Consider the following 56,980-nt stretch of genomic DNA (forward strand, 5'->3'; position numbering starts at 1 on the left):
TGAATTGTATACAAAGGGTGGCAGCGTGGATGTCGTGCTATTGGACTTCTTTGAGTCGCATTCGACATGGCGAGAACGTTCACAGGCGGATGAAATGACGGGTATTGTAGTTAGCGAAGAATATGCCACATTAAAAGTTGGAGAAACAACAACCATTCATGCGCAGGTGAAGCCGAATGGTTATGATTATGATGAGGGCTATACATGGGAAGTTGAACAGTCGCATGTAGTGGGAATCACAGAGCAGAATGATTCAACGATTTCTTTGGAAGCTTTGGAACCAGGTGTTACAAATATCACCGTGAGTGATGCGGCTGGAAAGGTTACGAAAGTGATGAAGGTTAGGGTTCATTCGTAATAGAGGAGGAGAATCACAATGAAAACAGAGAAAGAAAAAATGCTAGCTGGCGAATTGTATTGTCCCTCGGATCTTGAATTAACAAAAGAACGGGAAAACGCTCGTCGTTTAACGAGGTTATTTAATGGGACGATGGAAAATGAACATAGGGAACGGACTAAATTATTAAAAGAGCTATTTGGTTCAACTGGTAAGGAACTTAATATTGAGCCTAGCTTGCGTTGTGATTATGGATCTAATATTCATGTCGGTGATAACTTCTACGCTAATTTTGATAGCGTGTTTTTGGATGTATGTGAAATTAGGATTGGTGATAATTGTATGATTGCTCCCGGTGTACATATTTACACAGCTACACATCCAGTAAATCCATTGGAACGAATTTCGGGTGTAGAGTATGGCAAGCCAGTCACAATTGGTGATAATGTGTGGATTGGCGGGAGAGCTGTTATTAACCCTGGAATAACCATCGGAAATAATGTAGTGATCGCATCAGGAGCGATTGTGACAAAAGATGTACCGGATAATGTGATTGTAGGTGGGAACCCGGCGAAAATTATTAAAGAGATTGATGTAGAGGGACGCCTACTTAATTCAGCGGATTTTGAGAAACGCGGGTAGATTCATAATACGAAGAAAAAATCGGTTAGAGAAATAATCATTTCTCTAACCGATTTTAATTTGCACAATATATTCAGCTTGGCAGACAACGATGGGCGAACACAAGAATCCCGTAACTGTTTGTCCAAGATTTAAAAGAGGTTTGAGTGCTGAACGTTGACCTTTAAACAGTAAAGAACTTTAATGCGTAAGTTTTACAGCTTTGAGATTTAAGCCTTGAGCTTTTATCATCATTACTTGTAGATTAAGTTGTAAGTTGGGTGTTGGTTTTACTGTTTCCCAAAGAAATACCAACAAAAGAAGGGTCTTGTGGATATCGTTTTCGAATACTCATGCAAGGCTAGTTATACGTTAACTGTTGTAAGTGCATTCGATTCAGAAAGCACTGCGTCTACTTCTGCTTTGAAGTTTGTAATTCTTTCATCTAATGCTTCGATTCGTGTACTGATTTTGAGTGGATCGATTAAAATATATTCATTTCGTTCCATGAATGCCTTTGTATGTAGCTCAACTTCTTCTTTTTTTGCGTTTTCTTTGCTACCTAAAATAGCCGTTAAGTACTCTTCTAAGCGTTTTGGAAGGGACTCATTTTCTTTTGTGAGCTTGTTGATGGCTATTCTCCGGGCTTCAATCATGGAGGTCAGTAACTTTTCTTCATTTTCAATAGAGGTTTTACGCTCGATTGCTTTGGCAACAGTCATAGTTTCACCAGCGACGATTACTTCTGTCATTGCGTTCGATTGTACAATTGCATCTTTAATGTGGATGCGTCGTTCGATTAATGAAACGACTTTATCAAAACCTGATTGGATTGTTTTTTCGTAGTCTTCGATGGAAAGGCCTTTAATTTTTTGAGCAGATTTGCGGTCTGTTGCCACATGATCTGCTTCATTAATAGCTTTCGCAATGCGCTCGTTTAAGGTTTTTAATTCTGATAAAGCGCGATGGATCGACATTGTTTGCATAGTCGTCATTTAATCATCCTCCATAATGGCTTTGTTTATGAAAGTATACCATAAATAACCAGTATTGACAGTGAGGAAGTGGATAGATGACATTGGTAGTTGTGGACAAGGTTTGTGAAATTATCCTCGGTTATTTACAGGGAACGGTGTTGCTTTTGCTAATCATAAACTCACTCCCTGCTTTACTAAAAACTGAAAATAAAGATATGTATACAAGTGAGTTTAAAGTATAATTTAGGGAATGTTCTTTTTAAATTGGGGGGATTTCGCTGTTAGACTTGCTTGTCATAATGTTGGAAAGAGTGGGTATGATTGTAGCAGTTGCCTTCATTTTAACTCGTTTTCAGTTTTTTAAAGATTTGGTTCATCATGACAAATTGAATCGCAAGCAGGAGCTTACGGCGATTTTGTTTTTTGGTTTTTTCGGTATTGTGGGTACGTATTTTGGGGTTGCGCTTAATATGAATACACTGCATTTTAATAGTGTTGCAACGGTATTGACTTCGGATGAGGCAATTGCGAACTCGCGTGTTATTGGCGTTGTTGTTGCGGGTTTGTTAGGTGGCTATCGTGTGGGGATTGGGGCTGGACTGATTGCCGGTATTCATCGCATGACATTGGGTGGGTTTACTGCAATCTCTTGCGGTCTGTCAACAATCGTTGCAGGCGTGGTGGCTGGTGCTTTTTATCGGAAGGGGAAAGCACTTAAACCGCTTACTGTTTTTGGCATTGGTGCACTTGCGGAAGCCATGCAGATGAGCATGATTCTGTTGATTTCCAAACCGTTTGAGAAAGCATTCACTTTGGTTGAGGTAATCGGCGTGCCGATGATTCTGGCCAATGGTGTCGGTACGGCCCTTTTTCTGTTGATCGTCCATAATGTCATCAGTGAACAGGAGAAAGTGACGGCAATGCAGGCGCAGAAAACGCTGCGCATTGCGAACCAGACACTCGGCTACTTGAGAACTGGCATGAACACTGACACGGCGCAAGCTGTCTGCACGATTTTATTCCGCGAATTACAACCCAGTGCGGTCGCCATGACTAATAAAACGGATATCCTTGCCCATGTTGGAATAGCGAGTGATCATCACAAGATAGGCAGCCCGATTCGTACGGATGAAACAAGAGATGTCATTCATCATGGCGAGTTGGTTGTTGTCAATGATGGTACCATCCACTGTGATTATCCGGGCTGTCGATTAGGAGCAGCAGTAATTGCGCCCCTCATAAGGCGTGGAGAAACGATTGGGACACTAAAACTGTATTATCCAACTGAAAAAGTGATTACGGATGTCAGCATCGAACTGATTGCTGGACTGAGTTCACTATTAAGTAACCAATTAGAAATCGCGGAAACAGATCGTGCGTATCAGTTGGCAAAAGAAGCGGAAATCAAGGCATTGCAGGCTCAGATTAGTCCTCACTTTTTATTTAATTCTCTAAATATGATTATATCCTTGATTCGCACAGATCCCGATCAGGCGCGAAAGTTACTGACGTCTTTGTCTTACTTTTTACGGCAAAACGTGACAGGTACAACGGCAACTCAAATATCCCTAGAGCAAGAACTATCGCATGTAAAATCATATTTGGAAGTTATAGAAGCAAGATTTGTAGATAGACTGACGATTTTGTATGATGTCGATGACAATCTATTGGCTGAAAAGATTCCCCCTTTCACATTGCAGCCAATTGTTGAGAATGCCATTCACCATGGCATTAATGATATGGAGAAAAACAGTATCATCAAAATGACCGTGCATAATGTAGGTACAGAAATCGAAATCAGAGTGGAAGACAATGGGAAAGGAATCACTCCTGAACGGATTGCGATTTTGGGCTCGGCCCAGATTGAGTCTGAAACTGGAACTGGAGTGGGGCTATTCAATGTCAATCGCCGCTTAATGATGACGTTTGGTGACCAAGCCGCATTATCAATCAAGAGTGAACGAAATGAGGGGACAACAATTTCGTTTCGTATTCCCAAATTGGAGGTAGGCGTGTGATGCGAACAATCCGTACCTTAGTCGTAGATGATGAACGATATGCCCGTGAAGAATTAACATATTTACTCAGCAAATTTCCCGATGTGCAAGTGGTGGGGGAGGCAGAAAGTGGAGAGGCTGCCATATTAAAAACAGTGCAGTTAATGCCAGACGTCGTTTTTTTGGATGTGGAGATGCCCAAAATGAATGGGGTTGAGGTAGCTAAAGTACTGGTAGAATTAAAAAAAGTCCCGCTTATCATTTTTGCAACCGCTTATCCCCAATTTGCAGCGGAAGCGTTTCGAATTAATGCCATTGATTATTTATTAAAACCGTATGATGAAGAGCAGTTGAAGCAAACGATTCATCGGATTGAAAAAATAGTGTATCCATCTCTACCACCTGATACCGCAGAAAAACTTGGAAAATTGGCAGTAGAAGCAGGTGGCGAGATTGATTATATTCTTCCACAAGATATTTTGTATATGTATCGGGATGAAAAAGTGACCAAAATCATTACTCGAACGGATAACTATGAAATACGGACAACATTAAAAGAACTTGAAAGTCGATTGGTACCGTTTTCATTTTTTAGGATTCATAAAGGCTACCTCGTTAATTTGATATAAGTCAGCCGATTGACGCCCTGGTTTAACGGTGCTTATCGGCTTGAACTGGAAGGTCTGGATGAGAAACTTTCCGTCAGTAGAAATTATGTGAAGAATTTGCGGGAAAGGTTGGAATTATGATTTTCAACTGATTCTAATTCTTGTTAGCTATAATCACCGCGTGAAAGTCTGAAGTGGTTTAACTTGTTAATTCATTATATACCTGTTGAGCCTCCTTGTTTGCCTGTTATTCTGCCAAACTAGCATGTTACGCTGAAAAGCTTCTATTTCAGAAAAATTGCCATAGACTGAATATATGGGATTACATTCTGAAAAGGGGAATGAAGAGTAGGTAGTGTGGCACGGTAGATTTAACAAAAGTGAATAGGGGTGTATAAATGATTACATTTTTTAGCGCAATTGTACTGTTAGTCGTCGGATACTTTACGTACGGAAAATTCATTGAAAAGATTTTTGATCCTGCTGATGCTCGAAAGACACCTGCTTATGCAAATGCAGATGGCATTGACTATGTGCCGATGAATAAACATAAAAATGCGTTAATCCAACTCCTGAATATAGCAGGAACAGGCCCGATTTTTGGACCTATTATGGGTGCTTTATTTGGACCAGTTGCGTTCTTGTGGATTGTTTTTGGAGCGATTTTTGCTGGGGCAGTGCATGACTATTTAACGGGCATGATTTCAATTCGGAATAAAGGGGCACATATTCCGGAATTGGCAGGAAAATTCTTGGGTAACGTTTCTAAACATATTGTAAACGTTTTCGCTTTGTTACTCCTTCTATTAGTTGGAACTGTATTTGTCACGACTCCAGCATCGTTATTAAGTTTATTATTAAATGGTAAAGTAGCTATATGGATTTTGATAACTGTCATTTTTATTTATTATTTCTTATCTACAATTCTTCCGATTGATAAAATAATTGGTAGACTATACCCGTATTTTGGTGCTGTTCTGTTGATCGGAACAGTTGGGGTCGGAGGCGCTTTGCTATTCTCGGATTATACGATTCCGGAATTGACATTAGCCAATTTGCATCCAGATAATGTACCGATTTTCCCAATTCTTTTCTTCACTATTACTTGTGGTGCTTTATCTGGATTTCATGCGACACAATCACCAATTATTTCTCGAACAGTGCAAAAAGAATCACAGGGACGTTATGTATTTTATGGCATGATGATTACTGAAGCTGTTATTGCGATGATCTGGGCAGCTGCAGCGATGAGTATGTTGGATGGGCAAACATTAAGCGAATTCATCAAAACAGGTACGCCTTCCTCTGTTGTCAATGAAGTATCCATGACATTATTAGGAGCTGTTGGTGGAACGATTGCTGTATTAGGCGCTGTTGTACTACCCATTACGTCAGGGGATACAGCGTTCCGTGCCGCACGATCTATTATTGCTGATTACTTGAAGATTGATCAGAAAAAATTAGTGAAACGTTTAATGATTGCTGTTCCTTTGTTTGTTGTATCTGCTTTATTAACACAAATTGACTTCAACCTGTTATGGAGATACTTCTCTTGGGCAAACCAAGCGACTGCCGCTATCGCATTATGGATAGCGACCATGTATCTATTTATTAAAGGGAAGAACTACTTTGTGTCGTTAGTACCCGCGTTGTTTATCACCTATATGGTATTCGTTTATATCTTAAATCAAAAGATCGGATTTAATTTAGATTTAAAATTATCGTTTATAGTTGGGATTGTGTTAACTGCTATTTTGGCGGTGATGTTCTTTGTGAAAGCTAAGAAAAATAAAGCAAATAAGATAGAGACAGATGTAATTATTGAATAAGGATAAAAAGATGGACTCAATTGAGTTCATCTTTTTTATGGACAGCAAAAATTCCTCTGATTGAATTATCATTGTATAGTTGAATAAAGGAGGAGATTCACATGGAAACACGCGTCATTGAAGTTGAGGAGTTCAATGTTAAAGGGTATGGATTGAAAGGACCGCTGTCAGAAATTCCGGGTAAATGGGATGTGCTGAATATGGAACTTGCCGAGAAAGGAATCGTTGCAGAAGAATCATTTGGACTTTGCTTAGCGATGAAAGATGGGGAAATTCACTACATCGCCGGCGTCAAATCGAATCTTGCCAAAGGATTGCAGAATACAGAAGAAGCTGTGGTCCCAGCTGGCAAGTTCGTCGTTGCAAAGGTAGAAGGTGGAGTCCACGCGATACCAACCGCGTTTAATGCACTTATGAAAACGGATGGTATTCAACTGCGAAATTGTTTTAGTTTTGAACGATATGTTCATCCTGAAGGTTCGAACGGGTATGACATTGAGGTTTGGCTACCGATTGAGTGATAGAAAAAAAGGTAACGAATTGTGTGTAATGAAGAGATTACGGTTCAGTCCGTGGATCTCTTTTTTATTGTTAGAACATTTGGATAGTAGTTGACAATTGGTAGTCTAAACCATCAACATGACGGGAGGGGAAGGTGAGGGGGAAATTTGATAGAAATCTATAGAAAGACATGGATTTCCGGATTTGTTATCGGGATAGGGTTGGCGATTTTTTGTATTTTATTTTACTTCATTGGTTATACAAGTTTCATGGAAAATGGAGATGTGCTAGTTATAAACGGCATATTTGCGTTATGCTCGATCGGGACGGGATTTCGATTCAAAAGCGTACATGAGAAATTAGTCAATGAAACAATCGACATATCAGTGAGCACATTGAACTTGGAGAATTTAGATGAATTGATTCTCAAACGAATTCCTTCTTTTTTGTTCAAAATGTATAACGTCGATTCAGATGGCAATCCACTGTTTGTCATTGAACCATCCAAAGGGCGGTTATCGAGATGGCTAACATTTTTCGAGCTATTTGAGAAGGGGTTTATCATTCCGGTGCACTACGACATCTTAGATACAAACGGACAACTGCTAGCGACAATCACAATCCGAAGTAATATAAAGCGTGACGAACTTACATTAAAGGAACCGGATGGTACAGTCATGGCCGCTTACGTGCAGCAACATTGGAAAGCAAAACTCAAAAATCAAGGCGTTTTGTATCATGCAGATGGTTCGGTCTGGCGAGAACTTGAAGCGAAGTCAATAGCGGGCGATCTCGACGTGAAAGATGATGAGGGGCGTTTGACGGCCAGATACCGTTTTGGTATTTTTCCGTATGCAATGAGACCGATCTTTCAAAGTAATGCCCATCATGAGCATATCCAGTTCGGGGCACATATTTCATCCGATGAAAAGCTGGCGTATACAATGGTGTTTTTCCTATGGCTCAAAGGATGAATTAAATCTCTTTTAGGTGTTGACTCTCACGTTACGTCATACTTTATAGTTAGTTTTGAAGGGAGGCGGGTAGCGATGAAAGTGAAAGAAGTATCGCAGTTGACCGGTGTTAGTGTGCGCACACTCCATCATTATGATGACATCGGTTTGTTAACGCCGGATTGTACGACAGAAGCAGGGTACCGGCTTTATTCGGACGATAATTTGGCGACGTTGCAGCAAATTCTGTTCTTTCGTGAACTTGGCTTCTCTTTGAAAAAAATCAAAGAACTGCTTACGAGTCCTGCATTTAGTCGGCAGGAAGCTTTTGAAATGCAGCGTAAAATGCTCCATGAAAAGCGCAAGCAGCTTGATAGTATGATCAAAACGATTGAGAAGACAATTCAACATGGAAAAGGGGAATTAGTAATGACAAACGAAGAGAAATTTAAAGGGTTCGATTTCAGCAAGAACCCATATGAACAAGAGGCGAAAGCGCGTTGGGGCGATAAAGCGGTAGATGCATCTAAAAAGAAGGTTGCACAGTTCGGACCGGAAATTCAAGAGGAAATGAATCGCATATACTTTAATCTTGCGGAGCTCCGCAATACTTCACCGTCTTCGGACGAAGCGCAAGAAGCAATCGGCGATTGGTTCAATATGCTGAATACTAATTTTGGAACGTACTCGCTTGAGGCCTTTAAAGGACTTGGTGAAATGTATGTTGCGGATGAAAGATTTACGAAGAATATCGACCAGTTTGGAGATGGCCTTGCACTGTTTATGAGGGATGCGATGGCGGTTTATGTCGAAAAGGGAAAATAAGACAGAGAGTCTAGGATATAACTTTGCATCTCTGTAGGTCTGTGTTAAAGTCATGTATAATGGCTCACGAGAGACGTATAGTAGAACAAGGACTTTAAAATGGGGGCACCCGAACAAATGGGTGTCTATTATGGCTGTACTAATTCGCAGAGCGAACAAATTCGTTCGCTCTGTTTTTTTTGATTCGGTATCCGAACCTTCTCGGGAAAATGAAACCCCAGCCCCTTATGAAACGTATAGTAAGTATAAAGAAATTTAGTTTATCCCGCATTAACGGGCAGTAAGATCCCCACTTCAAGTCATCAAGGACACGAGAAGAATAAGTGGGGGATCAACTGCCCGTAAAAGCCCGAATGGTTAAACTAACAATCAGAGGGGGATGATAACCCCCCTCTGATTGAAGATTAACTTTATCAACTGTCTTAAATACCCGTTACTATCTAGGTCCCGGGTCTTAGACAGTTTCCATCCACAGCCGGTTTAGTTAACCTATCGGAACGTACATAATGGATGTAACAGTAAGAGATCGCAAGGGGTTGATAGTCATGAAAAAAACAATATATATCGTGCTTACGGATACGGGGACGTTGCTGTCAAAAGCGATTGGGATGTATACGCGGAAGGATTTAAATCATACGTCAATCGCGTTTGATGAACAGCTGAACGAGATGTACAGTTTCGGTCGAAAGCAGCGGCATAATCCTTTCGTAGGTGGGTTTGTGAAAGAAAGTGCTACAGAGGGCATATTCCGGCAAGCAACATGTGAGGTTTATAGTTGTGAAGTGACAATTGAAGAATACACACGCATGCTTGATAAAATCCGCTTAATTGAACAGAATAAAGAACTTTATAAATATAATTTCATTGGTTTATTTGGCGTGGCTCTGAATAAGGGAATTCAACGCAAGCATGCATTTTTCTGTTCACAATTTGTGGCGATGGTCGTAAATGAAGGCGGCTTACAAATGTTTAATATTTCACCAAGTTTAGTGCAGCCACATCATTTTTCACAATTGCCTTGTTTGGAGCCTGTTTTTGAAGGTGATTTACAGACGTATTTGGATCAGACGAGGGGCCAACAAGAACGACAGCCTATCCGTATGAGTGTGTGGAAGAGTTTAGCATTTCGATTACTGGCCTAAATAAGTAACCTATTTATCGTGAGAGTACTTCGGTTTATCGAGGGGACTCTCTTTTTTATACCCGGTTTAAGTTCTTTGAAACTAGTAAGTAGGAAATGAGGGATGAAGTTGGATGAAGAACTGAAGGTTATTTTGCAACGGGTGTCTGATCTAGAAGGGGAAGTAAGCACGTTGAAGCGGCAATTGGCTGAAATGAAAACCCCTCCAAGCCCTGTTCCGGAGAAAGTGGAAAAAGTTCATTTAGCCTCGATAATGGCACGTTTGCCTGAGCAACCAGTTCGAGAAGAAGTTCCGATTCAGCAGAAAATAAGGAAAGAATTCGATCTTGAGAAAGCGTTAAGCAACTGGCTTCCGCGAATATTTATGTTTATTCTACTACTTGGAGTTTTATGGGGATTGAAAGTTGGAATGGATAATGGATTTATCACCAATCCAGTACGAGTTGGAATGGGCTACACAGGAACAATTTTGCTCTATTTTCTTGGGATGCATTACTACAATGGTGGAAAAAAAGGGTTTGGTCTAACATTACTTGGCGGTTTTATCGGACTCGGAATTTTGACGACATTCGCGGCACATCTTTTATATGGCTATCTGAATTTCACGATTGCATTTGTGATAGGCGTGGCTTATATTATCGCAGGGTTGTTGTTATCGAGAAAAACAAAATCGGAAACGTTGACGATATTTTCTGGGATTGCAGGATTTTTACTTCCTTTTTTATTAGAAGGAGAAGGAGCAACTTCCATTCAATTCTGTGCGTACATCCTGTTGTTATTTTTATCACTGTTTTATGTGTCACTCAGTCAAAAGTATAAGTATACGTTCTACGTCATGTTCTCACTATTCCATTTAACGTTGTTCGTTTATGCACTTCTCGAGAGTGCGTTTGCGGAAGAATCGATACTTGTTGCGACGGTGTTAATTCAGCATGGTGTGATTTTATTGTTTTACTTAAAAGGTCGAATTTCAAGGGATGTATTTTCAGAAGCACTTCTCTACTCGAATTTTGTCTTAACAATCGGCTGGATAAAACTACTTGACCATATGCAGGAAGTGACTGTTTACGGCTTGTTGGCGCTGTTGTATAGTCTGCTTGCGGTATATTCTTTTTGGAAGAAAGAAAGCGCGCTACGAGGTATTTTGTCTGCTGTAGCCGTATTTGCAGTCACTGTATTCATCCTATCCTTCGACATGGATGATACTCGGGTTGTTCTAATATTGCTTCTAGTGAATGGGGCAATTGGAATTTGGGTAGGTTTGCGTTTCAACACACTTAGGACAATTGTGACCGGTTCAGTAATTTACTTATTTACGGTTCCAGCAGTCCTGACTACAATGCAAATAAATGTATTTTGGTCCATGGAGAATGCGGTGTGGCTTGTCTTTATTGGTTCATTCAGTTGGATATTTTACACGCTTTACCGATTTACGCCTTCTCGTTTATTGGGGAAAACGAAGTCAATTGACAAAAGTTTGATTGTTGGTCAACTACTTGTTCTTGTCTATATTTTTAAATTAACAAAGCTAGGGCTTGCGAATACTTATGTATCGTTTGACACAGCTAATCATGTTCATGCGTTTGTATTATTGGTGGTACTTAGTGCTATGTATTTCTTCCACAAGTGGAGTAAAGGACTGTACTTGACGCATGGGGCAGTTATTCTGTTTCTGATAGCAGGTATGATAGTGCTGCTGACGGGCTTGGGTTCATATTATAAACACGGCGAGTTTTTATTTAATTTCTTTGTGCAATTAGCTTTTGTGGCCGCTTTTACGGCTGTAGTGTGGGCGATTGTAAAAGACCGTTTCTATCTTTCGAGCAAAGAGCTGAAGTGGGAGACGCCGCAACTGGCGATTGTACTGCAAATTATCTATTTCATCGTCCTAAATAAATGGTACTTTGCCTTCACGACAGCTTATGAATGGGATTTGGAATATGTGTTGTTTGCGCATACGTTCTTACTGTTTGCTTTTGCGTTTGTGTCCATCAGTATCGGTGGGAAAATGAATTGGAAGTATGTCAAAATAATCGGAGCTGTGCTCATTATCATTTGTGTGCTGAAGCTCTTCATCGTCGACTTATCAAGCATATCCATTCTTGTTCGGGCAATATTGTTCACCATCGTTGGTGTTGTCGGACTGGTATATTCACGGACGTTATTGAAGGCAGACTAAAAAAAGAAGCAATATGAAAAAGCAGCGGAATGATTAGTTCCGCTGCTTTTTCATATAAATGAGGGAAATTGTAAACTACTTTGTGTCAGGTGTATTGGACACAATACACGACTTGTTTGAAGAGCCGCAGATTTTCGGGCGACGAAGACTGATTAAATTAAGTATATACTCTTACTGAGGACACCGAGCAGGTTGTTTCAATTCGGTGTAAAGAGCAAAAGGCTTTACTAATTTCGCAATTAATGATAAAACGTGCGATAATAAAGAAAACGATCAAGTAAGGATGACGAAATGACAAAAACAATCGATTTACAAGTAAATGCAAGAAATATTAAAGATTTCAAAAAAGGCTATCCGTTAATTTTAAAAGATGCGATTATTAATTCTGGCGTGCTTGCAACGGAAGCGGAAGGAACGATTGTACGATTAGTGGATAAAGACCGTCGCTTCGTTGCGAAAGGCTATTACGGCTTGCAAAATAAAGGTCTTGGCTGGGTACTGACGAGGAAAGAGGAAGAAGTAATCGACTTTGACTTCTTCGAATCAAGAATCGCCGCAGCATTTGCGAGACGTGAAGCTTTATTTGCGGATGCCTACACGACAGCGTTCCGCGTGTTCAATGGTGAAGGCGATGGCATCGGCGGACTGACAATTGATTATTTCGACGGCTATTTTATGGTGAGTTGGTATAGCGAAGGAATTTATTCGCTGAAGCATCATGTCTACAGCGTCTTTGATAAAATCATTGATTACAAAGGTATTTATGAGAAGAAACGCTTTGACACAAAAGGCGGATACATCGAACAGGATGATTTCGTTAAAGGGGAGCAAGGTGATTTCCCAATTATCGTCAAAGAGAATGGCATGAATTTCGCAGTCAATTTAAATGACGGCGCAATGACTGGGATTTTCCTTGATCAGCGTGATATGCGTAAAGCGGTTCGCGATAAGTATTCCGAGGGAAGAAATGTGTTGAACACATTCTCGTATACGGGCGCATTTTCCGTTGCAGCACTACTCGGTGGCGCAGTTAAGACGACAAACGTTGACTTGGCGAAGCGTAGCAATGCGAAAACAATCGAGCAGTTCAGTGTGAATGCCATAGATTATGAACAGCAGGATATTAAAGTGATGGATGTCTTCGACTACTTCCGCTATGCAAAACGGAATGATTTGAAATTCGATCTAATCATTCTTGACCCGCCTAGTTTCGCTCGTACTAAAAAGTATACGTTCAGTACAGCGCAGGATTATCCGGCACTTCTTATGGATGCGATTGCGATTACTGAGAAAAACGGCATCATTGTTGCATCGACAAATAATGCGAGTTTCGGAATGAAGAAATTCAAAACGTTCATCGAGCAGGCCTTCGAAGAAGCAGGATCTAGGTATAAAATTCTTGAGGAATCAACATTGCCGAAAGACTTCCGGACAAACCGTGATTACCCTGAATTCAACTATTTAAAAGTTGTTATTGTGCAGAAGACGAAATAAATGTGGAATACAAAAGCCGTGCTAGGATTCTTCTGGTGCGGCTTTTTTTTATTCATAAAAGAGGACTAAGCCTTTCAATCGAGAATTGATTAGGATTGAGATTGAATAGGGGTGGGCATGTGACTGAGGCAATTTTACATGGAATTATCCTTGCATTTGGACTTATTGTGCCATTAGGTGTCCAAAATGTGTTTGTTTTTAATCAGGGGGCATTGCAACCGACATTCATGAGAGCCCTACCTGTAGTCGTGACCGCGGGTATTTGTGACACAATCTTGATTGTTGCGGCGGTGTCGGGCGTATCACTTCTTGTCCTAACGTTTGCTTGGTTGGAAAACATTATCTTCAGTATCGGTATTCTCTTTTTACTCTATATCGGTTTTGTCTTATGGAAAAGTGATGCGATGTCGACGAAGATGGATGGAGAGAGATTTTCTGCAAAAAAGCAAATCATCTTTGCAGCATCGGTTTCTTTATTGAACCCTCATGCAATCCTCGATACGATTGGAGTTATCGGGTCAAGCTCACTCAATTACGAGGGGGACGTAAGAATTGCATTTACGCTGACGACAATCATCGTTTCATGGCTTTGGTTTATCGGGCTTGCAACGGGCGGACGCTATTTCGGAAAGTTGGATTCGAGTGGGAAACTAATGGCGCTGCTGAATAAAGTATCCGCTTTAGTCGTTTGGGGAGTTGCTGTGTATATGGCAATCAGACTTATCAAGAATATGATGTAAGAGCCGTGCCGAGTAACAAACTGGCACGGTTTTTCTGTAATTTAACCTATGCCGGTCATAATCAGCCTCATGGAGAGCATAACCACGTCCATGGCGGTCATAACGTGCATCGTATCGAGCATAACTACTTCCATGCTGGTCATAACACAAAGAATAGGAATGAATAGTAATATATCAAAGCTCCTGGAGTTCCGCATTCAACTTCTGCGCCTGCCCTCTGAAATACAGATAGAAGGAAGTCCAAAATATGGAATAGCAGACAACAAACATTCCGAATACGAGTAAAAAGCTTTTCACTGTAAATGGAACCCAACCGATTCCGAACGCTAGGATGAAGTAAAGGATAACTACCGTAACGAAATGTAATGCGGTCTGTTGGGACAAACGCAAAGACGTATTTTCAAAAAAGAGCGGTGTGACTGTGAAAAACCAACCACAGAAGATGGAACCGAGTGAGTTTTTTAAGAATAATTGTCCGTCTAGCATATCTTTACCGCTGAATAGCACAACAGAATTCGTCAATATGACTGCAATAAATGCACCGAACAGAATACCGATGAAGCTTCTATATAAAAAGGTTTTCATTCGCCTTTCCTCCTATTCATTTTCAAGGATTCTTTAATGGCATTGACGTATGTTCGAGAGACGTATTCTTTTGTACCTGATTTAAAATACACACAAAGTGTTCCATTAAACGACGCTTCGAAGCGGCTTAATTCATGTAGATTTGCAATGACAGATTTAGAGAGCCTAATGAATTTACTCGCCGGAAGAATTTTTTCAAGTTCGTATAACTTTTCTTTTAGTTTAAATGAGCCAGCAGAAGTCACGGCGATAACGCTATCTTTTTCTGTATGGAAAAAGTGAATTTCTGTCGGTTTTAAAATATGTTGCATATCGCCGTCTTTTCCGACGAGGAATTCTGTGTCCTGCCCTTTGATAAAATCTAGAATTTCTTGTACGGAATCATCCAATGTCGGGCATTCAATCGTCACCTTGGTTTCTTCATAATCGCGATCAATGTTTAATGATACTTTCATTGCGATGCACCCCTATCGGCAATAGTCTATACATTAAATTTACCATTGCCTGGTAGTCTGTCAAATACGTCTTTTAGTAGAAATATGGAGAACGAACAATGCGACAATCACTAAACAAGAAATATAGACGACGGATATAAGCGTACTGTTGTCAAAAGTAAGCTGTTCATTCCAAACACCAATGAACAAATTATTCATATGATAGAGCGGATTAAATTCGGCGATAACTTGTATAAATTTCGGCATCATATTGATTGGAAATGCAAAGCCACCTGTAAAGATAACGACTTGGAAAATAACGATGGAGAACACTAATGCACTTTTCATCTCGTTGAAAAAAGAGTAGATGGCAGATGCGATAACGAGCAGAGCAGCATTGAGTGCGATGAAAAATCCATAGGCCAAGATGAAATTCAGTACGTGAAACTGCAAATCATACAAGAGCATACCAATCGCATAAACGAACAGGTAGCCAAAACTTGTAATGATAATGGAGCGGATAATACTGGATAGCAGAAGCATATTTTTAGAAACGGGAGAAAGTCTAATTCGTTTTTCGACACCCGTCGTACGATGCGTCACCTGGTCGAACCCGAAAGCGAAAAATACAGTGGTGAACGTGATAAGTAAAATATACGAGGGTGTATATGTTTGTGCATAACTTAAGTTACCCGCGTAGGTTTGGTCTCCGAACAATTGCCCCATGAAAATGTACGTAACAGGCGGTACTACAATCGTGAAAACTAAGTGAAATAACTCTCTTGAAAACATGAGTAAGTCGTATTTTAACTGAGTCGCTAACATATTTTCTCCTCCTTATATGGATACTTTCTCGAGATAAAATTCATTGATGGATTTATAGCCTGATGCCAAAATAGCTTCTGTCGTATCGAAGACTTCATTCACACCATTGTCTATAAGCATTACTTTGTCGCAGTACAATTCGATTTCATCCATATTATGTGTTGTCAGAATGACTGTACCGCCTGTTTTCTCGTTGTAATCGGTAATATACGTCCAAAGGATATTGCGCATATGCGGATCCAGACCAGTTGTCGGTTCATCTAAAATTAGAAGTTTTGGTTGTGATAAAAAGGCAATGGCTAAGCTTACAATCTGTTTCCATCCTCCAGAAAGTTTATCGAAGTACTTTTTTCGATGCGGTTGTAACTTAAAGTCAGAGATGATTGTTTCGATGTCAATTGGGGATTTGTAATAGGCTTTAAATAACCGTAGTAACTCTTGTACTTTCAGTGTCTGATAGAACTGTGTAGGCTGCAGGACGACGGAAATTTGTTTTCGAACTTGTTCCATCCGGTTTATAGAAAGTGCTTTAATATCTTCATCGAAAACGAAGACTGTTCCAGCGTCGTATTGTTTAATGGTCATAATAATTTCAAGGAACGTTGATTTGCCCGCCCCGTTTTTCCCGATAACCCCAATTACTTCGCCTTCTTGTGCTTGAAAATCCAACCCTTTTAAAACGACGTTTGTTCCGTAAGCTTTTTTCAAGTTGCTAACGTTGATGATATTCATTGCTATCCCTCCGTTTGAAAGTTCTTTGTAACCAAAGTGTATGTTGTCTCGGTCTTGCTGTCTTCGGTATTCCCGTGAACCGCAATAATAGGAAGGTGACTTGTAGAAAACGTCCTATGAAATGCATTTGGTTTTCCGATAAATTAAAAGGACAAAGCTGGTAGAGAAGAGAATAAGTAGAAGAGGGGATGACGCGATTGAATTCATTGCAACCAAAAAAGCGCAGCAAGTTGCGAATATTCTTCGGGAAGAAAGTGTACCGATTGAGGCGGTATTCGGAGTGGTACATGGACGGAAAAAAGTATGCAACAAGGCGGTCAATGGAGAAATTAAACCATGTCATCTTCAAACATCGAACGCCGTTACTCCGCAAATTGAAAGATGTAGAGATGGAATTGGAAACAAACAAAATTACGAATTTGAAAATAGCAGCAAAACGATTGAACGGAATTATGCTCCAGCCTGGAGAGACATTTTCCTATTGGCGCTTGATAGGCAGTACGACGAAGCGAAAAGGTTACGTTGACGGAATGATTTTGCATTACGGGCAAGTGACGAAAGGCGTTGGAGGCGGTTTGTGTCAGTTGTCGAACCTGATTTACTGGATGACACTTCACACGCCGCTCACGATTACTGAGCGATACCGGCATAGTTATGACGTATTCCCAGACTCGAAACGGAAACAGCCATTCGGAAGTGGTGCAACATGCGCTTATAACTACCTAGATTTACAAATAAAGAACGAAATGAATGTGCCGTATCAGCTCCTCATCTATTTGACGGACACATCGCTTGTTGGTGAATGGCGTGCGCCTATGGCTACGAATCGAACGTATAAAGTATACGAAAAAGACCACAGTTTCACGCGTGAATCATGGGGTGGTTATGTGCGCCATAATACAATTTATAGGGAAGCGTACAACCTGAACGGCGAACTTATCGATGACGAATTCATCACAGAAAACCACGCGATCACGATGTATGAGCCATTTTTGACATATGAGAACTGAAGCGGGGATATTCGGTTGATCCCACAAGTGAAGTCTAAAATTGGGAGTGGGTTTGGAATGTTAGGTTTAAATAAAGACGTAGTGAAATTAGTGGGATACACGAATAACTGGAAAAAACTTTTCAGGGTGGAAAAAAGTCTATTGAACTCGTTGGTTGGTGAGCATATAGTAGATATCCAACATATCGGTAGCACGGCGATTGACGGAATTGTTGCAAAGCCACTTCTCGATATACTCGTGGGCGTTAAGTCGATAGGAGACGCGAAGAAATTTGATAAGCACAAGTTGAAAGAGGCGAACATTTACCATTTAGGACGTGTTCAAATCGAAGGGAAAGAAGTGTTTGCCAAGTTCTCAAATTTGGAGAACTTAACGAAGACACATGTCCTTCATGTTGTGGAATATGGTGGGGACTGGTGGCAAAACCACATATTTTTCCGAGATTATTTAAATGACCATCCCGAAGTCGCAAAACAATATGAAGTACTGAAGAAGGAAATGGCGGAAGCGTTTCCTACTAATGAGCGTTCCTATGCAGAGGGTAAAAAGGATTTTGTAGACAGGATAATACTCTTGCGAGAAGGGGAGATTGATGTAATTCGTTGAGCCTGGATTTGGGAACAGATGGTTGTTGAGGACGGAAACGGAGTTAGAAGATGGTACTGAATTCGAAGAATAAGGCATCATCGGTCCGCTAAAAATTCATGCGATATATATGAGAGTGTGGATATTTAAAACTGTTTTCATATTGGATATAAGAGAAGGTTTTAAAAGGGTGAAAAAGAGCCGCAACAAATTTAAATTGATTTTGGTGTGGTTAGTAAATGATTTTGAATTCCAAGCAAAGAGGTGAATGAAATGCTGTTTCAAAAAGGAAATCTACTCATCCGCGAATTGGAATGGAAGGATAAGTACCTCCTTTCCAAATGGCTTTCAGATCCAGAAATTTTGCAGTATTACGAAGGGCGGGATAATCCGTTTGATGTGAAGAAAGTGGAACAGAAGTTTTTCGAAGCAGAAGCCGATGCTACACGCTGCATAATTGAATTCGATGAGGGCCCAATAGGTTATGTCCAGTTTTATGAAGTCGATGAGGATGAAAGACAAACCTATGGCTACAGCGACTCAATAGAAACACTCTATGGGATGGATCAGTTTATCGGGGAATCAGCGTATTGGAATAAAGGCGTCGGGACACAAATTGTCCGTGCGATGGTGGCTTATTTAATTCAAGAAAAAGGCGCGGACCGGATTGTGATGGACCCACAAACGTGGAATGAACGAGCCATTCGTTGTTATGAAAAATGCGGGTTTGAAAAAGTGAAATTGCTCCCGAAAAATGAATTGCATGAAGGGGAATACAGGGATTGTTGGTTAATTGAGTATCTCTCTAAAGCGGGTGTGGATGTATGAGAAATCGGGGTTCTGCCGTAATTATCGAAAATAATAAAGTTGCATTGCATTCGTGTTGATTAACCAAAAATAACCAAAAAATTGATCCCCCCTGGCATTACTTGTGTAGTTGCGTTTTTGGATTGCTTTGGATCGAATGACTTCTATTACGATTACCGAGATGTCTGGATGTGTAGGTATGCGACAAAGTCGCATACCTACACACTTATTTCGGTAATCGTATGGTGGCCCTTCATCCGTCGCGCTCCAAATGCATAAGTACACGTAGTGCTGAAGCTCTTTGGGACGAAAGAATAGCTGGCTTCTTAACTGGAGAAAAGCCGCCAAAGATGCAATTTTGGCGGCTCAAACTTTCTATATGGTTTTCTCTTTTTTACTAATAAAGAAGTGTCGCTTTCTAGTAGGCATCACATAATAAGGAGCATACTCTTTGTTAAAGATAAGCAAAGAACGCATCGTATAACGTGCAAGAGTGCCCGAAATTGCATCTTCGGGCACTGATAACCTGTGAAAAAGGATGCTCTTCTTTACTTCTAAAGCAACTGCATTTTTCACTTAAACAGTGTAGGTTTGCGACAGGTACTTATTCACAATAAGATGACCGAAAAGGGTGTGGCTAGGAATGACGAAGTCATTTCTAGCCACACCCGCTCCCCCGTTAATCATATCGTGAATAGTGTGCCGAAAGCGAACCGGAAATGATCCAGTGAAAATGGAGGTTTTCAAGCCTCTTCCTAACTTGTTATTTATGCAAGAAAATGGTTAATCAACAGACGTGGTTGCATTGATTAAACGAGTTAGAGAAGGACAAGAGTATTATGTTTTTCCAGGCGGTGGGATTAAAAACGAGGAAAGTCCCGAACAAGCCGCAGTTAGAGAAACGATTGAAGAATTAGGCGTTCACATTAGCATTAAAGATAGCCTTGGAACAGTTAATTATACTGGTATACAGTACTTTTTCATTGCTGAAATTATTGGGGGGACATTCGGTACGGGGCAAGGCAAAGAGTTTGGCGGGAAAGTTAGGGATAGGGGGACCTATGAGTCGACGTGGATTGAGTTAGATAACCTGTTATCGTTAGATGTCCATCCGATTGAGATTGCAGAAAAAGTGTATTCCTTATATAGAACTTTAAATTGTTAGGAGAAAGGTGAGATTATGAACAGGAGTAGATTACAGCCCGTCGAAGCCGCAAAAAGGTTTATAACAGAACACTTCGCGGATTGCCAAGCTGCATTGCTTGCGGGAAGTGTTGTCAGGGGCGAAGAAACAGCAACATCAGACTTGGATATCGTTGTTTTTGATGCAAAGATAGAATCAGCGTATCGTGAGTCGCTTATTGAGTATGGATGGCCAATCGAAGTGTTCGTTCATAACTTTTCGTCTTACAAGGTGTTTTTTATGGAAGACTGTGAAAGGGCTCGACCTTCATTGCCACGAATGGTGTCTGAAGGAATCATCTTATTCGATTCAGGAGTTGTTTCTTTAATAAAGGAAGAAGCTAATGAACTATTGAAAAAAGGTCCTGAAGTATGGTCGATAAAAACGATAGAAATGAAACGGTATATGATAACGGATGCGCTCGATGATCTCATTGGTTCAACCAATCGTGCGGAAGAAATCTTCATAGCGAATACACTTGCCGATGCCATACATGAATTCTTCTTGCGGACAAATGTTCAATGGATTGGTGCGTCAAAATGGATTATGCGTGCTTTAAATCAATTTGATAAGAACTTTGCGCGAACGTTTGTACAAGCATTCGATGCATTTTATAAAACGGGTAATAAAGATGCAATCATCGATCTTGCAGATGAAGTGTTGAAACCATATGGTGGCAGGCTATTTGAAGGGTATTCAATGGGGAAAGGAGACCGTATATGACAAGTACATATGTAGATTGGGGGGGCCATAAGCTGAAGCTGACATGGGAAAGTGGTTTTTTGCCGGAAAGGGATTTGATCACGAGTGTCCATGGCTTCTGTTTTAAGGACGGGCAACTGTTGATGGTCGATTTGGATGATCGGGGTTGGGATTTTCCGGGCGGTCATATTGAAGTCGATGAAACTGCGGAGGTGTGCTTTAGACGTGAGGCAATGGAAGAAGGTTATGTAACGGGAGATTGTGTACTCCTCGGTTCAATAGAAATCGACCATAATGAAAATCCTTTGTGGAATGAACACAGTCCTTATCCGAAAGTGGGTTATCAGGTTTTTTACAAAATGGACATAACTGAATTACATCCTTTTGAAGCGAAGTATGAATCAAGCAGAAGAATTTTCATCCCCTTTGAAGACGTCTCCAAATACTATAAAGGTTGGCATGCAACGTATGAAAAAATTATGTGTGAGGTGCAAGGAAGGTGCCTAAATGAAAATCAGGAAATTACTACAACATGAAGCCCCACCTTTCGAACTCTTGCTACTTGCCGACCCATCGCGAGAACAGGTAGAGCTGTATATAGCTAATGGGGAGTGCCGTGTTGCTGAAGAGGAAGGCGAAATCGTAGGTGTCTATGTGCTAGTGAAGTTAGGTATAACAACGATGGAGATTATAAATATAGCTGTAGATGAGCGTATACATGGTCGCGGGATTGGGAAGAAGTTAATGAGTGACGCAATCCAGACCGCAAAGGTGTTGGGCTGCAAGTTCCTGGAAGTTGGGACGGGTAACTCCAGCATTGGTCAATTGGCTTTTTATCAGAAATCTGGGTTTCGTATCGATGGTGTTATAAAAGACTTTTTCGTTGATCACTACGAGGAAGAGATCATTGAAAACGGTATCCAGTGCAGGGATATGATTAGACTGTCGATGGAAATTGTATAATCATAAAGTAATCTATGCTTGATTACAGCTATGAGCCATTTCATCTACTTTGTCACAAATACGTCCCGTGACAAGTCTCTATCCATCTAGTAAAATAGAAGTGATATGTTGTGAATTTTCTGTAAGGGGCGATGACGCTATGAAACGGATACTCATACTTCTTTTCATTGTTGGTATGATGGCAGGCTGTTCGAATGTGTATAGCGCAGAAGAGGGCTATCGCATGGCGGTTATCAATCATGGTTTCCCGGTTCCGAAAAATGCGAGTGAACTAAAGCCAGAAGCGTGTACGACGGAAATTTCGAAATCGGCAAAGTACAAGTTGAACGATATTGGCGGGGAGCAGGGAGAACCGCCGGAGCACTACTTGGAGGAAATAAAAAAGTGGGGCTGGACGGAACTTGAAGATGAACAAAAAGGGAATATCCACTTCTACGAAAAAGAAGGGAAAATCATGTCACTTATTTTTAAGGAAAATGTCTTTGATGTGTTTGAAATGAGTAGTGCATTGAAGATGTAGGAACTTAAGTGCTGTGGATTTCTTTTTTTTGAAACCATTTGGCATGTTCGTACGTACTAGTAACAAGAGATGATTGTGATGAACTGGAAAGTAGTCATTATTGCATAATATCTGTGCTATATGATATTGCTGTCAACACAAGCATTGTGGAATCCAAGATGTTTGGATGGTTCGTCAGGTCATCTTTGAGGTTTACTATTCATTATCCAATGACGATTAGAATATTCATGAAAGTTGAATTTGGCATTGCAGGGTGGAAAAGGCTATAGGTAATCATCATTTTGGTAGTTCGGTATCAGATGTAGTAAAATATATAATGATGGTGTTTTTACGAAAAGATAAAAAATTCATTAAAATGTAAAGGAGTGATTGGTTTGGCGATTATTTTACAAAAGGGTCAAAAAATTGATTTAACAAAAGGTCATCCAGGTCTTGAGAAGATTATAGTAGGCCTCGGTTGGGACCCAATTCAAAGTCAGAAAAAAGCTGGCGGATTACTCGGCGGACTTTTCGGTGGTGGCGGTAGCGGTGCTACAAATATGGATATAGACGCTTCTGTTATCATGCTTCAAGACGATAAATTTGCGAGCAATGACAACTTGGTTTACTTTGGTAACTTGAAAAGTAAATGTGGTAGCGTAACGCACACTGGTGATAATATCACTGGAGAAGGCGACGGAGACGACGAGCAAGTGATTGTTGACTTGAAAAAGGTACCCGCAAACGTTAACAAACTTGTATTTGTTGTTAATATTTATGATTGTGTAAAACGTAAGCAAGACTTCGGCCAAGTCGAAAATGCGTTTATCCGAGTCATGAATTCAGCGAACAATGAGGAATTACTTAAATTCAATCTGTCCGAAAACTATGCAGGTTCAACTAGTTTAACTGTTGGAGAAATTTATCGTCACGGCAGTGAATGGAAATTCGGCGCTGTTGGATCAGGATCATCTGATGCAGGTCTTGGCGAAATGGTTAAAAGGTACTCATAAACTATAAAAAACAGAAAAGAGGATGACATAAATGGCTATTTCATTGAGTAAAGGACAAAAAGTAGATTTGACGAAAAGTAACCCGGGATTAACGAATATTACGGTTGGTGTTGGCTGGGATACGAATAAATATGACGGTGGACAAGATTTTGATCTAGATTCTTCTATTTTCTTATTGAATGCAGCGGGTGTATGTGCAAATGAAAAAGATTTCGTTTTCTTCAATAACCTTGAGGGTGGAAATGGTTCCGTCGTTCATACTGGTGATAACTTGACTGGTGAAGGTGATGGAGACGATGAGCAAGTCAAAGTTTCCCTTTCAACTGTACCAACTACTGTTGAAAGAATTGCATTCGCAATTACAATTCATGATGCAGAACAACGTAGCCAAAATTTCGGGCAAGTTTCAAATAGCTATGTACGAATCGTCAACGATGCAAACGGTGAAGAGTTAATCCGTTATGACCTTGGCGAAGACTTCTCTATTGAAACGGCTGTTGTTGTAGGGGAACTTTACAGACATGGTAGTGAGTGGAAGTTCAATGCAATTGGTAGCGGCTATCAGGGCGGACTTGGTTCACTTGTTAAGGACTACGGACTACAAGCTTAATTAATTGATATAACTATATATGTTGTTTCCGGTGCCAGTTGATGACATCGGGTTTGTATTTGAACTTCAGTGTAGGCGCCTTACAGGGGTAGCCGAAGCCGTAAGACTGGTGGCGAAGGCGCTTTCTGGCTTATGGCGCGGGAGGCATCCCCTAAGCGCCGGAGCGGAGTTGAATGGAATCATCTATTCAATCTATATAGTTATGGAAGTTTTGAATTCTAATCATGATAAACAGGAGTGATTCAGATGGCGATTACTTTATCAAAAGGTCAAAAAATCGATTTGACGAAGACAAATCCCGGCCTTGTAAGAGGTGTTATCGGACTAGGTTGGGATACGAATAAATACTCTGGCGGTCAGGAGTTTGACCTTGATGCATCGGCGTTTCTTGTCGATGCAAGCAATCGTTGCCAGAATGATCATGACTTCATTTTCTATAATAATCTTAAGCATCCGAGTGGCGCTCTTCTACATACTGGCGATAACCGGACGGGCGAAGGAGATGGGGATGACGAGCAAGTAATCGTTGATTTCCCTAAAATCCCTGCGTACGTTGACCGCATTGGTATTACGGTTACGATTCACGATGCAGAAGGAAGAAGTCAAAACTTTGGTCAGGTATCAAATGCCTTTGTTCGATTATCGGATGAAGCGACCGGAGAAGAGGTGCTACGTTTCGATTTAGGAGAGGATTTCTCGATTGAAACGGCAGTTGTTTTTTGCGAACTGTACAGGCACGGTAACGATTGGAAATTTAATGCAATCGGTAGTGGATTCTCTGGAGGGCTAGGGGCACTTTGCCGGAATTATGGTTTAGAAGTATAAATTTACGGGCTGATAAAAGGTCGGAGTCTTTTATTGTTTTATTATCAGGAGGAACTAATGGAGATACTTAATGGAATAATCGATACATATGCCGCTTTTTTTGATTGGGGTATGTGGGTGGAAGTATTATCGGATCCAGTCAGTTGGGGCTTAATCGGTACTCTCATCATACTTGAGGGGCTATTGTCAGCTGATAATGCTCTCGTTTTGGCGGTCATGGTTAAACATTTACCAGAAAAGCAACGAAAAAAAGCTTTGTTTTACGGGCTTCTTGGTGCTTATGTCTTCCGCTTTATCGCAATCGGGGTCGGTGTTTTCCTCATTAAATTGTGGTGGGTCAAGGCATTAGGTGCGGCTTATCTCGCATGGTTGGCGATTAAATACTTTATGGATAAGTCTAAAGAGGCAGGTAATGACGAAGAAATTGCTGGGATGAAAACAGAAGGTATTCTAATCCGTCTTTTCGGTACATTCTGGGGAACAATCGCTGCTGTAGAGATTATGGACATCGCTTTTTCAGTAGATAGTGTTCTTGCTGCTTTCGGTGTAAGTGAACAGATTTGGGTACTTCTTCTTGGAGGAATGCTCGGTGTCTTGATGATGCGTGGAATTGCCGGCGTATTTTTGAAGTTAATCGACAAGGTACCAGAACTTGAAACGTCAGCATATGTGCTGATTATGTTAATAGCGATTAAAATGGGATTGAGCGTTGTTGGAATTGACGTCCACCACTACGTATTCTTTATCATTCTAATCCTTACGTTCATTGCCACATTCGTTGTTCACAACATGAATAAAAAGAAAATGGCTTAATACAAAGAAAAAAAGAAGGCTAGCCCCTTCTTTTTTCTTTTACCCTAAATCGAATAATAAATAAGGTTGGTGCTCAGATTGAGGTATTTTAATGACTTAGCTGCTATTGGCTTAGAAGATTTATTTTATCGGAAACCGGAGACGGTTACGAAGCATACCGATAAACAACGGCTATCATACAGTCTGGGGGCTTTATTGTATATGCCAGCAACCCGTGAGGATATAGCCCATCTCATTATTACCAACAAATTTAAGGAGCTTGTCACAGTAGCGATCTGTCTTGAAGATGCAATAGGTGATCATGAAGTTGAACGGGCGGAAAATAAACTGATTACGCATATGCAACAAATTAGTGCTGCAGTTCAGGATGGTCGACTTACGGAAGAAACGACTCCACTTATTTTTGTTCGGGTAAGAAGTGCACAACAGATGCTGGACATAGGGGAGCGGCTCGGTGATTCGTTGAAGAACCTCGTAGGCTTTGTGTTTCCTAAGTTTGCATCGGATAATGCGGAGGACTACTTATCGGGTCTGCGACAGTTGAATGAGCAAGCGAATACAGTTTTATATGGTATGCCAATTCTTGAATCGCCGAATGTTCTTTACAAGGAGCGTCGCTTGGCAGAGTTGCTTAGTTTAAAGGAGATAGTTGATCGGTATGCTGACTTCATTCTGAATATCCGGATTGGTGCTACGGATTTATGTGGACTTTACGGGTTGAGGAGGGATAGTGAGACGACTGTCTATGAGATTTCCATTGTCAATGAGCTAATTACGGATGTTGTCAATATATTTGCCAGGCAACATGACGGTTTCGTGGTATCGGGCCCAGTGTGGGAACATTTCTCATCAAACGGTCGTATCTTAAAACCACAACTGCGTGAGACGCCATTTCAAGAAAGTTCAGGTTCAGTGGGTCTTCTTCTCAGAAAAGAATTGATACGGAAAGATTTTGACGGGCTAATTCAGGAAACGTTGCTAGATAGAGCGAACGGCTTAGTTGGGAAAACAATCATTCATCCGTCTCACCTTTTGCCTGTGCAGGCATTGCATGTCGTCACGAAGGAAGAATATGTGGACGCACTTAGTATCTTCCAGCAGGCCACAGGTGAAAAAGGTGTGTTCAAAAGTGAATTTATGAACAAAATGAATGAGATTAAGCCCCATTTATACTGGGCACAAAAAGTGTTAATTAAGTCTGATATATACGGGGTGTACAATGAAAACATTACATTCATCGATTTATTATCCGAGTAGGTACACGCATGAAGTTTGCGAAACTATGCAAGTACATGTACAAATTGACCAAAATCCATATGAGCTTTCAGTTGAAAGTTTATATGAGATGGCCGCAAGAATTAACAAAAAACGTTCTTTTTTATTCGTCAGTAAAGTACTCGGGAAACATATTTCTATTCCGCCTCAACTGCCCTTGATTGCATCAGCATTGCTGGCGTCTGCTTATTATGAAGGTAAGACAAGCAAACAAATGCCTGGAAAAGAACAGCTCATCGAAGCAGTTAAGGACGGTTCCACTAAAAACTTGCAAACAGCATATTCAATTGTACAGGAACTACACTGTCAACTTGATGAGCCGGTTGTGTTCATCGGTTTTGCGGAAACGGCAACGGCCCTCGGTCATGGCGTTTTTGACTGTTTTTCGGATGCTACCTACATTCATTCGACTAGAGAAATGCTTGCTGATGAAGAGGTGACGCTCTACTTTGAAGAAGAGCATTCCCACGCTACAGATCAGCGTTGCTATGCACCGGAACAGTATTTGAATAATGACCACTCGATTTGTCTGGTAGATGATGAAATTACGACAGGCAAGACAGCATTGAATATCATCGCTTCTATTCAAAAGCGTTTTCCACGTAAGGAATACACAATACTATCCCTGTTGGACTGGCGAAGTGTAGAAGATCAGCAACGATTGAAGGCATTTGAGAAATTGCATGATGTACGCATCACGACGTATGCTTTATTGACGGGAACAATCCAATTAGAAGGCACACCTGGTTTAGCTGAAGATGCCAGTGTCATTGACGAATTGGTTGTTAAAGTTCCCGATTTTGAGAGAATCAGTCTGAAGTCATTGCCTATCCCTCTTCCTCACTATCCTTATTCTTCAATTGATTCTTTTGGATTTAAAAATGATTCAAATTATTTGTCTCTGACTGGTAGATTCGGTATCTCGTCGGACAACAAAGAGGATGTTGAAGCATACTGTCAGAGTGCAGGAGAATATTTGAGAAAGTATCGGACAGGAAAACGGACATTATGTTTAGGTACTGGGGAATTCATGCATATCCCCATGAAAACGGCTGTTTACATGGGCGAAGGTGTATCTTATCATTCAACAACGAGAAGCCCGATATTCCCAATTGACCGAGAAGGTTATCCGATAAAAAGTCGAATGGCTTTTGAAAGTCCTGAAGATCCAGCAACTATGAATTATGCATATAATGTATCCGACATGGAATACGATGAAGTCTTTTTATTTTTTGAACGTCCTATAGATGACAACAGGCTTGAACCGATATTACGCCAGTTCAAAGGATTACCTGCAATCTATATTGTAGACTTCACTTGAAAGGTGTGAGTAGAAAATGCAACAAATGACTAAAACAGTGACTGGAAGTTATTCATCTGAAGATGTCGTTTTTCTATTGAAAGATCTGTCAGATGCGAGCCTTGAAAGAAGCCTGAATGAACGGGAAGAGGCTATTCAAGGCGGCGCCCATTATTCGGAAATGCTTCCCATTGAATATGAGCCAACCGAAGCCTATTTAACTCTTTTTTACGAGTCACTCAATACTTCAAAGCGAAAAGTAGCAACAGCGGTCGGCGCAGTTTCGGAACTCCTCATTGAGAAAAAAGGGAAGGAACTTGTTCTTGTTTCCCTTGCGAGGGCTGGGACGCCGATAGGTATCTTGATGAAACGTTATATTAATGCGGTATATGAGTTGAATTTACCGCATTATAGCATATCCATCATTCGAGGACGTGGCATCGATGAAAATGCGATGCTGTATATTACGAGTCAACATCCTGATAAGCGCGTCGTTTTTGTCGACGGTTGGACTGGTAAAGGTGCGATATCTATGGAGCTGACAAAGTCTGTGGAGTCGTTTAAAGAAAAATATGGTATCCTACTGGACGACGAACTCGTTGTATTGGCGGATCCGGGTCACTGCTCTTCCTTATATGGGACGCGGGAGGACTTTCTAATCCCAAGCGCCTGTTTGAATTCAACAGTATCAGGCCTAGTTAGCCGAACGGTTCTGAACAGCCGCTGGATAGGAGCGACGGATTTCCACGGAGCGAAATTCTATTCGGAACTTCAGGATAAAGATGTATCGAATCATCATATTGATGTCATTACGGCAGAATTTGAAGCGGCAGCAATGTTAATCGAAGCGGCGAAAGAAGCTTTAAAGAAAACAGATATGAGCCCGACATGGCAGGGAATGAAAACAATTGCATCAATTCAGGAGCACTACGGCATTGAAAATGTGAATCTCATCAAACCTGGTGTTGGAGAGACGACACGTGTTCTTTTACGACGTCTACCATGGAAGATATTAGTTAAGGATTTAAACGATGTGCGGCTTAAACATATTTTCCAACTTGCAAAGGAAAGAGCTGTACCTGTGGAGGTTTATGAACAGATGACTTATACTTGTTGTGGACTTATTAAACCGTTGGAGAAAAAAGTATGATGTTCGCAAGCGATTTAGATGGAACACTTATTTATTCGAAACGGCGCTTTGGCGAGGAAACCTTGAATGTATCTGTTCGTAATATTGAAGTATATAATGGAAGAGACATTTCATTCATGACAGAAAAAGCGATTGCGCTATTACGCGAACTGTCCGATGAGATGATGTTTGTTCCTGTAACGACAAGAACAATTGAACAGTATAATCGAGTCTCACTATTTCATGAAGAAATACGTCCTACATACGCGATTACTTGTAATGGCGGCGTTGTGCTGAAAGATGGACATATAGATACGCACTGGCAGGATTATATCCGTACTAAAATAGATGGAAGTACCGCTTCAGTGGATGATGTGAAGCGGAAAATAGAAGAGACTGCGGATGCGTCTTGGTTGAAATCCATTCGTGTGGTAGAGCGATTTTTTGTGTACTTGATTATTGAACCACCGCTATCAGCTGAGCGGATCAATTATTATTCACAGTGGGCGGCAGCGCATGACTGGGCATTTTCAGTTCAAGGCAGAAAAGTTTACTTCATTCCATCATTCATCAATAAATGGGATGCGGTGGACTATGTTGCAAAAAAAGAAGGAAAGCAAACGGTTTATACGGCAGGGGATTCCAATTTGGATGTCTGCTTGATTGAACAGGCGGAGTTTGGTCTGATACCACGGCACGGGGAAGCGGCAGCTAAATTTGGTCATCTAGGACTGACACAAAAAACAGGGATTTTGGCATCGGAGGAAATCATTGAAGCTATTCTTTCGAAGCGTCTCCAATTAACTCCTGGAATCCGTTGACGATATCGGACTACGCCCCTTCCATTGACGCAAAAAAATAGGTGATTGGGGGGAGTGAAGATGATAAGGAAACTGATACTTAAGAAGGTTGAATACTCGAATTGGGCAACCGAACTCAGCAAGCCAATTGCTACCCGCCCTGATTATCAATTGGGAGAAGAACGTATACAATACAGTCAGATTGCTACACGTATTGTCGGATCAGGTTTTGATGAAACAGAATATATGATTGAATTATACACAGCGAGCCAGGCCCCTGGTGTGTATGTATTATCTGAAACACTTGATAAGAACATGCCACCAGAACGATTTCAAGCCATCCAGCGAATTTATGATCTTATTCAGGAAAAACCGAATCTATCGATTAACCGCTTTGTAGCTTTTTTGGAGGGGGCACAGTTGCTTCCAAAATACGGCGAAGACCCTGATTTCAATAGATTAATCCGGTCAACACTCATTGAGGTATTTGAACTATTCAAGAAAAATCATGCGGGTGCATTTCATCATCCGGAATTCCGACGAGTTTTTCTTGATATCATCAAATGGACGTGGAATCATATTGATCCATGGGTCAAGGGAACACCGATCGATAAGGATATCCCACACATTATCTGGTACGGCGATATGAACAAAAGTCAGATGTATTTTCTGTTCTATACAATCTTATTGGGAATGGATGTTGTCATTCTTCATCCGGAAGGAAAAGACGATTTTAAAGAGCTTGATCCTGACAACAACTGGTCCTTCTTGACGGAATATCCGACCACCATGAAAATCCAACCTTTTCCGCAAGAAGAACCGAAACGACAAGGGACAGTCGCATACCGTGCTTCGAAAGAAATCGATCACGTACTTCACCATGAAGGTTCTGCTTATTATAAGCCATGGCAATTCCGCAACCATCTCCCCGTGGCAGTTACATTAAAAACGACATATGACGAGATTTTTCTATTGGCGAAAGAAAAGGCATTTATACGACCAAATTTCTCTGCCAATGGGGATGAAGTGAAGATACCCGCATTGTTCGCGAAAGTTTCCGGCGTTTCAACCAGCCGAAAAGAATATTGGGATAAAATGCATCGGCTCACTAGCCAACCGAATTGTGTAGTAGTGAAAAAATTCCCATTCATACAAGAAACGAAAGCGAATAACCAATATCATTACCAGCATGCACTTGGCAAAGATGGTCGTTTGGTCCCGGAAAAAATGATGCAAAGCAACTGGTGGCAGTACGGTCAACTACATGACGGTGCTCAACTAGGACTCGCGGCGGCCATTTCAAGGATTTGCGCCCATTCGAAAATGAAGGCACAACCGGGGGAAACACCGGAACAAGTCTCTCTCTATTTGTTCACACAGGCAACTTCCATACCGGAAGAATTGATCAATCTTTTGCAAACGTTTGATTATGCGCAAGAGGTTCCAAAAGTGATTTTATATAACAATGAAGTTAATGGTATTTTGTCTAGGGCAGATGCAGCATTACTGTTACTGTTGAATGAAATTGGACTTGATATTATCTTATATAATCCACCCGGTCACAATGATCTGGAGCACTTTATTGGGAAAGAATATTTTGATCATCATATGCTGGAAGACATGGTGTTCGATCTATCCTTTCAGGAGAATAAAAAGGATGCATCAATTGTAAGCGGTTTTTTAAATCGACTTTTTAACGGAAGGGATTGAATGGCATGGAAGAAACAAAGAATTATGAAGTGGAAGTATTGACGGAAAACAAAGCGGAAGCACTACGCTTACAGTTACGACAGGATCCAGAGGTTCAAAATTTAGTCCGGTCAATCGATACTAGAAACCAGACCGGATTATTAGAATTTGGGAAAGAACCGGCCGTTGAAATTTCCACTTTTGCTGATCGCATATTGGCTTCCATGCGTTCATCGAGTGTAACTGATTCAGGCGAGATGTTGAAACAACTTGGGAAAACGATGGATAAATTCGATAAAAATGACTTTGACGAGCCAAAAGGTTTTTTGGGCAAGTTTTTCAAGCGTGGAGATAAATTAATTGAAAAAGTGTTCGGCAAATACCAAACGCTCGGCAAGGAAATCGAAGGCATACACATCGAAATTTCAAAGTATAAAGACGAAATGATTCGTTCAACGACCAATATGGACGAAATGTATGACCAAAACTATAACTATTACATGGCACTTGAAAAGTATGTTGTAGCTGGGCAGATTAAAGCTGAAGAGCTGCGGGCGCTCGTTCCAGGTCTTGAACAAAGATCAGCAGGCGGCGATCAATTAGCGCAGATGGAATTAGATACTATGAATAATGCGATACAGTCGCTTGAAGAGCGGGTCTATGACCTTGAAATGGCAAGAATGGTCGCGTTGCAGACAGCACCCCAGCTCCGGGTCTTACAACGCGGTAATACGAAACTTATTGGGAAAATCAATTCTGCATTCATTACAACGATTCCAATATTTAAAAACGGTATCATCCAAGCGGTTGCTGCGAAACGTCAAAAACTTGTGGCAGATTCTATGGATGAACTTGATAAAAGAACAAATGAAATGTTACTAAAAAACTCGCAGAATATCGCTAGACAAAGTGTGGAAATTGCCCGTACTGCAGGAGGTCCGAGTATTAAAATTGAAACGATTGAAGAAAGTTGGAGCACAATCGTGAAAGGGCTCGAGGAAACGAGAGCTATTGAAGATGAAAACAAACGTACAAGGGAAGATGGCATGAAACGGATTGCACAGCTACAGGACAGTATGAAAAATTTCGGTAAGTGACTGGAGGAACCGATATGATCGAACTGAAGAAAAAAGGGCAGTCCATAAATTTAACGAAAAAAGGAAATGATGTAGGTGAGATTCTAGTTAACTTGAACTGGAATCAAAACTCCAAAGCGGCTAAAAGTGGCGGATTCCTATCCTCGCTGTTTGGTGGCGGACAGAAAAACTTTGATTTAGATCTTGGTTGCCTTTATGAATTGAATTCAGGAGAAAAGGGCTGTGTTCAGGCACTAGGTAATGCTTTTGGTTCGTTGAAAGATGGTCCATATATTCAGCTTGACCATGACGATCGTACGGGGGCTTCGACAGGCGGAGAAAATCTACGTATCAACGGTTCCCGTATTAAAGATATTAAACGCGTGCTTGTGTATGCATTCATTTATGAGGGCGCTGCAAATTGGTCAGAAGCGGGCGGGATCGTCAAGTTGACATACGGCGGTGGAGAAGATATTGCCGTCAAGCTTGATGAGCATCGTAACGGGCAAATTATGTGCGCAATTGCAATGATTGAAAATGTACAAAACGAGACGTTTAGCGTCAAAAGACTTGTCGACTATTTTCCAGGGCATGCCAAGATGGACCAGGCTTATGGATGGGGAATGAGTTGGCAAGCTGGTTCGAAGTAAAATCGGTATCTACTAAAAATGACCAGACATCAATTGATGTCTGGTCATTTTTAGTACTGTATATGTTGAACAAATGAACACCTATGTTAACTGAGTGAAGGCGCCTTACAAGGGGGGGCAGGCATCCCCGAGCGCCGTAGCGGTGTTGAAGGGAATCTTTATTTCAACTTATATGGAATTCAGTGTTATAGGTTTATTTAACTTGATCGCCTTCACGTCTAAAGAATCCGTAAACACCAGCAGTTTGAACAATATTCGTAAACGCATTTGGATCTATTTCATTAATTATTTTTTCCAAATCATATAATTCATAACGAGTGATCACAAGATAAAGCATATGCTTATCCTCTTTTGAATACGCACCTTTTGCGGGAAGAATCGTTATGCCACGTACCATTTTCTGATGAATCGCATGCTGTAATTCGTCTGCCTTTTGTGTAACAATCATTGCGGTCACTTTTTCGTGACGTGTATGGAGTGCGTCAATCACAACTGTAGTTACATACAATGCTAACATCGTATATAATGCGTTTTCCGGTTCATACAGAAAACCTGCCAAGACGATTATGATACCGTTCAGCAGTAAAAAATAGGTTCCAATAGGCTTATCTTGTAAGCGTGATAGGACCATAGCGATAATATCCATTCCGCCTGTAGATGCCCCAAGTTTCATCGAAATCCCAACTCCTACACCTGCAATTACACCGCCAAACACGGCATTTAGAATAATATCGTTTGATAGAGATAGGACAGGTAAGAGTTCTAAGAAAATTGTAACAAAGATAACGGAAACGATGCTATAGATGGTAAATCCTTTACCTACTTTGTACCATCCTAATATAAAGACGGGAATATTGAATAGTAACAATAATATTCCTGTACTAATCTCAACGCCGATGAAATCATTTAATACACTAGATGTCAGTTGCGCAGCACCCGCAAATCCGCTGGCATAGACATTTGCATTGATTAAAAAGAAGTTAAGCGAGATTGCAAGTAACAAGGAACCGAAGATAACGACAATAATGCGTTTTGCTTCTAAGAAAAACATGACAACCTCCTGTTGTTTTCAATAAAGATGAAATAACTTGTTAGAACTTCCATTGTAACGAACCATATATAGAAATGGTACCCTTAAACGTTTGATGAAATTCCTGTTGGAGGGAATTTATGTTGTGTTTGATGAGAGTGGGGAGGGGAAGTACTGCTAGCATTATTAAAAAGCTGTCCTTAAAGCATGTATATGGCGGGAATTGTATTTTATAAGTTGACGTAAAGAATACCATTGAATTCGCTGTGGCGCTCGGGGATGCCCCCCACGATAAGCCAGTAGAAAAACCACTAGCCGATCTCGTGGCTCCAGCTATTCCTGTTAAGGCGCATTCGCTTAGTTTATGTAGGTATTCAGTTGTTCACCATTTTTAGTTTTCGCAATTAGGGGGGACCATTTGGTTTACCTATACGAGGGGGAACTGAAAAAAGAGCATAAAAGCTATGCTCTTTTTTCATTCAACAATTATCCTAGCAACCCGGCAGCAATTTTCTTCGCAGTTACAATATCTTTCGTTCCATGTACAAGCATGCGACCGTCACGGAACAGCACGATGCGGTGACCGTTGTATTCACAGGCGACTAGATGCGGGTTGTGAATTAATTTTGAGACGCTTCCGCGAATTGATTCGGCAAAAGGGAGGAGTTCAAACTTTCTACTTTTAGGCCAAGATAATTGAACGGTGTCACGTCCACAAAGCACCGCTGTTTTCATAGACTCACGAGCAGAAAGGAACGGATATACTGCATTTTCGGAACAACTTGGGCAACCGGCTTTCTTCATGCTTGCAACTCCAATTGAAGCGCGGTCGCCTGTCCATAAATCAGCAGATTCGAGTTTCGGTCCAAAAGGTGTTCCCGTTATATATTTCAACACGTCAGTAACTTGCCGAGCCGCTGTAGTAACCACAACCGGGCTGATGACGCCGACTGTATCACATGTTAATGTCTGTGATGGCAATGTTTCTAGCAAGCAATGTAGACACGGCTGGTTGTCTTGAATGCCAATCGGAAACGTTAGGCCATAACTTCCGACACATGCCCCCATGAAAAAGGGGATGCCGAGTTTCAGCGCTGCATCGTTCGCTAGCAGCCGTGTTTCAATATTGTCTGTTGCATCCAATACTAAATCATGGTCGGTCATTAGATCGAGGACGTTTTGTGGCGTTACATCGACTACAATACCTGTTATAGCTACATCGCTATTAATCGCCGTCAATCGTTTCTCCGCCGCAACTGCTTTTGGCAATTGCTCAATGACGTCTTGTTCCGTATACAATTGCTGGCGATGCAGATTGGTCGACTCGATAATATCCCGGTCCACAATCGTTACACGTCCAACGCCTGCACGGACGAGCATTTCAGCACCGGATGAGCCAAGCGCGCCGGCACCTAATATGAAAATACTAGTTTTACGAATCCTTTTTTGGCCGACATCGCCAATTGGAGCGAATAATGCCTGACGTGAATATTTTTCAATCAATTCGTTACAAGTCCTTCCAGTGGGCTACTTGCAACCGCATAATCGCGCATCGGCATCCGGCCTGCTTCATAGCCGAGTCGTCCCGCTTCAATCGCGAGCTTCATGGCAAGGGCCATTTTAATCGGATCTCCAGCTTCTGATACCGCTGTGTTCAATAAAACTGCGTCAGCGCCAAGCTCCATTGCATAAGCTGCATCTTTCGGCGAGCCAATTCCTGCATCGATAATAACGGGTACATTGGATTGTTCAATGATGAACGACAAGTTAAGTGGATTCAAAATACCGCGCCCTGATCCGATAGGGGATGCGCCTGGCATGATTGCATGAACGCCCATTTCGCATAACCTACGTGCGAGCACAACATCATCTGACGTATAAGGCAGGACGATGAATCCTTCATCTAACAGCATTTCAGTTGCCCGAAGTGTTTCTACTGGATCCGGGAGTAATGATCGGTCACAACCGATGATTTCAACTTTAATCATGTCACAAAGTCCTGATGCTTTCGCCAGTTTCGCGATGCGTACCGCTTCTTCCGCTGTTTTTGCGCCCGCTGTATTTGGTAATAGTGTATATTTCGAAAGATCGAGTTGTTCCAAGAAATTTGGTTGTGATGGCTCGAAGATATTCATACGTCTTACTGCGAACGTAAGAATTTCTGACTCCGATACACGCACTGCCTCTTTTTGCACATCAAATGACGGGTATTTTCCTGTACCTAGTAATAGTCTTGAATTGAATGTTTTATTGCCGATTGTTAGCATAATTATCCTCCTCCTACAAAGTGAATGATTTCTATTTGGTCGCGGTCGTTGATCGGTTTGTCATATGCGTCTTTCGCAAGAATATCTCGGTTCATTTCCACGATGACGATGCGTTCCGCAAGTTCCAGATGCCCAAGCAGTTCCTGCACATTTTCAACTTCTGCGGGCATGTCATACCGATTGCCGTTCAGTTCGATTGTTCGCTTCATGAAAAATCCCCCTTTTCGGATCAAATGCCTTAATCCGTTCTGTATTCACTTCATTTTCGATGATCAAATCACGAATCAAGCAGGCGGTTGCGGGCGCCAATAAAATCCCATTTCTGAAATGACCAGCTGCAATATACATATTTTCATTCCCTGGAATCCGACCGATATACGGTAAGTCGTCAACGGTTTTTGGACGTAGACCTGCCCATCTGTTCATAACAGGAAGGCGGGAAAGACCAGGTATAAAACGTTCCGCAATAGCACTTAATGCCAAATTACCGGCATCAGTTATCTGCAAGTCTGTATGTCCGTATTCCATCGTGGCCCCGATGACGAGCGTTCCACCCGAGCGTGGAATTACGTAACAGCCTTTATGGAAAAGTGTATAAGGTAATTGCATGCCTACCGCATTGAGTTGCATACATTGGCCTTTCACTGCGGTCATTTGCAGCCCTGACACAAGCTTGGCACTCGCTGCACCGCTTGCAATGACTAGATGTTTTGCGTTGATAACGGACGACGCAATGCGTATCTGATAGCCGCCATTTAACAGTGTGATTTCATCGACTGTGGCCTGTTCTGAAACAGTAGCGCCCAAACTTTTAGCCGCTGCGCAATATGCCAGACAAGCCTTTTCAGGATGAACATGAACGTCTTCTTCAAAAAGATACGCACCAAAAGCAGGAGGGGCGACATGTGGAATTCGTTCGCGAACTTGTTCAGCTGAAAGATGAACTGCGTTTTTCCAACGGGAGAGGGCAATTCGTTCTTCTTCGGAACAAGCAAACTGAACAATACCGCCAGCTGTATAACCGAAGTCCGCCCCTGCATCACGTTGGAATTCTGAATACAGTACCTGACTTTCTTGCGCGAATGAATAAAAGGTATCATTCAAATATTCAGAGTGAGCACCGAGCATTCCGCCAGCTGCACGGGTAGTCCCTTGAGCGATTTTATCGCGTTCAACAAGGTGAACTGACAAACCCTCTTTTGCTAAATAATAAGCTGTACTGCAACCAATAATCCCTCCCCCAATAACGACAACATCAACTGGTTGTGACATGGTTCGCATCCTTATAGGCTGTTGCTGCAACTTCAGGATTGTCACTGCCAAAAATGGACGACATCAATGCAATTCCTGCAACTCCGCCTTGATTTAATTGCGGAAGGTGATGCGGCTGAATTCCACCAATTGCGTAGATAGGAATTGCTAGCGATTCAACGATTTGAAAAAGCTCATCGGTTCCACGGGGGAAGAGGCCAACTTTTGAACTTGTCTCGAATAAATGACCATAAAGAATCCAGTCAGCACCTTCTTTATAAGCAGTTTCAGCTTCACCATAAGAGTGGACAGATCTGCCGAAGGAGATAGCCGGGAATTTTTTTTTGAGTAGCGTTAGCGGTTCGCCGTATCCGGGAAGTTGAACTTTGTTAATCCCGGTAATTGAAGCGACATTCGTTCGCCCATGGACAATTAGTTTAGTTGAATTAAAGCCAGATTCGATTAATTGTCGAATCAACGCTATTATTTCTGAATCCATTTTCGATTTCTCACGTAAGATGGCTGCGTCGATAAAAGGTTCGATTGCTAGCAGGGTATCAAGCAATTGGCTACGTTCCATTTTGTCATCTGTTACGGCAATTATCTTCATCGAACTCCTCCTTATCGAAAAGAAATAGTATATGTTTTCACCTGGGAATAGGGTCTAGTTTCAGGCGCCAACCCCTCGGGTCATAAGTCGTTTTACTGCGAGGGCTGAAGGACGCCCTCTTCGTAAACCGTCTTATGCCTGTCGGGGGCCTACAGGATGTAGGTCATGCAGCTGTTGCCACAGGAAGTGGCGCACTTAAGCTGCGTTCATTTGTAGCGGCGCCTTCCGCTTTTCTTGTTGTCTAGACTCCAGGCGCCAGCCCCTCGAGTCGCTTCAGTCTTGCCGAAAAGGCAAAGAGCGCCTTTATCGTCAAGCCTTCCAGCGCTTTTCGGGGCTAAACGGCGCCTTCCGCTTTTCTTCATAAAAAAAGACCACTTTCCAGGTATGGAAAGTGGTCTGTCGATGGCATTAGAATGCACTGATAGGAAGACACGCCACTTCCCTACGCAGGTACAAACCTGTTCAGGTGATAAGGGTAGCGGAGTGGAACTCGTTTCTCAGTCCTTTAAAAGGATTCCCCTAATGGTCGAATATGTTATGAAGTTGTCAATCTATTAGTAGCATAGCACGTCAATGGAATGAATGAAAGGATGAACAGTTGCGCTTAGTCGTCTAAGTGGACGTTATGATGCACTTGTTGAACATCTTCCAAATCATCCAGTACGTCAATCATTTTCTCGAATTGTGCTTGAGCTTCTGGTGACAGAGTCAAGTCGTTTTGTGCAAGCATTGTTATTTCAGCGACGTTAAACTCTGTAATACCGGCACTTTTTAAAGCTGCCTGAACAGCATGGAACTGGTCTGGCTCAGCATAGATGATGACCGATTCCTCTTCATCTAGAATATCACGCACTTCGACGTCCGCATCCATTAGAAGTTCGAGAACGTCGTCGGCGGACATACCTTCAATTCCGATAACTGCAGTCGCATCAAACATATAGGAAACGGATCCGCTGACACCCATATTACCGCCATTTTTACCGAATGCGGCGCGTACTTCTGATGCAGTACGATTTACGTTATTTGTCAGTGTATCGACAATAACCATCGAGCCATTTGGTCCGAATCCTTCATAGCGAAGCTCGTCAAAGTTTTCTTCTGAACCACCTTTTGCTTTTTCAATTGCCCGGTCAATAATCGCTTTTGGTACACTATATGTTTTTGCGCGTTCTACGACAAATTTTAGCGCTTGATTCAATTCAGGATCAGGCTCGCCTTGCTTCGCTACTACATAAATTTCACGTCCGAATTTTGCATAAATGCGACTCGTGTCCGCATCTCTTGACGCTTTTTTCTCTTTGATATTGTTCCATTTACGGCCCATGAATTTCCACTCACTTTCGATTAAGCATAGATTTACTACAATAAGTATACAACAATTATATGCAAGTAGACGAGTGGGAATTATTAAAAATGGGCTGTTAGGTTGTATAAGAGAGAAATTTTTTACCTGTATATGTTGAATTAAAGAATCCCACTAAATTTACTGTGGCGCTCAATAAGGAGAGAGTATTAATTCGGGGGGGGGGATTGTAGAACGCTTGGCGCTTTGGGGATGCCTTTGCCGCGCCTGCGCTAGGATGTTCATTATCGAGAGAAATGTGATTTTGAGATGTATACGCCGAGATAATAATGTGCTTATTTTTTGCTACTAATTCTATTCAAGAAAGACACACTCCGGGTTGCAGTTTTCATCGCAGATAATGAAAAGCTCTTTCTCACATAGACTATCTAGCGCAGGCGCGTCTTCGCGGGAGGCATCCACAAAGCGCCGAAGCGGTATTAGGGGGAATCCTAATTCATTTCAAGTACAAGGTTTTTTTCAGTAGCCTCCCAAAAGCCCTTGTAAAGCGCATACGCCGTATTCATTTGTTCAACATATATACTGTCTTTCAATTATGAGAATTTGTCTACTATCGTACAGTTTTGGCGTGATGGAAAGAACATTATCCGATATTTAAGAAAAACTCTTTTTCTTATGACGATTCTCAATTATACTAAAGGTGAACGTTCATCCTACTATAGAAGGGAACAGACGCATGGAACTCATATATAAAGGGAAGACGAAAGATGTATACAAATTGGACGGCAACAATGTACTACTGAAATTTAAAGATGATGTAACCGGAGAAGACGGGGTTTTCGATCCTGGCGCGAACACAGTTGGCTTATCGATTGAAGGCGCGGGGCAATCCGGACTTCGGATGACGAAATATTTCTTTGAAAAAATGGCGGATAAAGATATTCCTACTCATTATGTAGATGCTAATATTGATGAAGTAACGATGACAGTACGATCAGCGAAGGTATTCGGCAAAGGCCTTGAAGTGATTTGCAGATACCGCGCTGTTGGAAGCTTCTTGCGTAGATACGGTGCGTACTGTGAAGAAGGACAACCTTTGGATGCCTTCGTAGAAGTCACGCTCAAAGACGATGACCGTAACGACCCGCCGATAAACAAGGATGGACTAGCACAACTTGGTCTATTGACAACTGATGAATACGTTACGCTCGAAGCATTAACGAAAGAGATTTCAGGCGTAGTTAGAGCTGAACTTGCAGCAAAAGGTCTTGACTTGTATGATATTAAACTCGAGTTTGGACGCGACGCTGAATCAGGTAAAATCATGCTGATTGACGAAATTTCCGGTGGGAATATGCGCGTCTATAAAGACGGTACATATATTGCACCAATGGATCTTGAAAAATTGATACTTGCATAAATGACAAACCGCTGTTAATTCCACGAAACTGGAGTTGGCAGCGGTTTTTATTACAATCAAATAAATGTACTTTACGAGTACTGTAAGATAAAATTCGATAAAGAGGATAATGAATATCTACATTAGATTAATAAAAGAGGCGAATTTTATGCAAATGAAAACAGGCGTTGAGCAGTCTGTTTATGCGATTCTCATGCTAAACATGCTGCCGGATAGAGCAGTACTACCAGGAGATGCAATCAGCCAGCAACTGGGAACCTCACCAACATATTTTCAAAAGTTGTTGAGAAAACTGGTCAGTGCAGACTTGATTACTTCTGTGTCAGGTGTAAAAGGCGGGTTCAAATTAAAGAAAAAGCCCGAAGAGATTCGGATATACGATATTTATCTCGCAATAGAGGGTCAGCAATCCCTTTATTCCGCGAGTGGGATTCTCGACGACATGCTTGATTTGGAAAAAGAAGATACAGGTTGTTTGTTAACGGACTTAATGGGAGAAGCTGAATCGGTTTGGAAATCCGTACTGAAGCGTGAAACAATCGCATCCCTATCAGATGGAATTCAGACAGAGCGCTATCAAGAGAAAGTGGAATTTCTACAAGAATTGATTCGCGAAAAAATGGTTCTGTGATTGAAAAGTGTGGCAGCTAGGAGGATGACATTATGGGGAAATTCCAATCACATAATGGTTTTGCACGAACGTTTAAGGAAAACAAATTAACGCTTGGGTTTATGTTTCCTTTGGAGCCGGATGCAGGAAGTCTCCCCAAGATGGATTTGAAAGAGCAAATGAAGCTTGTGAAAAAAGTAGAAGATCTAGGATTTGCTTCTTTGTTTGTTAGAGATTCTCCGTTATTCGATCCTAAATTTGGAGATGCAGGTGTTATATATGATCCTTTTATTTTTCTCGCCTATGTAACAGCACATACGAATAAACTCGCGCTTGGTACTGCAAGTGTTGTCACAACATTACGTCACCCCCTGCACTTAGCCAAATCAGCTGCATCTTTGGATGAAATGTCTAATCAACGTTTCTTGTTTGGCGCTGCAACTGGTGACCGCCCAATCGAATTTCCCGCATTTAAAGTGGAGCGTAATGATAGGGCAGAATTGTTTCGGGAGTCGTTAACGGTCATGAAAAAAGTGTGGGAAGAATCATACCCACAGGTTCATACAGAAAGGGTTGGCATGACAGAAGGGGATATTATTCCCAAGCCTGTCTTAGCCGATATCCCCGTTTTAGCAACAGGCTATTCTGGTCAAACGACTGAATGGCTGGCAGAACATATGGATGGCTGGATGTTTTATGCGCAAGAAGCGAATCGCCAGCGTGAAATGATCAAACTTTGGCGACAGGCAACGGGTGAGTTTAAACCATTTATACAACCATTGGTTATCGACTTATCAGAGAATCCGTTGGCCGCACCGAACCCAGTACCTATAAAAGTAGGCTTTAGGTCAGGTCATAAGTTTCTAATCGATTACTTGTATGCTTTACAAAATATTGGTGTTAATCATGTCATATTGGGTTTGAAAACGGGTAACCGCCCCGTGGAAGATGTAATTCAGGAAATAGGGGAATATGTACTTCCTCACTTTCCATCAATTGAGAAGTGAAGCCATTGAAAAGTAAATGATAGGGGAAGAGGGAGAAAAAATGATTAAAGACTTAGACCGCATTAATGAGCTAGCAAAAAAACAACGTGAAGAAGGTTTGACAAATGCCGAAATGGTTGAACAAACAGTATTGCAGCAAGACTACTTACGAGAAATTCGTGGGCAAGTTCTGAACACTGTTTCAGGTATAACTGTGATTGACCCACTTGGGGAAGATGTCACACCTGAGAAGCTTCGCCAAGAGAAGGGACGTTAAACATATGAGATTAAGTATACTAGATCAAGCACCTGTTACTAGTGGAAATACTGCCCCAGGTGCTTTGAAAAAAGCAGAAGAACTGGCTATCTTGGCAGATGAATTAGGCTATCATCGGATGTGGATGGCTGAACATCATGGAACAAAATCATTTGCAAGTTCAGCACCCGAAGTAACAGCAGCTCACTTGGCTGCCAAAACGAAAAACATTCGTATTGGTACAGGCGGTGTAATGATGATGCATTATTCGCCATTGAAACTAGCTGAAGTGTTTAAAACATTGAGTGCATTTTCTCCTGGTCGAATTGACTTTGGTGTCGGTCGCGCGCCGGGCGGGGATAACCAAGCCATTTATGCATTATCAGAAGGCCGCAAACCGATGGTCAATGATATGTATGAGAAATTTGAGACGGCACTCCAATTGATTAACGATGAAGTGCCGGAAGACAATTTGTACAACAAAACAATCGCAACCCCTTCTACTATCGTTTTACCGGAAGCATGGTTGCTTGGTTCGAGCGGCAACAGCGCAATCCAGGCAGGTCGGATGGGTGTAGGCTATTCGTTTGCGCAGTTCTTCAACGGCGGTATGACTAAAGAGATTTTAGATGCATATAAAAAGAATTTCCAACCCTCGGCGTTCTTGGAAAAACCGGAAATCAATGTGTCCTATATGGTAACGGTAGCTGAAACAAAAGAAGAGGCTGAATTCGAAGCTGTACCTCAGGACATTGCCCGTTTAATGCTAATGAAAGGTCACCTCGGGCAATCCTTAACACCTGAAGAGGCCCAAGATTATCCGTTGACGGAAATGGATCGTATGACCATTAAAGAAAATCGTAAACTGCATTTAGTGGGAACAGCTAAAGAGATTGCGACGCTGTTACAAACAGAGCAGGAGCATTACGGATTTGATGAAGCCATGATTTGCAGCATTCCTCATTCGCAAAAGAAACGCTTGGATGTTTATCGTTTATTAGCGAAGGAACTGTTTTAAAGTTAATTAAATAAAAGAGATAAACCGCCGCCAATTCGACGTAAACTGGAATTGGTAGCGGTTTTTTTACTTGTTTGTATCATTTGCCGATTTCTCAAGTGTATAAAATATAGTGAAGATACCTAGTGAAATAACGATTAGTTCACGAACGATGGTTCCACCCAAATTTAATTCATCGGCTAGGATTCCACCAAGAATTCCAGTATAGCCAGCAACACCTATCGACATAACTGAGATGATGTAAAGTAAATACTGAGCTATTCCAAGCTTTTTACTTCTCCAAATAAAGACAATACTTGATAGCAATCCGATGATTAACAATTCATCAATTTTATTCAAATAACTTTGCAAATCAGCTGAAGACATTGTAATTGTCAAGAAAGACATGCGATTTCCACCCTTTCTGTCAAAGGTAAGACGAAGTGATATGGAATTAGTTTCCTGGTGTGTTAACCCGATCTGTGTTTAAGCAATCGCAGAAGAAACTATAAGATATAGATAATTGAACATATGAATACGTGTAAAAAGGGAGTGAAGGCACTCCCTAAGCGCTGAAGCGTAATTGAAGGGAATCATTATTTCAACTTAGATAGGAAAATAATTCTACTTTCCATACATATTAAAATGAATTAAAGCCATCCTCCTTAGTAAAGAGATAGTGAGGAGGAATTATATTGAAACAAAAAATTGTACTATCCATTATGTTGTCTGCGCTATTGATTGCTGGTGGGTGTGGAAAGAATGGAGTGAAATTACCAGTCACTGGAGAAAGCGTCCAGTCGGTGATGTCGCCGATTTTGAACACGAAAGGGGATAAAATTGGTGAAGCCAGCTTTGTTGAAGGAATCGACGGTGTGACAATCAATATCCAGGCTGAAGGATTGTCGCCAGGCAAACATGGCGTTCATATTCACGAAATGGCTGTGTGTACACCACCTGATTTTAAATCTGCAGGAGACCATTTCAATCCGGGACATAAAGAACACGGGTTTGATAATCCAAAAGGGTTTCATTTAGGTGATCTACCGAACCTCGAAGTCGATGCAGATGGTAAGGTCACTGCTGAAGTGACGACTGCATTAGTTACGCTAAAGCCAGACGTTAAGAACTCACTTCTTGATGCTGACGGCAGTTCGCTTGTTATTCATGAAAAAGTAGATGACTACAAAACGGATCCATCGGGTAACTCAGGTGATCGAATTGCCTGTGCGGTTATTAAAAAGTAGTAAGGGATAGTCATAAAAAGTATACTTTAGACCACAAAAAACCGGCGGATACATCACTAAGATGTGCATCCACCGGTTTTTCATTCAAGGCTTCAATATGACTTTAATACACTCATCTTCATGATCGTGAAAACGCTGATAAGCGGTGGCAGCTTCTTCAAGTGGGACCACGTGGGAAATGATTTCTGTCGGGTCGAATTCGCCTTTCGTGATTTTATCGAAAAGCATCGGCATGTAATGAATGACAGGCGCTTGTCCCATTTTTAGCGTAATATTGCGTTCGAAAAGATTGCCGAGAGGGAACATATTGTAAAGGGAACCATAAACGCCTGTTAGCTGGATGGTCCCAAACTTTCGAACGGATTTATAAGCGATATCAATAGCGCTTAATGTTCCGCCTTGCAGCTTCAATTTCTGTCCAGCTTTCTCAAGCATGTTCTTTTTACCGTCCATTCCGACACAATCAATGACTATGTCGACCCCGCCGCTGGTCATCTCTTTAATGTGGCTGCCTATATCGTCGAATTTTTCGAAGTTCAGTGCTTCCACTTTATTCATTTTAACAGCATGGTTTAGGCGGTATGGAACGTGATCGATTGCCAACACACGTTTAGCGCCTTTCATCCAAGCAAACTTCTGAACCATAAGACCGACTGGCCCGCATCCGAGGACAGCGACCGTATCACCTTTTTTAACACCCGCATTTTCTACGCTCCAATAAGCTGTCGGCAGGACGTCCGACATGAAAAGAAGGGCTTCATCAGGGAGCTCACATGTTTCAGGGATGACAAACGGTGTAAAGTTGCCATAAGGAACACGTAAATACTCGGCTTGTCCGCCTGGGTAATTGCCGTAGCGTTCGGTGAATCCAAGATAACCGCCCGTGTCCACATGGGGATTCGGATTCGAATTGTCGCATTGACTTTCCATTTCGTGGTCACAATAAAAACAATGCCCGCATGCCAAATTGAACGGGATTACGACGCGATCCCCTTTTTTTACTTTCGTCACATTGGGCCCGACTTCTTCGACAATACCCATCGGTTCATGTCCGATGACATAGTCCTTATGCGTCGGTATAGCGCCCAAATAGATGTGCAAATCTGATCCGCAAATGGCAGTAGAAGTTACCTTGACGACAATGTCATCATGCTTTTCAATTTTTGGGTCATCCACTTTTTTTACTTTAATATCTTTTGCACCTTGGAATGTAACAGCTTTCATTGATAAATCCCCTCCATTATGCTTAATAGTCTATCCAATTCCTTGAATATGACCCATTAATCCTAAATGGAGCTTATTTTAGCAAAAAGTTCTCTGTATAATAAGGCTGCAATTTATCATTGAACGAAACGCCCGTACCCAGGTGGCTGTAAGTATCTAGCAAAATATTTTCACGATGTCCCTCGGAATTCATAAGGCCTTCATGCGCGAAAATACTGCTTGATTGGCCATATGCAAGATTTTCACCTGCACCCCGGAAACTGACGCCGTCATCTTTCATTCGATCGAATGGGGATTTCCCTTGCTTGTTTTCGTGGCTAAAATAATCATTGTCTGCCATATCCGCACTGTGTTTGCGCGCTGTAACTGCTACGTTTGACTCCCATTTTAGGATGGAAAGTCCGTGACGGACGCGCGCTGCATTTGTTAAGTCGAAAAGTTGTTGTTCGAACCCGTTTCGTAAGTTTGCATCACCGCCGGCATAGATGCCGGTTTTTTTCTTTTCCAATGAATCGTTAATTAGCTGAATGGCTGTAACTTTGTCATTTTGATGTAAATCATAAAAAACATAAGTGTAGGTATCGCCTGATTTGAAGACGTCAAAACCTTCACTTTCCTGGAGCATATAAATGTTCAAACCTTTTCGGATTTCTTTAATCGGTTCGCCGAATGTTTCGCGCACCGTTGATTTTAAAGAACCATATTTGATGCCAGCAGTTGATGAAATGAGGTCGTCATTTGTATAAATAGCGTTCACTATCTGTTTATCATCGAACGAAACCATGACGAAGTTTTGATAGCCATCATGATAAGTGAACCATTCGGTACCGTATTCGTTCATGGATTGATTTTTTGGTTCCCCAAGTTCAGCTGACACTTTTTCTTGTGGACTACCAAGTTCGATATTATGGATTGAGACCTGTGTTTTCACGGGCTTATCCAACACTGGTTTTTCTGCAACAGGGATAGTTTCTTCGGGTTCAGCTGTCTTTGAAGTTAGGTAAGATAGCGCTTTATCTATGGTGTTGCTAATGGAACGGATTGTTGTGTCGAGGGATTCCTTTGTCAAAAGAGTATCGATTTTTTCATCGACAGGTTCAAGAAAAGAGATGTCGACATATTGTGAGACTGGTTCTTCCCAGTACGGTTTTGTGAAATAAAGTGCAGCAATGAAAAGGATGAAAAAGAATAATCGTTTCATGGAATCGCCTCCTACCTGCTATTGTAACCCCATGGGACTAGTTGAATACAGTATGAAGGTATTTATGGTGACGGTAATAAACTGGGTTCGCTCCATTTCCAGTACTCGTCGAAAAGCTGTATACTAATAGAACAACTGATGAACGGGGTTTTCAACGTATGACTATATCAAAAAAAATATTCAATGCACAAGTGATGGAGAGCAACTCGCATTTATTTAGATGTCCAATCTGCGCATCTGGAATGGTCATGGAGGACAAGTCACGGCTCGTTTGTGTAGACAATCACTCATTCGATTTATCAAAAAATGGCTATGTCAATTTAGCACCGCAGGCACATGTGACGAAGTATGATAAATCGCTATTTGAAGCAAGAAAAACGGTAATGAGCAGTGGGTTTTTCAATCAGGTTCTGGAATTTATTACACATAAAGTTCGTGAGCATATAGAAGGGCGGGAACAGGCCTTCATTCTGGACGCGGGTTGCGGGGAAGGCACGCACTTGTCGGCAATTCTTTCACAGCTGCCTAGCAAAACAACTGGAATAGGCATTGATCTTGCAAAAGAGGGGATTACTGCGGCGGCGAAAGAGTATCCAGGTTCAATTTGGAGTGTCGCGGACCTGGCGAATTGCCCGTTCCAAGAAAGCCAATTCGATGTTATTTTAAATATTTTATCGCCGGCAAATTACGCCGAGTTTACGCGTCTTCTAAAACCAAATGGAATGTTTGTGAAAGCAGTACCGGAAAGCGGTTATCTAAAGGAGTTACGAGCTGTTTTTTATGATGATGAAGAGCGCACAGACGATACGGATCCCGTTGCGCGCTTTGCGCAACACTATGACGCTGTCACAACGGAACGGATTACGTATGTTTTCCCGTTATCGTCGGGGCTTCTTGCGCCGCTTATCCGCATGACTCCGCTCACGTGGGGCGCGAGTGAGGAAAAGATTGAAGAAGCGCTAGGAATGGATATACAGAACATTACAATCGACTTCACCGTCATTTCAGGTGTGAAGCGGGTTGAGTAAAGAAAGGGGCGAGGAAGATGTTTGGTGGAATTAGCAGTGTTCCAAGCTGGTTTTATATTCTCGCGATTGCGGTAGTTATACTATTTATTATTATTATGGAATGGAAGACGCGCTAAAGGGGGATTCATTTATGACTAAAAAAAAGGTTAGTAAACGACAGAAACCGAAGTTGTCTGTTACTCATAAGGCTATGCAAGTGGAAGCGATTCTCGATAATGAAGGATACATTGAAAAAGTCCGCATTGACGGAGGTCATATGACAGGTGCGGAAGGTGAACGACTGACTTTCGATGACGTGATCTTTAAAGATGTATCGTTTGCGGGTAGTGATTTAGCGGGAGCAGAATTTGTTGATGTAGTGTTTGATACGTGCGATTTATCCAATGTTAATTTTCAAAGTGCTATGTTCCATAGGTGTGAAATCGTTAATTCGAAACTGACGGGTGCGGACTTTGCGAATGCGAAAGTGGGGCATACGTTAATCAAGGAATGTGATGGGCGCTATATTAACTTCAGCTTCTCTAGCATGAAGGAAGTTGAATTCGCTGAGTGTAATTTAACAGATGGCGATATTTATGAAAGTTCATTTAATAACGTGCAATTTAAGTTGTGTAAGCTGGATAATATTAACTTCACTGAAACGGACTTGAATGGTGTTGACTTGTCGGATAGTACATATGACCGGATTGAAGTCACGCTCCCGAAAATTGCAGGCTGTATTGTGTCAAAAGATCAGGCAATTGGCTTCGCACGTGTGCTTGGATTATCCGTGAAAGAAGAATAATGGTATACTTAAACGAAATCAGAGTGGAAAAGAGTGAACATATATGTTGACATTTGAAGAGAAACAACAGATTATCGAAACAATTCCCGAACTTACACGTAAAGATGTGTCAATGAAACGGGTCAACTATCATTATGAAGAAAGCTTATATGAAAAAACAGTCGTCGTTCAGCATCTTCACCCGAACGGTAACGGTTTTATCTATGTAGCGGGAATTCCTGGTTATGATACGGATGAACGTGGTCTCGTCAATATCCGTGAAGCTTCAGAAGAGGAACTACGGAAAATTATTGCAGATTCTATCAAGGCTTTATCTGAAGGAGCACCTGAACCGCAGGCTATTGTACAAAAGTTTGTGAACAATGAAGGTGAAGAGCTAATCCTTATGGAAGAGCAAGGCTTCTGGAATTTGTATCACGGCTTGAATCTTGAAGAAAGTTTCGGGGATTATAACGAAGCGGACGTCTATTTGATTGAAGAGGAATTCGTCAGAGTTGAAGACGAGGATGATGCGCAGTGAAAGGTAAAAACCTTGTCATCGGCCTTGTGCTAATTACGTTATTAAGTATTATTGCTGTTTATTTCACGATGAAGGCAACAGTCAATAATATGGAAAATGGGATGGCGCCGATTGTGACGGTTGTTGAATTGATAGAAGAAGTTGATTATCGCTAATTGAAAAAGCACACCAGGGATTAATCCCTGGTGTGCTTTTTCTAAAGCTAAAATATATACGTTTTTTCCACTGTGGTCGATGTCTAGCTCCAGCGGTCAGATGCTCGGGTCATAAGTCGAACCGGCTATGCGGTAAAGTGCACCGCTTCGCCAATCCGTCTTATGCCTGTCGCGGGCCTACAGGATGTAGGTCATGCAGCTGTTGCCACAGGAAGTGGCGTACTTAAGCTGCGTTCCTTTTAGGCGCCTTCCGCTTTTCTTTAATGCCTAGCTCCAGCGGTCAGATGCTCGGGTCATAAGTCGAATCGGCTATGCGGTAAAGTGCACCGCTTCGCCGATCCGTCTTATGCCTATCGCGGGCCTACAGGATGTAGGTCATGCAGCTGTTGCCACAGGAAGTGGCGTACTTAAGCTGCGTTCCTTTTAGGCACCTTCCGCTTTTCTTAATGCCAATTTCCTGGCTTATAGGGCCCTTTTCTAAACGGTAACCACCAGTTCCATTTGCCAAACAGTTTCATTAGGCTTGGAACGAGCAATAGGCGAATAATCGTTGCGTCAATGGCGACTGCTATCGCGATGCCGACACCAATCTGTTTCACTGGCATAACGTCCGTAAAGGCGAATGCCCCTGTCAGAACGATCATGATCAGTGCCGCAGACGTGATGATCTTACTTGTTGTTGCAAGACCTTCAACAGTTGAGTGGTCATTATCCAATGTCTTCGCATACTCTTCCTGCATCCTTGAGATGAGGAACACTTCGTAGTCCATACTTAGTCCAAAGACAAGACTAAAGACGATGACAGGGATGATAAGCGCAATTGTGCCTGCTTCCAATCCGAAATGACCATACTGGAAAATATAGACGAGAATACCGAATGTGGCAGCCAATCCGACGATGTTCATCAAAATTGCTTTAATCGGTATTAAAATAGATTTAAAAGCAATCATTAGGATGAAAAACGTCGAGACAAGGATAACCAACAGAACGTACAAAATCTTATCCAGTATTTCATCGAAGATTTCCTGATTGAACTTTGGTTGTCCACCGATGGATAAGTTCCACTCCGTTTCCTTGTCGGACCAGTCGCGCGCCCAATCTTGTGCGGCATCTGAACTACCATTAGCTCTAAGTGTCACAGGAATCATCAGCTTGTCGTCTTTCACAAATGTTTCAATAAGAGGGGAGAGTCCGGCGGCGATTTCAGGCGCCAACATCGCTTGCTCCCATTGTTCGACGGAATCGATGTCACTTGCAGTAAAAATTGTCGTTACTTTATCCACAAGCGGATCGTTTGAAAGTTCTTTTTCAAGTTCTTTCATGGACTGGAGACCTTTTTCATCCACCCAGCCGTCCGCACGTTCTGCAATGACATAGACAGCGGCTTGGTCAGCCAGCCCAAACTCTTTATCAATCAATTCAAAAGCTTGGCGCGTATCATACGACTTTGGCAATGAATCAATTGCTGGAATTGTTAAATCCATATTTTTCACTGGAATTATTGCGATACCGAGTAGGATAAACGCAACAATTGTTATCATAACGGGACGCTTAATAACTGCGTTGGCAAATTTGCGCCAACCGTTTGCTTCAGCTGATTTTTCTTTCAATAGCTGCCATTTGTCAATCCGGTCGCCAAGCGCAATAAGTACGGAAGGTAACAAGGTTATAGATGCCAGGACAGCCATTGCTACGACAATCATACCGCCGATTGCAATGTTTTGGAAAATGTCGACCTGTATAAGCATCATTGCGCCAAGTCCGATGAACACACAGAAAGCGGAAAAGATGACGGATCTTCCTGCTGTTCGAATCGTAGTGGAGATAGCTTCATGCATGTCGCTCTTTTTGCGTTCTTCACGATAACGGCTGATGAACAACAAAGCGAAGTCTATACTAAGCGCAAGTCCCAGCATTGGGATGATATTCAAGACAAAAATGGACAGGTCCATTTTCCCGCCAAGAATGGCCAATACACCGAACGAGGATACGACAGTTACAATACCAATAATTAATGGTACGAATGAAGCGACGACAGTTCCGAAAGCGAAAAGAAGTATAATAATTGCAATCGGTAACCCGATTGCCTCTGCTGTCATTAAGTCACGTTGGCTAGCAGTGTTAATGTCCTTTGAAATAGCGGAAGCACCTGTAAGTGTGATTCCTTTTTCATTACCGACAGCCTCTCGGATATCCGTGACGACAACAGACATATCTTTCTCCGCGTTATCAAAATGAAGAAGTGCATAGGAAGTAGTGTTTTTATACTGTGTATCGATGTCTAGCGGTGACACAATTTCTGAAGCGACCTTAAGTTTATCTACGTTAGTGAGTGTAGATGCTATTTTTTCATCTGGTACATTATCGAAAACTAGGAACATGGTTTCTGCCGGCATATCGAATTCATCAGACACAATATCCATGACTGCGGCATGTTCGCCATCTGTTTGGAAGCCGTCACCTTCTAAAAGTCCGGGCAACTTAATCGCGAATAGCGTCAATATGACGAAGATTGCAATCCATGCAAAGATAATATATTTATGTGCGCTTGTTACAAAACGCGCAAGTGTACGCATACAATCATTCCTTCCTGTGTATAGATTGACTCTATTCTTCTATAATAACGGAAAATGATGGGAATGTCTTTTATCGAAGGAGGCGGCACAGGTTAGGGAATCTAGCATGAGTGAAAATCCGCAAGCGGTTACTAAACGAGTCTATGTAGGTAATAATAGGTTGCATCCTGGAGGGAAGTTCATCGTATATAGGTTGAAATTAAGAATTACATTGAATTCGCTAGGGGATGCTACCCTCCAGTCTTAGGGTTTCTGATACCCCTAGTAAGGCTCCAATGCTCAGTTTATTATAAGTACTTAGTAGTCACCACAATTAATTTTGGACAAAGAAAAAAGCCATTCCCCGAAGGAAATGGCTTTTGAATGGTTAATTCAAATTAGTTTTTGTTTACGTTTGTAGCTTGAAGACCGCGTTGGCCTTGCTCGATTTCAAACGTTACATCTTGGCCTTCTTCAAGAGACTTGAAGCCTTCTCCTTGAATAGCTGAGAAGTGTACGAATACATCGTCTCCGTCTTCGCGTTCGATGAAGCCAAATCCTTTTTCTGCGTTAAACCATTTCACTTTACCTTGTTCCATGTGTGTTTCCTCCTCGTATGCTTTGTGCATACATTGTATTACTATCCTTGCTCAAGTCTTGAAGCGGTCAAGATTTATTCGAGACCATCATGCCGAACAAAAATAATTCTTCTTTATCATAACAGGGATATTAGCACATTGCAAGAGAAATGTTTGAATTAAAAAAACAAGTTAAGGATCTGATAGACAATCGCAGCGATTGTTGCTGAAATTGGTAAAGTAATAATCCATGTCGTGACAATCGTTCTAGCGACTCCCCAATTGACACCTTTTACACGTTGAGCTGAACCTACACCCATGATTGCGGAAGAAATGACGTGTGTTGTACTAACCGGTAAATGGATAAGTGTCGCTCCAAAAATAATCATAGCAGATGACAAATCAGCTGCTATGCCGTTCACTGGACGGATTTTCATAATCTTGCCGCCGACAGTCTTAATGATTTTATAGCCACCGATTGATGTTCCGATCCCCATCGCTGTCGCTGCAGCAATCCGGACCCAAAGCTGAATATCGTCCGACGTCTGCAATTCTGCTGCAATCAATGCCATTGTAATTATACCCATGGCTTTTTGCGCATCATTTGTACCGTGTGTAAACGATTGAAGCGCTGCTGTTCCGATTTGCATATAACGAATTCGTTTATTTGCCTTAAATAAATTCTTGTTCTTCAAGGTCACTTTGAATATCGACATTACAAGGAAGCCGCCTGCAAGTGCAATGAACGGAGAAATAAGAAGCGCTTGTAATATTTTTAGGAAACCGCTGTAATTTAAAATGCCGAAACCTGCTGCTGAAATAGCCGCGCCAGCGATTGAACCGATTAAAGCATGGGATGAACTGGATGGGATTCCGAAATACCAGGTAATCAGATTCCACGCAATTGCTGATATAAGTGCCGCTAAGATGACAAGCGAACCGTTTTCGAGAACGAATGGATCGACAATGTCTTTTGAAATCGTTTTTGCGACTCCTGTAAATGCGAGAGCGCCGACGAAGTTCATGACAGCTGCCATCATAATAGCGGTTCTCGGTTTCAGTGCACGAGTCGAAACGGATGTTGCGATGGCATTCGCCGTGTCATGAAATCCGTTGATGAAATCAAAAGCGAGTGCGAAAACAACGACTAGTATGGTAAGGAGAAGTATTGTATCCATTTGGCTCCCCCTTATGCGTTACGCATAATAATTGATTCGATTGTGTTGGCAACATCTTGGCAATAATCGGCGACATCTTCAAGCTGTTCATATATGTCTTTGAATTGGATAATGCGAATTGGATCCTTTTCATTAATGAAGAGTTGTTTGACCGATGTACGGAAAACTTCATCACAAACTCGTTCGTAATCTTTAATAAGTACTGCGTGATCGTGCATCGCTTCAAGTTTTTTCCTCGCAAGCAATTTCATCGCTTTAACGATTTCGTCGGTACTTTTCACAATGTTTTCCATGAATTTCTGTACATACTCATCAATTTCAGTAAGAGAGAACATTTCAAGATGTGCTGCAAAATGTTCAATACCATCAAGAACATCATCCATCTTAATGGCCAAATTCATGATATCTTCCCGCTCAATTGGTGTCATGAACGACTTGTTAAGCTTAGTAATGAGATCGTGGATGAGCGTGTCACCTTCCGTCTCGTAATTTTTAAGTTTAATGCTTACTTCTTTCAAGTCGGCAACTGTCACCACTTTAAAGTCGTTGGCATAATGAACCGCTTCTTGCACATTTTCAGCAATGGTTAATAATGCTATGAAAAAAGGGTCAGGTTTACGTGAGCTGAACATTGTTGTACCTCCGTCCCAGTATGGGAAATAATTTTTTAACAATCCCATCATATCAAAAACAATTTGAGATACCTACAAATTTCGACGATATCTGCACAAACTTTACACAATCTTTACAAAGACCCTACAAAGGATTCACAAAAATCAAATCTGTATAGAAAAAGTGACAATTGTCATGAAGGAAAAATGACTCAATGTACTCCACAGAATACCCTCTTTATCAGTAAAGTTAACGTAAGAGGTGAGAGTATGTTGGGAATTATTAATCTTTTTGTGGAGTTTAAACGGAAAAACGTGTTAAGAGATATTAACTTGGAAATTGCATCTGGGGAAGTAGTTGCGCTATGTGGAGCAAATGGAGCGGGGAAATCAACAATCGTATCCGTTATAGCAGGAATCGTCCATCCTTTAAGCGGGAGAATTCTACTGGCAGGGAAACCACTAGGAAGGAAAATGAAATCGGAAATAGGCTTCATGTTCCAACACGCCGAATTCATGGATAATGTGAAGGTCAAGGAGATGCTTTGTTTATTTCAATCCTTCTATAGAAGTCCTTACTCATTCAACGAGCTTGTCCGTCTTGGATTATTGCAAGATATGCTCCTTAAAAAGACACATGAATTATCAGGCGGTGAGCGTAAGCGGCTGTCATTTGCATTGTCGATGGCAGGTAGACCACTCGTGCTGATTGCGGATGAACCAACTGCGGGAATGGACGAGGAAATGAAAAAACATTTCTATCAACAACTAAAGCTTGCTGTTGATGAAGGGCTTGCCGTTTTACTGATTACACATTCCAGGGAAGAAAGAGAAGTTCTTGCACATCGAATTGTGTTGTTGAAGGAAGGGGTTGTGCAATGACTAAACCCTTTTTATTGTTGACAAAAATTGAAGTGTTGCGCATGCTAAGAAACCGCTATTTTGTCATTTATGCCATCGTTCTTCCCATCGTCTACTACCTAATCTTTTCGCTTTCGAATGAACCAGAGCACTATGCATATCTACTTATCGCAATGCTTGTCTTCAGTTTGTTGTCGGGAGCTGTCACGACATTTGCTATTGGACTTGCATACGACAACAGCAGACCTTGGCGTACATCTATGAAGGCATTGCCGGTTTCCGAATTAGTCGTTTCAGGTGCGAAACTGATGGCACAGCTCTTATTGAATAGTATCACGGTTGTGATCTTAATCGTTTTTGTTCAGACGATTCACGGGCTCCCAGGCAGTGTAGGGCAATGGTGTATGATTGCGGTATGGTTTATCGGTGTGTCCGCGGTGTTCATGACGTTGGGTGTGGCCATCAGTTCATTTGGGAAACAGGGTACTGTTTCTGGTATTGCAAACTTTACGTGGATATTTGTGATGTTTTCTGCAGGGACGTGGATTCCGATTGAACAGTTTCCGGGCTGGGTGCAACCTATTGCAAGCGGGTCTCCAGG

General features: G+C 41.6%; 62 protein-coding genes, 2 pseudogenes and 1 riboswitch (2 of these 65 only partly in view). Of the genes and pseudogenes, 45 read left to right on the forward strand and 19 right to left on the reverse strand.

Annotated features, from left to right (window positions below):
- Nucleotides 1–358: the end of a GH32 C-terminal domain-containing protein gene (locus H7992_RS01695; RefSeq protein ID WP_187047756.1), read on the forward strand. Its footprint begins 1,496 nt before the window's first position; the window shows 358 of its 1,854 coding nt (coding positions 1,497–1,854); the start codon falls outside the window, past its left edge; it ends in the stop codon at nucleotides 356–358.
- Nucleotides 359–376: 18 nt separating this feature from the next.
- Entirely contained in the window at nucleotides 377–979 is a 603-nt protein-coding gene (locus H7992_RS01700) for a maltose acetyltransferase domain-containing protein (RefSeq protein WP_187046482.1), read from the forward strand.
- Nucleotides 980–1,323: 344 nt separating this feature from the next.
- Here H7992_RS01700 and H7992_RS01705 read toward each other — a convergent pair whose 3' ends face one another.
- The gene (locus H7992_RS01705; RefSeq protein WP_187046483.1) at nucleotides 1,324–1,953 is read right to left on the reverse strand and encodes a hypothetical protein; all 630 of its coding nucleotides are present in this window, start codon (nucleotides 1,951–1,953) and stop codon (nucleotides 1,324–1,326) included.
- Nucleotides 1,954–2,030: 77 nt separating this feature from the next.
- Between H7992_RS01705 and H7992_RS01710 the strand changes: the two genes are divergently transcribed.
- The 11 genes and pseudogenes from H7992_RS01710 to H7992_RS01760 all read left to right on the forward strand — a co-directional run bounded on the left by H7992_RS01710 (nucleotide 2,031) and on the right by H7992_RS01760 (nucleotide 14,202).
- Nucleotides 2,031–2,177, forward strand: a complete 147-nt coding sequence (locus H7992_RS01710) for a hypothetical protein (RefSeq protein WP_187046484.1) — start codon at nucleotides 2,031–2,033, stop codon at nucleotides 2,175–2,177.
- Between the two features lie 75 nt (nucleotides 2,178–2,252).
- Nucleotides 2,253–3,953, forward strand: a complete 1,701-nt coding sequence (locus H7992_RS01715; RefSeq protein ID WP_370569945.1) for a LytS/YhcK type 5TM receptor domain-containing protein — start codon at nucleotides 2,253–2,255, stop codon at nucleotides 3,951–3,953.
- Nucleotides 3,953–4,681 (forward strand): annotated as a pseudogene (locus H7992_RS01720) (LytR/AlgR family response regulator transcription factor). The gene H7992_RS01715 and the pseudogene H7992_RS01720 overlap by 1 nt, the downstream one beginning before the upstream one ends.
- Before the next feature lie 257 nt (nucleotides 4,682–4,938).
- Entirely contained in the window at nucleotides 4,939–6,369 is a 1,431-nt protein-coding gene (locus tag H7992_RS01725) for a carbon starvation CstA family protein (RefSeq protein ID WP_187046485.1), read from the forward strand.
- Nucleotides 6,370–6,470: 101 nt separating this feature from the next.
- Nucleotides 6,471–6,890, forward strand: a complete 420-nt coding sequence (locus H7992_RS01730; protein ID WP_187046486.1) for a GyrI-like domain-containing protein — start codon at nucleotides 6,471–6,473, stop codon at nucleotides 6,888–6,890.
- A gap of 147 nt (nucleotides 6,891–7,037) precedes the next feature.
- Nucleotides 7,038–7,844 carry a hypothetical protein gene (locus H7992_RS01735; protein ID WP_187046487.1) on the forward strand — a complete coding sequence of 269 codons (807 nt, stop codon included), beginning with the start codon at nucleotides 7,038–7,040 and terminating at the stop codon, nucleotides 7,842–7,844.
- Between the two features lie 75 nt (nucleotides 7,845–7,919).
- Nucleotides 7,920–8,648: a MerR family transcriptional regulator gene (locus tag H7992_RS01740; protein WP_067204940.1), complete on the forward strand. Its 729-nt coding sequence runs from the start codon at nucleotides 7,920–7,922 to the stop codon at nucleotides 8,646–8,648.
- 545 nt (nucleotides 8,649–9,193) lie between these two features.
- A complete protein-coding gene (locus H7992_RS01745; RefSeq protein ID WP_255428558.1) occupies nucleotides 9,194–9,790 on the forward strand; it encodes a hypothetical protein in 597 nt (198 codons plus the stop codon).
- 102 nt (nucleotides 9,791–9,892) lie between these two features.
- Nucleotides 9,893–11,968, forward strand: coding sequence for a DUF2339 domain-containing protein (locus tag H7992_RS01750; protein WP_187046488.1), 2,076 nt, complete (start codon nucleotides 9,893–9,895; stop codon nucleotides 11,966–11,968).
- A 291-nt stretch (nucleotides 11,969–12,259) separates the two neighbouring features.
- Nucleotides 12,260–13,462 (forward strand): class I SAM-dependent rRNA methyltransferase, encoded by a 1,203-nt coding sequence (locus H7992_RS01755; protein WP_067204951.1) that lies wholly within the window; start codon nucleotides 12,260–12,262, stop codon nucleotides 13,460–13,462.
- 119 nt (nucleotides 13,463–13,581) lie between these two features.
- Nucleotides 13,582–14,202, forward strand: a complete 621-nt coding sequence (locus H7992_RS01760) for a LysE/ArgO family amino acid transporter (protein ID WP_187046489.1) — start codon at nucleotides 13,582–13,584, stop codon at nucleotides 14,200–14,202.
- 174 nt (nucleotides 14,203–14,376) lie between these two features.
- Here H7992_RS01760 and H7992_RS01765 read toward each other — a convergent pair whose 3' ends face one another.
- Genes H7992_RS01765 through H7992_RS01780 form a run of 4 tightly spaced genes read right to left on the reverse strand, consistent with a single transcriptional unit; the run spans nucleotide 14,377 to nucleotide 16,778 of the window.
- Complete coding sequence (locus H7992_RS01765) at nucleotides 14,377–14,787, reverse strand: DUF3021 domain-containing protein (RefSeq protein ID WP_187046490.1); 411 nt, start codon at nucleotides 14,785–14,787, stop codon at nucleotides 14,377–14,379.
- The gene (locus tag H7992_RS01770; protein WP_187046491.1) at nucleotides 14,784–15,242 is read right to left on the reverse strand and encodes a LytTR family DNA-binding domain-containing protein; all 459 of its coding nucleotides are present in this window, start codon (nucleotides 15,240–15,242) and stop codon (nucleotides 14,784–14,786) included. The genes H7992_RS01765 and H7992_RS01770 overlap by 4 nt, the downstream gene beginning before the upstream one ends.
- 60 nt (nucleotides 15,243–15,302) lie before the next feature.
- Nucleotides 15,303–16,046 carry an ABC transporter permease gene (locus H7992_RS01775; RefSeq protein WP_187046492.1) on the reverse strand — a complete coding sequence of 248 codons (744 nt, stop codon included), beginning with the start codon at nucleotides 16,044–16,046 and terminating at the stop codon, nucleotides 15,303–15,305.
- A gap of 12 nt (nucleotides 16,047–16,058) precedes the next feature.
- Nucleotides 16,059–16,778 (reverse strand): ABC transporter ATP-binding protein, encoded by a 720-nt coding sequence (locus H7992_RS01780; protein WP_187046493.1) that lies wholly within the window; start codon nucleotides 16,776–16,778, stop codon nucleotides 16,059–16,061.
- Nucleotides 16,779–16,966: 188 nt separating this feature from the next.
- Between H7992_RS01780 and H7992_RS01785 the strand changes: the two genes are divergently transcribed.
- From H7992_RS01785 to H7992_RS01880, 20 genes and pseudogenes are all read left to right on the forward strand, one after another.
- Nucleotides 16,967–17,788, forward strand: a complete 822-nt coding sequence (locus tag H7992_RS01785) for a VanW family protein (protein ID WP_187046494.1) — start codon at nucleotides 16,967–16,969, stop codon at nucleotides 17,786–17,788.
- A 57-nt stretch (nucleotides 17,789–17,845) separates the two neighbouring features.
- Nucleotides 17,846–18,394 carry a GrpB family protein gene (locus H7992_RS01790; RefSeq protein WP_255428559.1) on the forward strand — a complete coding sequence of 183 codons (549 nt, stop codon included), beginning with the start codon at nucleotides 17,846–17,848 and terminating at the stop codon, nucleotides 18,392–18,394.
- A gap of 22 nt (nucleotides 18,395–18,416) precedes the next feature.
- Nucleotides 18,417–18,641, forward strand: a pseudogene (locus tag H7992_RS01795) (DUF3977 family protein).
- A gap of 5 nt (nucleotides 18,642–18,646) precedes the next feature.
- Nucleotides 18,647–19,201 (forward strand): GNAT family N-acetyltransferase, encoded by a 555-nt coding sequence (locus H7992_RS01800; protein WP_187046495.1) that lies wholly within the window; start codon nucleotides 18,647–18,649, stop codon nucleotides 19,199–19,201.
- Nucleotides 19,202–19,976: 775 nt separating this feature from the next.
- Nucleotides 19,977–20,345: an NUDIX domain-containing protein gene (locus H7992_RS01805; protein WP_187046496.1), complete on the forward strand. Its 369-nt coding sequence runs from the start codon at nucleotides 19,977–19,979 to the stop codon at nucleotides 20,343–20,345.
- 15 nt (nucleotides 20,346–20,360) lie between these two features.
- Nucleotides 20,361–21,086: a nucleotidyltransferase domain-containing protein gene (locus H7992_RS01810; protein WP_187046497.1), complete on the forward strand. Its 726-nt coding sequence runs from the start codon at nucleotides 20,361–20,363 to the stop codon at nucleotides 21,084–21,086.
- A complete protein-coding gene (locus tag H7992_RS01815; protein ID WP_067204979.1) occupies nucleotides 21,083–21,601 on the forward strand; it encodes an NUDIX hydrolase in 519 nt (172 codons plus the stop codon). The genes H7992_RS01810 and H7992_RS01815 overlap by 4 nt, the downstream gene beginning before the upstream one ends.
- Nucleotides 21,573–22,028, forward strand: coding sequence for a GNAT family N-acetyltransferase (locus H7992_RS01820; protein WP_187046498.1), 456 nt, complete (start codon nucleotides 21,573–21,575; stop codon nucleotides 22,026–22,028). The genes H7992_RS01815 and H7992_RS01820 overlap by 29 nt, the downstream gene beginning before the upstream one ends.
- Nucleotides 22,029–22,167: 139 nt before the next feature.
- A complete protein-coding gene (locus H7992_RS01825) occupies nucleotides 22,168–22,548 on the forward strand; it encodes a hypothetical protein (protein ID WP_067204984.1) in 381 nt (126 codons plus the stop codon).
- Nucleotides 22,549–22,922: 374 nt separating this feature from the next.
- Complete coding sequence (locus H7992_RS01830) at nucleotides 22,923–23,540, forward strand: TerD family protein (protein ID WP_067204987.1); 618 nt, start codon at nucleotides 22,923–22,925, stop codon at nucleotides 23,538–23,540.
- Nucleotides 23,541–23,571: 31 nt separating this feature from the next.
- On the forward strand, nucleotides 23,572–24,150 hold the full coding sequence (locus H7992_RS01835) for a TerD family protein (RefSeq protein ID WP_067204989.1): 579 nt from the start codon (nucleotides 23,572–23,574) through the stop codon (nucleotides 24,148–24,150).
- Nucleotides 24,151–24,396: 246 nt separating this feature from the next.
- Nucleotides 24,397–24,975, forward strand: coding sequence for a TerD family protein (locus H7992_RS01840; RefSeq protein WP_067204991.1), 579 nt, complete (start codon nucleotides 24,397–24,399; stop codon nucleotides 24,973–24,975).
- A gap of 57 nt (nucleotides 24,976–25,032) precedes the next feature.
- Nucleotides 25,033–25,788, forward strand: coding sequence for a TerC family protein (locus H7992_RS01845; RefSeq protein ID WP_067204993.1), 756 nt, complete (start codon nucleotides 25,033–25,035; stop codon nucleotides 25,786–25,788).
- 78 nt (nucleotides 25,789–25,866) lie between these two features.
- Nucleotides 25,867–27,045, forward strand: a complete 1,179-nt coding sequence (locus H7992_RS01850; protein ID WP_187046499.1) for an HpcH/HpaI aldolase/citrate lyase family protein — start codon at nucleotides 25,867–25,869, stop codon at nucleotides 27,043–27,045.
- Nucleotides 27,008–28,384 (forward strand): phosphoribosyltransferase family protein, encoded by a 1,377-nt coding sequence (locus H7992_RS01855; protein ID WP_187046500.1) that lies wholly within the window; start codon nucleotides 27,008–27,010, stop codon nucleotides 28,382–28,384. Before H7992_RS01850 ends, H7992_RS01855 begins: the two co-directional genes overlap by 38 nt.
- A gap of 16 nt (nucleotides 28,385–28,400) precedes the next feature.
- A complete protein-coding gene (locus tag H7992_RS01860; protein ID WP_370569946.1) occupies nucleotides 28,401–29,513 on the forward strand; it encodes a cysteine protease StiP family protein in 1,113 nt (370 codons plus the stop codon).
- Nucleotides 29,510–30,313 (forward strand): hypothetical protein, encoded by an 804-nt coding sequence (locus H7992_RS01865; RefSeq protein ID WP_187046501.1) that lies wholly within the window; start codon nucleotides 29,510–29,512, stop codon nucleotides 30,311–30,313. The genes H7992_RS01860 and H7992_RS01865 overlap by 4 nt, the downstream gene beginning before the upstream one ends.
- A gap of 60 nt (nucleotides 30,314–30,373) precedes the next feature.
- Nucleotides 30,374–32,002, forward strand: a complete 1,629-nt coding sequence (locus H7992_RS01870; RefSeq protein WP_067205004.1) for a YceG family protein — start codon at nucleotides 30,374–30,376, stop codon at nucleotides 32,000–32,002.
- A 5-nt stretch (nucleotides 32,003–32,007) separates the two neighbouring features.
- Nucleotides 32,008–33,078 carry a toxic anion resistance protein gene (locus H7992_RS01875; RefSeq protein ID WP_067205006.1) on the forward strand — a complete coding sequence of 357 codons (1,071 nt, stop codon included), beginning with the start codon at nucleotides 32,008–32,010 and terminating at the stop codon, nucleotides 33,076–33,078.
- A 14-nt stretch (nucleotides 33,079–33,092) separates the two neighbouring features.
- Nucleotides 33,093–33,707 (forward strand): TerD family protein, encoded by a 615-nt coding sequence (locus H7992_RS01880; protein WP_187046502.1) that lies wholly within the window; start codon nucleotides 33,093–33,095, stop codon nucleotides 33,705–33,707.
- A gap of 193 nt (nucleotides 33,708–33,900) precedes the next feature.
- On the opposite strand, the gene H7992_RS01885 is transcribed toward H7992_RS01880, so the two are convergent.
- The 7 genes from H7992_RS01885 to H7992_RS01915 form a co-directional block, all read right to left on the reverse strand.
- Complete coding sequence (locus tag H7992_RS01885; protein WP_067205014.1) at nucleotides 33,901–34,758, reverse strand: YitT family protein; 858 nt, start codon at nucleotides 34,756–34,758, stop codon at nucleotides 33,901–33,903.
- 465 nt (nucleotides 34,759–35,223) lie between these two features.
- The gene (locus H7992_RS01890; protein ID WP_067205017.1) at nucleotides 35,224–36,240 is read right to left on the reverse strand and encodes a ThiF family adenylyltransferase; all 1,017 of its coding nucleotides are present in this window, start codon (nucleotides 36,238–36,240) and stop codon (nucleotides 35,224–35,226) included.
- Nucleotides 36,237–37,010: a thiazole synthase gene (locus tag H7992_RS01895; RefSeq protein WP_187047759.1), complete on the reverse strand. Its 774-nt coding sequence runs from the start codon at nucleotides 37,008–37,010 to the stop codon at nucleotides 36,237–36,239. The genes H7992_RS01890 and H7992_RS01895 overlap by 4 nt, the downstream gene beginning before the upstream one ends.
- Nucleotides 37,007–37,213: a sulfur carrier protein ThiS gene (thiS, locus tag H7992_RS01900; protein ID WP_187046503.1), complete on the reverse strand. Its 207-nt coding sequence runs from the start codon at nucleotides 37,211–37,213 to the stop codon at nucleotides 37,007–37,009. Before thiS ends, H7992_RS01895 begins: the two co-directional genes overlap by 4 nt.
- Nucleotides 37,176–38,276 carry a glycine oxidase ThiO gene (thiO, locus tag H7992_RS01905; RefSeq protein ID WP_187046504.1) on the reverse strand — a complete coding sequence of 367 codons (1,101 nt, stop codon included), beginning with the start codon at nucleotides 38,274–38,276 and terminating at the stop codon, nucleotides 37,176–37,178. Before thiO ends, thiS begins: the two co-directional genes overlap by 38 nt.
- Entirely contained in the window at nucleotides 38,260–38,865 is a 606-nt protein-coding gene (locus H7992_RS01910) for a thiamine phosphate synthase (RefSeq protein WP_187046505.1), read from the reverse strand. Before H7992_RS01910 ends, thiO begins: the two co-directional genes overlap by 17 nt.
- Nucleotides 38,866–39,287: 422 nt before the next feature.
- Nucleotides 39,288–39,396: riboswitch (TPP riboswitch) on the reverse strand.
- Nucleotides 39,397–39,469: 73 nt separating this feature from the next.
- A complete protein-coding gene (locus tag H7992_RS01915; RefSeq protein ID WP_067205029.1) occupies nucleotides 39,470–40,189 on the reverse strand; it encodes a YebC/PmpR family DNA-binding transcriptional regulator in 720 nt (239 codons plus the stop codon).
- Between the two features lie 715 nt (nucleotides 40,190–40,904).
- Between H7992_RS01915 and H7992_RS01920 the strand changes: the two genes are divergently transcribed.
- The 5 genes from H7992_RS01920 (at nucleotide 40,905) to H7992_RS01940 (ending at nucleotide 44,458) form a co-directional block, all read left to right on the forward strand.
- Entirely contained in the window at nucleotides 40,905–41,588 is a 684-nt protein-coding gene (locus H7992_RS01920; protein WP_067205032.1) for a phosphoribosylaminoimidazolesuccinocarboxamide synthase, read from the forward strand.
- Nucleotides 41,589–41,736: 148 nt separating this feature from the next.
- Complete coding sequence (locus H7992_RS01925; protein WP_187046506.1) at nucleotides 41,737–42,219, forward strand: RrF2 family transcriptional regulator; 483 nt, start codon at nucleotides 41,737–41,739, stop codon at nucleotides 42,217–42,219.
- Between the two features lie 32 nt (nucleotides 42,220–42,251).
- Entirely contained in the window at nucleotides 42,252–43,205 is a 954-nt protein-coding gene (locus tag H7992_RS01930; protein WP_187046507.1) for an LLM class oxidoreductase, read from the forward strand.
- Between the two features lie 40 nt (nucleotides 43,206–43,245).
- Entirely contained in the window at nucleotides 43,246–43,461 is a 216-nt protein-coding gene (locus tag H7992_RS01935) for a DUF896 domain-containing protein (RefSeq protein ID WP_067205039.1), read from the forward strand.
- A gap of 4 nt (nucleotides 43,462–43,465) precedes the next feature.
- Nucleotides 43,466–44,458 carry an LLM class flavin-dependent oxidoreductase gene (locus tag H7992_RS01940; RefSeq protein ID WP_067205042.1) on the forward strand — a complete coding sequence of 331 codons (993 nt, stop codon included), beginning with the start codon at nucleotides 43,466–43,468 and terminating at the stop codon, nucleotides 44,456–44,458.
- A 66-nt stretch (nucleotides 44,459–44,524) separates the two neighbouring features.
- Here H7992_RS01940 and H7992_RS01945 read toward each other — a convergent pair whose 3' ends face one another.
- Nucleotides 44,525–44,845: a hypothetical protein gene (locus H7992_RS01945; protein ID WP_187046508.1), complete on the reverse strand. Its 321-nt coding sequence runs from the start codon at nucleotides 44,843–44,845 to the stop codon at nucleotides 44,525–44,527.
- 314 nt (nucleotides 44,846–45,159) lie between these two features.
- Between H7992_RS01945 and H7992_RS01950 the strand changes: the two genes are divergently transcribed.
- Entirely contained in the window at nucleotides 45,160–45,684 is a 525-nt protein-coding gene (locus tag H7992_RS01950; RefSeq protein ID WP_187047760.1) for a superoxide dismutase family protein, read from the forward strand.
- An 84-nt stretch (nucleotides 45,685–45,768) separates the two neighbouring features.
- Here the strand turns inward: H7992_RS01950 and H7992_RS01955 are convergent, their stop codons facing one another.
- Nucleotides 45,769–46,908: a zinc-dependent alcohol dehydrogenase gene (locus H7992_RS01955; RefSeq protein WP_187046509.1), complete on the reverse strand. Its 1,140-nt coding sequence runs from the start codon at nucleotides 46,906–46,908 to the stop codon at nucleotides 45,769–45,771.
- 73 nt (nucleotides 46,909–46,981) lie between these two features.
- A complete protein-coding gene (locus H7992_RS01960) occupies nucleotides 46,982–48,109 on the reverse strand; it encodes a CAP domain-containing protein (RefSeq protein ID WP_187046510.1) in 1,128 nt (375 codons plus the stop codon).
- Nucleotides 48,110–48,267: 158 nt separating this feature from the next.
- On the opposite strand from H7992_RS01960, the gene H7992_RS01965 reads away from it, so the two are divergent.
- The 4 genes from H7992_RS01965 to H7992_RS01980 all read left to right on the forward strand — a co-directional run bounded on the left by H7992_RS01965 (nucleotide 48,268) and on the right by H7992_RS01980 (nucleotide 50,596).
- Entirely contained in the window at nucleotides 48,268–49,137 is an 870-nt protein-coding gene (locus tag H7992_RS01965) for a putative RNA methyltransferase (protein WP_255428561.1), read from the forward strand.
- Between the two features lie 130 nt (nucleotides 49,138–49,267).
- On the forward strand, nucleotides 49,268–49,921 hold the full coding sequence (locus H7992_RS01970) for a pentapeptide repeat-containing protein (protein WP_067205055.1): 654 nt from the start codon (nucleotides 49,268–49,270) through the stop codon (nucleotides 49,919–49,921).
- Nucleotides 49,922–49,964: 43 nt separating this feature from the next.
- Complete coding sequence (locus H7992_RS01975) at nucleotides 49,965–50,441, forward strand: polysaccharide deacetylase family protein (RefSeq protein WP_067205058.1); 477 nt, start codon at nucleotides 49,965–49,967, stop codon at nucleotides 50,439–50,441.
- Nucleotides 50,438–50,596 (forward strand): hypothetical protein, encoded by a 159-nt coding sequence (locus tag H7992_RS01980; protein ID WP_187046511.1) that lies wholly within the window; start codon nucleotides 50,438–50,440, stop codon nucleotides 50,594–50,596. Before H7992_RS01975 ends, H7992_RS01980 begins: the two co-directional genes overlap by 4 nt.
- Nucleotides 50,597–51,039: 443 nt before the next feature.
- Here H7992_RS01980 and H7992_RS01985 read toward each other — a convergent pair whose 3' ends face one another.
- From H7992_RS01985 to H7992_RS02000, 4 genes are all read right to left on the reverse strand, one after another.
- Nucleotides 51,040–53,172, reverse strand: coding sequence for an MMPL family transporter (locus tag H7992_RS01985; protein ID WP_187046512.1), 2,133 nt, complete (start codon nucleotides 53,170–53,172; stop codon nucleotides 51,040–51,042).
- A gap of 377 nt (nucleotides 53,173–53,549) precedes the next feature.
- Nucleotides 53,550–53,750 carry a cold-shock protein gene (locus H7992_RS01990; RefSeq protein ID WP_067205063.1) on the reverse strand — a complete coding sequence of 67 codons (201 nt, stop codon included), beginning with the start codon at nucleotides 53,748–53,750 and terminating at the stop codon, nucleotides 53,550–53,552.
- 158 nt (nucleotides 53,751–53,908) lie between these two features.
- The gene (locus tag H7992_RS01995; protein WP_067205066.1) at nucleotides 53,909–54,907 is read right to left on the reverse strand and encodes an inorganic phosphate transporter; all 999 of its coding nucleotides are present in this window, start codon (nucleotides 54,905–54,907) and stop codon (nucleotides 53,909–53,911) included.
- A gap of 11 nt (nucleotides 54,908–54,918) precedes the next feature.
- A complete protein-coding gene (locus H7992_RS02000; RefSeq protein ID WP_067205068.1) occupies nucleotides 54,919–55,539 on the reverse strand; it encodes a DUF47 domain-containing protein in 621 nt (206 codons plus the stop codon).
- A 249-nt stretch (nucleotides 55,540–55,788) separates the two neighbouring features.
- On the opposite strand from H7992_RS02000, the gene H7992_RS02005 reads away from it, so the two are divergent.
- Nucleotides 55,789–56,400, forward strand: a complete 612-nt coding sequence (locus H7992_RS02005) for an ATP-binding cassette domain-containing protein (protein ID WP_067205071.1) — start codon at nucleotides 55,789–55,791, stop codon at nucleotides 56,398–56,400.
- Nucleotides 56,397–56,980, forward strand: the 5' portion of a protein-coding gene (locus H7992_RS02010; RefSeq protein ID WP_067205073.1) for an ABC transporter permease. Its footprint extends 145 nt past the window's final position; only the first 584 of its 729 coding nucleotides appear in the window; its start codon is at nucleotides 56,397–56,399; its stop codon lies beyond the right edge, outside the window. Before H7992_RS02005 ends, H7992_RS02010 begins: the two co-directional genes overlap by 4 nt.

The organism is Sporosarcina sp. resist (assembly GCF_014302295.1).
Lineage (GTDB): Bacteria > Bacillota > Bacilli > Bacillales_A > Planococcaceae > Sporosarcina > Sporosarcina psychrophila.

What these genes read in the sequence shown, in the direction of transcription:
- H7992_RS01700 (WP_187046482.1), top strand. Translation starts at nt 377, where the DNA reads ATGAAAACAGAGAAAGAAAAAATGCTAGCTGGCGAATTGTATTGTCCC.
- H7992_RS01705 (WP_187046483.1), bottom strand. Translation starts at nt 1,953, where the DNA reads ATGACGACTATGCAAACAATGTCGATCCATCGCGCTTTATCAGAATTA.
- H7992_RS01710 (WP_187046484.1), top strand. Translation starts at nt 2,031, where the DNA reads ATGACATTGGTAGTTGTGGACAAGGTTTGTGAAATTATCCTCGGTTAT.
- H7992_RS01715 (WP_370569945.1), top strand. Translation starts at nt 2,253, where the DNA reads ATGATTGTAGCAGTTGCCTTCATTTTAACTCGTTTTCAGTTTTTTAAA.
- H7992_RS01725 (WP_187046485.1), top strand. Translation starts at nt 4,939, where the DNA reads ATGATTACATTTTTTAGCGCAATTGTACTGTTAGTCGTCGGATACTTT.
- H7992_RS01730 (WP_187046486.1), top strand. Translation starts at nt 6,471, where the DNA reads ATGGAAACACGCGTCATTGAAGTTGAGGAGTTCAATGTTAAAGGGTAT.
- H7992_RS01740 (WP_067204940.1), top strand. Translation starts at nt 7,920, where the DNA reads ATGAAAGTGAAAGAAGTATCGCAGTTGACCGGTGTTAGTGTGCGCACA.
- H7992_RS01745 (WP_255428558.1), top strand. Translation starts at nt 9,194, where the DNA reads ATGAAAAAAACAATATATATCGTGCTTACGGATACGGGGACGTTGCTG.
- H7992_RS01750 (WP_187046488.1), top strand. Translation starts at nt 9,893, where the DNA reads ATGAAGTTGGATGAAGAACTGAAGGTTATTTTGCAACGGGTGTCTGAT.
- H7992_RS01755 (WP_067204951.1), top strand. Translation starts at nt 12,260, where the DNA reads ATGACAAAAACAATCGATTTACAAGTAAATGCAAGAAATATTAAAGAT.
- H7992_RS01765 (WP_187046490.1), bottom strand. Translation starts at nt 14,787, where the DNA reads ATGAAAACCTTTTTATATAGAAGCTTCATCGGTATTCTGTTCGGTGCA.
- H7992_RS01770 (WP_187046491.1), bottom strand. Translation starts at nt 15,242, where the DNA reads ATGAAAGTATCATTAAACATTGATCGCGATTATGAAGAAACCAAGGTG.
- H7992_RS01775 (WP_187046492.1), bottom strand. Translation starts at nt 16,046, where the DNA reads ATGTTAGCGACTCAGTTAAAATACGACTTACTCATGTTTTCAAGAGAG.
- H7992_RS01780 (WP_187046493.1), bottom strand. Translation starts at nt 16,778, where the DNA reads ATGAATATCATCAACGTTAGCAACTTGAAAAAAGCTTACGGAACAAAC.
- H7992_RS01785 (WP_187046494.1), top strand. Translation starts at nt 16,967, where the DNA reads ATGACGCGATTGAATTCATTGCAACCAAAAAAGCGCAGCAAGTTGCGA.
- H7992_RS01790 (WP_255428559.1), top strand. Translation starts at nt 17,846, where the DNA reads ATGTTAGGTTTAAATAAAGACGTAGTGAAATTAGTGGGATACACGAAT.
- H7992_RS01800 (WP_187046495.1), top strand. Translation starts at nt 18,647, where the DNA reads ATGCTGTTTCAAAAAGGAAATCTACTCATCCGCGAATTGGAATGGAAG.
- H7992_RS01810 (WP_187046497.1), top strand. Translation starts at nt 20,361, where the DNA reads ATGAACAGGAGTAGATTACAGCCCGTCGAAGCCGCAAAAAGGTTTATA.
- H7992_RS01815 (WP_067204979.1), top strand. Translation starts at nt 21,083, where the DNA reads ATGACAAGTACATATGTAGATTGGGGGGGCCATAAGCTGAAGCTGACA.
- H7992_RS01820 (WP_187046498.1), top strand. Translation starts at nt 21,573, where the DNA reads ATGAAAATCAGGAAATTACTACAACATGAAGCCCCACCTTTCGAACTC.
- H7992_RS01825 (WP_067204984.1), top strand. Translation starts at nt 22,168, where the DNA reads ATGAAACGGATACTCATACTTCTTTTCATTGTTGGTATGATGGCAGGC.
- H7992_RS01835 (WP_067204989.1), top strand. Translation starts at nt 23,572, where the DNA reads ATGGCTATTTCATTGAGTAAAGGACAAAAAGTAGATTTGACGAAAAGT.
- H7992_RS01840 (WP_067204991.1), top strand. Translation starts at nt 24,397, where the DNA reads ATGGCGATTACTTTATCAAAAGGTCAAAAAATCGATTTGACGAAGACA.
- H7992_RS01845 (WP_067204993.1), top strand. Translation starts at nt 25,033, where the DNA reads ATGGAGATACTTAATGGAATAATCGATACATATGCCGCTTTTTTTGAT.
- H7992_RS01855 (WP_187046500.1), top strand. Translation starts at nt 27,008, where the DNA reads ATGAAAACATTACATTCATCGATTTATTATCCGAGTAGGTACACGCAT.
- H7992_RS01860 (WP_370569946.1), top strand. Translation starts at nt 28,401, where the DNA reads ATGCAACAAATGACTAAAACAGTGACTGGAAGTTATTCATCTGAAGAT.
- H7992_RS01865 (WP_187046501.1), top strand. Translation starts at nt 29,510, where the DNA reads ATGATGTTCGCAAGCGATTTAGATGGAACACTTATTTATTCGAAACGG.
- H7992_RS01870 (WP_067205004.1), top strand. Translation starts at nt 30,374, where the DNA reads ATGATAAGGAAACTGATACTTAAGAAGGTTGAATACTCGAATTGGGCA.
- H7992_RS01875 (WP_067205006.1), top strand. Translation starts at nt 32,008, where the DNA reads ATGGAAGAAACAAAGAATTATGAAGTGGAAGTATTGACGGAAAACAAA.
- H7992_RS01880 (WP_187046502.1), top strand. Translation starts at nt 33,093, where the DNA reads ATGATCGAACTGAAGAAAAAAGGGCAGTCCATAAATTTAACGAAAAAA.
- H7992_RS01885 (WP_067205014.1), bottom strand. Translation starts at nt 34,758, where the DNA reads ATGTTTTTCTTAGAAGCAAAACGCATTATTGTCGTTATCTTCGGTTCC.
- thiS (WP_187046503.1), bottom strand. Translation starts at nt 37,213, where the DNA reads ATGAAGCGAACAATCGAACTGAACGGCAATCGGTATGACATGCCCGCA.
- thiO (WP_187046504.1), bottom strand. Translation starts at nt 38,276, where the DNA reads ATGTCACAACCAGTTGATGTTGTCGTTATTGGGGGAGGGATTATTGGT.
- H7992_RS01910 (WP_187046505.1), bottom strand. Translation starts at nt 38,865, where the DNA reads ATGAAGATAATTGCCGTAACAGATGACAAAATGGAACGTAGCCAATTG.
- H7992_RS01915 (WP_067205029.1), bottom strand. Translation starts at nt 40,189, where the DNA reads ATGGGCCGTAAATGGAACAATATCAAAGAGAAAAAAGCGTCAAGAGAT.
- H7992_RS01920 (WP_067205032.1), top strand. Translation starts at nt 40,905, where the DNA reads ATGGAACTCATATATAAAGGGAAGACGAAAGATGTATACAAATTGGAC.
- H7992_RS01925 (WP_187046506.1), top strand. Translation starts at nt 41,737, where the DNA reads ATGCAAATGAAAACAGGCGTTGAGCAGTCTGTTTATGCGATTCTCATG.
- H7992_RS01930 (WP_187046507.1), top strand. Translation starts at nt 42,252, where the DNA reads ATGGGGAAATTCCAATCACATAATGGTTTTGCACGAACGTTTAAGGAA.
- H7992_RS01935 (WP_067205039.1), top strand. Translation starts at nt 43,246, where the DNA reads ATGATTAAAGACTTAGACCGCATTAATGAGCTAGCAAAAAAACAACGT.
- H7992_RS01940 (WP_067205042.1), top strand. Translation starts at nt 43,466, where the DNA reads ATGAGATTAAGTATACTAGATCAAGCACCTGTTACTAGTGGAAATACT.
- H7992_RS01945 (WP_187046508.1), bottom strand. Translation starts at nt 44,845, where the DNA reads ATGTCTTTCTTGACAATTACAATGTCTTCAGCTGATTTGCAAAGTTAT.
- H7992_RS01950 (WP_187047760.1), top strand. Translation starts at nt 45,160, where the DNA reads ATGTTGTCTGCGCTATTGATTGCTGGTGGGTGTGGAAAGAATGGAGTG.
- H7992_RS01955 (WP_187046509.1), bottom strand. Translation starts at nt 46,908, where the DNA reads ATGAAAGCTGTTACATTCCAAGGTGCAAAAGATATTAAAGTAAAAAAA.
- H7992_RS01960 (WP_187046510.1), bottom strand. Translation starts at nt 48,109, where the DNA reads ATGAAACGATTATTCTTTTTCATCCTTTTCATTGCTGCACTTTATTTC.
- H7992_RS01965 (WP_255428561.1), top strand. Translation starts at nt 48,268, where the DNA reads ATGACTATATCAAAAAAAATATTCAATGCACAAGTGATGGAGAGCAAC.
- H7992_RS01970 (WP_067205055.1), top strand. Translation starts at nt 49,268, where the DNA reads ATGACTAAAAAAAAGGTTAGTAAACGACAGAAACCGAAGTTGTCTGTT.
- H7992_RS01975 (WP_067205058.1), top strand. Translation starts at nt 49,965, where the DNA reads ATGTTGACATTTGAAGAGAAACAACAGATTATCGAAACAATTCCCGAA.
- H7992_RS01985 (WP_187046512.1), bottom strand. Translation starts at nt 53,172, where the DNA reads ATGCGTACACTTGCGCGTTTTGTAACAAGCGCACATAAATATATTATC.
- H7992_RS01990 (WP_067205063.1), bottom strand. Translation starts at nt 53,750, where the DNA reads ATGGAACAAGGTAAAGTGAAATGGTTTAACGCAGAAAAAGGATTTGGC.
- H7992_RS01995 (WP_067205066.1), bottom strand. Translation starts at nt 54,907, where the DNA reads ATGGATACAATACTTCTCCTTACCATACTAGTCGTTGTTTTCGCACTC.
- H7992_RS02000 (WP_067205068.1), bottom strand. Translation starts at nt 55,539, where the DNA reads ATGTTCAGCTCACGTAAACCTGACCCTTTTTTCATAGCATTATTAACC.
- H7992_RS02005 (WP_067205071.1), top strand. Translation starts at nt 55,789, where the DNA reads ATGTTGGGAATTATTAATCTTTTTGTGGAGTTTAAACGGAAAAACGTG.